Annotated in this window: 45 protein-coding genes and 2 pseudogenes (1 of these 47 cut by a window edge); 25 read left to right on the top strand and 22 right to left on the bottom strand. The window is 72.1% G+C overall.

Annotation, left to right across the window (positions count from 1 at the left end):
* From ABS735_RS24960 to ABS735_RS24940, 5 genes are all read left to right on the top strand, one after another.
* Positions 1-972, top strand: the 3' portion of a protein-coding gene (locus tag ABS735_RS24960; RefSeq protein WP_373900332.1) for a PucR family transcriptional regulator. The gene continues 639 nt to the left of window position 1, outside the view; only the last 972 of its 1,611 coding nucleotides appear in the window; its start codon lies off the left edge, out of view; it ends in the stop codon at positions 970-972.
* A gap of 114 nt (positions 973-1,086) precedes the next feature.
* On the top strand, positions 1,087-1,929 hold the full coding sequence (locus tag ABS735_RS24955) for a nitrilase-related carbon-nitrogen hydrolase (RefSeq protein WP_219179102.1): 843 nt from the start codon (positions 1,087-1,089) through the stop codon (positions 1,927-1,929).
* A gap of 34 nt (positions 1,930-1,963) precedes the next feature.
* Complete coding sequence (gene hydA / locus ABS735_RS24950) at positions 1,964-3,406, top strand: dihydropyrimidinase (protein WP_373900333.1); 1,443 nt, start codon at positions 1,964-1,966, stop codon at positions 3,404-3,406.
* 11 nt (positions 3,407-3,417) lie between these two features.
* The gene (locus tag ABS735_RS24945; RefSeq protein ID WP_373900335.1) at positions 3,418-4,440 is read left to right on the top strand and encodes a TIGR03842 family LLM class F420-dependent oxidoreductase; all 1,023 of its coding nucleotides are present in this window, start codon (positions 3,418-3,420) and stop codon (positions 4,438-4,440) included.
* A 148-nt stretch (positions 4,441-4,588) separates the two neighbouring features.
* Positions 4,589-6,139, top strand: a complete 1,551-nt coding sequence (locus ABS735_RS24940; RefSeq protein WP_373900336.1) for an NCS1 family nucleobase:cation symporter-1 — start codon at positions 4,589-4,591, stop codon at positions 6,137-6,139.
* Here ABS735_RS24940 and ABS735_RS24935 read toward each other — a convergent pair whose 3' ends face one another.
* The 3 genes from ABS735_RS24935 to ABS735_RS24925 form a co-directional block, all read right to left on the bottom strand.
* A complete protein-coding gene (locus tag ABS735_RS24935; RefSeq protein WP_373900337.1) occupies positions 6,140-6,796 on the bottom strand; it encodes a hypothetical protein in 657 nt (218 codons plus the stop codon).
* 134 nt (positions 6,797-6,930) lie between these two features.
* Positions 6,931-7,275, bottom strand: a complete 345-nt coding sequence (locus tag ABS735_RS24930; protein WP_373900338.1) for a hypothetical protein — start codon at positions 7,273-7,275, stop codon at positions 6,931-6,933.
* The gene (locus ABS735_RS24925; protein WP_373900339.1) at positions 7,272-8,297 is read right to left on the bottom strand and encodes a carboxymuconolactone decarboxylase family protein; all 1,026 of its coding nucleotides are present in this window, start codon (positions 8,295-8,297) and stop codon (positions 7,272-7,274) included. Before ABS735_RS24925 ends, ABS735_RS24930 begins: the two co-directional genes overlap by 4 nt.
* Positions 8,298-8,464: 167 nt before the next feature.
* Here ABS735_RS24925 and ABS735_RS24920 point away from each other — a divergent pair, with 167 nt between their 5' ends.
* Positions 8,465-9,589 carry a sensor histidine kinase gene (locus ABS735_RS24920; RefSeq protein WP_373900340.1) on the top strand — a complete coding sequence of 375 codons (1,125 nt, stop codon included), beginning with the start codon at positions 8,465-8,467 and terminating at the stop codon, positions 9,587-9,589.
* A complete protein-coding gene (locus ABS735_RS24915; RefSeq protein ID WP_373900341.1) occupies positions 9,586-10,260 on the top strand; it encodes a response regulator in 675 nt (224 codons plus the stop codon). The genes ABS735_RS24920 and ABS735_RS24915 overlap by 4 nt, the downstream gene beginning before the upstream one ends.
* Positions 10,261-10,265: 5 nt before the next feature.
* Here ABS735_RS24915 and ABS735_RS24910 read toward each other — a convergent pair whose 3' ends face one another.
* Positions 10,266-11,330, bottom strand: coding sequence for a lipoate--protein ligase family protein (locus ABS735_RS24910; RefSeq protein WP_373900342.1), 1,065 nt, complete (start codon positions 11,328-11,330; stop codon positions 10,266-10,268).
* 97 nt (positions 11,331-11,427) lie between these two features.
* Positions 11,428-12,399 (bottom strand): HAMP domain-containing sensor histidine kinase, encoded by a 972-nt coding sequence (locus ABS735_RS24905; protein WP_373900343.1) that lies wholly within the window; start codon positions 12,397-12,399, stop codon positions 11,428-11,430.
* Between the two features lie 263 nt (positions 12,400-12,662).
* Between ABS735_RS24905 and ABS735_RS24900 the strand changes: the two are divergent.
* A pseudogene (locus tag ABS735_RS24900) lies at positions 12,663-13,435 on the top strand (MFS transporter); the annotation flags it as partial.
* Positions 13,436-13,500: 65 nt separating this feature from the next.
* On the opposite strand, the gene ABS735_RS24895 reads toward ABS735_RS24900, so the two are convergent.
* Positions 13,501-20,427, bottom strand: a complete 6,927-nt coding sequence (locus ABS735_RS24895; RefSeq protein WP_373900344.1) for a glycoside hydrolase domain-containing protein — start codon at positions 20,425-20,427, stop codon at positions 13,501-13,503.
* Between the two features lie 180 nt (positions 20,428-20,607).
* Between ABS735_RS24895 and ABS735_RS24890 the strand changes: the two genes are divergently transcribed.
* The 9 genes from ABS735_RS24890 to ABS735_RS24850 all read left to right on the top strand — a co-directional run bounded on the left by ABS735_RS24890 (position 20,608) and on the right by ABS735_RS24850 (position 29,862).
* Positions 20,608-21,051, top strand: a complete 444-nt coding sequence (locus ABS735_RS24890) for a hypothetical protein (protein ID WP_373900345.1) — start codon at positions 20,608-20,610, stop codon at positions 21,049-21,051.
* Between the two features lie 99 nt (positions 21,052-21,150).
* Positions 21,151-23,013, top strand: a complete 1,863-nt coding sequence (locus tag ABS735_RS24885; protein WP_373900346.1) for a gamma-glutamyltransferase family protein — start codon at positions 21,151-21,153, stop codon at positions 23,011-23,013.
* Positions 23,014-23,219: 206 nt separating this feature from the next.
* Positions 23,220-24,065: an inositol monophosphatase family protein gene (locus ABS735_RS24880; protein WP_373900347.1), complete on the top strand. Its 846-nt coding sequence runs from the start codon at positions 23,220-23,222 to the stop codon at positions 24,063-24,065.
* A 110-nt stretch (positions 24,066-24,175) separates the two neighbouring features.
* Positions 24,176-25,585 carry a phytoene desaturase family protein gene (locus tag ABS735_RS24875; protein WP_373900348.1) on the top strand — a complete coding sequence of 470 codons (1,410 nt, stop codon included), beginning with the start codon at positions 24,176-24,178 and terminating at the stop codon, positions 25,583-25,585.
* A gap of 35 nt (positions 25,586-25,620) precedes the next feature.
* Positions 25,621-26,145 (top strand): O-acetyl-ADP-ribose deacetylase, encoded by a 525-nt coding sequence (locus ABS735_RS24870; RefSeq protein ID WP_373900349.1) that lies wholly within the window; start codon positions 25,621-25,623, stop codon positions 26,143-26,145.
* Positions 26,146-26,297: 152 nt separating this feature from the next.
* Complete coding sequence (locus ABS735_RS24865; RefSeq protein ID WP_373900350.1) at positions 26,298-27,500, top strand: PP2C family protein-serine/threonine phosphatase; 1,203 nt, start codon at positions 26,298-26,300, stop codon at positions 27,498-27,500.
* Positions 27,501-27,560: 60 nt separating this feature from the next.
* Positions 27,561-29,159 carry a sensor histidine kinase gene (locus tag ABS735_RS24860; RefSeq protein ID WP_373901250.1) on the top strand — a complete coding sequence of 533 codons (1,599 nt, stop codon included), beginning with the start codon at positions 27,561-27,563 and terminating at the stop codon, positions 29,157-29,159.
* The gene (locus ABS735_RS24855) at positions 29,156-29,605 is read left to right on the top strand and encodes a response regulator (protein WP_373900351.1); all 450 of its coding nucleotides are present in this window, start codon (positions 29,156-29,158) and stop codon (positions 29,603-29,605) included. The genes ABS735_RS24860 and ABS735_RS24855 overlap by 4 nt, the downstream gene beginning before the upstream one ends.
* Positions 29,606-29,685: 80 nt before the next feature.
* Positions 29,686-29,862, top strand: a complete 177-nt coding sequence (locus tag ABS735_RS24850) for a hypothetical protein (protein WP_373900352.1) — start codon at positions 29,686-29,688, stop codon at positions 29,860-29,862.
* A 92-nt stretch (positions 29,863-29,954) separates the two neighbouring features.
* Here the strand turns inward: ABS735_RS24850 and ABS735_RS24845 are convergent, their stop codons facing one another.
* Both ABS735_RS24845 and ABS735_RS24840 read right to left on the bottom strand, forming a co-directional pair.
* Entirely contained in the window at positions 29,955-30,416 is a 462-nt protein-coding gene (locus ABS735_RS24845) for a DUF2871 domain-containing protein (RefSeq protein ID WP_373900353.1), read from the bottom strand.
* A 166-nt stretch (positions 30,417-30,582) separates the two neighbouring features.
* Complete coding sequence (locus ABS735_RS24840) at positions 30,583-31,968, bottom strand: ricin-type beta-trefoil lectin domain protein (RefSeq protein WP_373900354.1); 1,386 nt, start codon at positions 31,966-31,968, stop codon at positions 30,583-30,585.
* A gap of 283 nt (positions 31,969-32,251) precedes the next feature.
* Here ABS735_RS24840 and ABS735_RS24835 point away from each other — a divergent pair, with 283 nt between their 5' ends.
* Both ABS735_RS24835 and ABS735_RS24830 read left to right on the top strand, forming a co-directional pair.
* Positions 32,252-36,166, top strand: coding sequence for a glycoside hydrolase family 2 TIM barrel-domain containing protein (locus ABS735_RS24835; protein WP_373900355.1), 3,915 nt, complete (start codon positions 32,252-32,254; stop codon positions 36,164-36,166).
* A gap of 41 nt (positions 36,167-36,207) precedes the next feature.
* Positions 36,208-37,086: a DUF72 domain-containing protein gene (locus ABS735_RS24830; RefSeq protein WP_373900356.1), complete on the top strand. Its 879-nt coding sequence runs from the start codon at positions 36,208-36,210 to the stop codon at positions 37,084-37,086.
* Here ABS735_RS24830 and ABS735_RS24825 read toward each other — a convergent pair.
* On the bottom strand, positions 37,067-37,429 hold the full coding sequence (locus ABS735_RS24825) for an ArsR/SmtB family transcription factor (RefSeq protein WP_373900357.1): 363 nt from the start codon (positions 37,427-37,429) through the stop codon (positions 37,067-37,069). The two genes, ABS735_RS24830 and ABS735_RS24825, sit on opposite strands and share 20 nt — an antisense overlap.
* A 115-nt stretch (positions 37,430-37,544) precedes the next feature.
* Here ABS735_RS24825 and ABS735_RS24820 point away from each other — a divergent pair, with 115 nt between their 5' ends.
* From ABS735_RS24820 to ABS735_RS24805, 4 genes and pseudogenes are all read left to right on the top strand, one after another.
* A complete protein-coding gene (locus ABS735_RS24820) occupies positions 37,545-39,458 on the top strand; it encodes a heavy metal translocating P-type ATPase (RefSeq protein WP_373901251.1) in 1,914 nt (637 codons plus the stop codon).
* Between the two features lie 91 nt (positions 39,459-39,549).
* Positions 39,550-41,025, top strand: a complete 1,476-nt coding sequence (locus ABS735_RS24815; RefSeq protein WP_373901252.1) for an AlkA N-terminal domain-containing protein — start codon at positions 39,550-39,552, stop codon at positions 41,023-41,025.
* 28 nt (positions 41,026-41,053) lie between these two features.
* Positions 41,054-41,548 (top strand): methylated-DNA--[protein]-cysteine S-methyltransferase, encoded by a 495-nt coding sequence (locus ABS735_RS24810; RefSeq protein ID WP_373900358.1) that lies wholly within the window; start codon positions 41,054-41,056, stop codon positions 41,546-41,548.
* 82 nt (positions 41,549-41,630) lie between these two features.
* A pseudogene (locus tag ABS735_RS24805) lies at positions 41,631-41,967 on the top strand (hypothetical protein); the annotation flags it as partial.
* On the opposite strand, the gene ABS735_RS24800 reads toward ABS735_RS24805, so the two are convergent.
* Together ABS735_RS24800 and ABS735_RS24795 are read right to left on the bottom strand one after the other, a co-directional pair.
* Complete coding sequence (locus tag ABS735_RS24800) at positions 41,870-42,595, bottom strand: SIR2 family NAD-dependent protein deacylase (protein ID WP_373900359.1); 726 nt, start codon at positions 42,593-42,595, stop codon at positions 41,870-41,872. The pseudogene ABS735_RS24805 and the gene ABS735_RS24800 sit on opposite strands and share 98 nt — an antisense overlap.
* A 40-nt stretch (positions 42,596-42,635) precedes the next feature.
* Positions 42,636-43,130 carry an NUDIX domain-containing protein gene (locus tag ABS735_RS24795; protein WP_373900360.1) on the bottom strand — a complete coding sequence of 165 codons (495 nt, stop codon included), beginning with the start codon at positions 43,128-43,130 and terminating at the stop codon, positions 42,636-42,638.
* Positions 43,131-43,314: 184 nt separating this feature from the next.
* Between ABS735_RS24795 and ABS735_RS24790 the strand changes: the two genes are divergently transcribed.
* Complete coding sequence (locus tag ABS735_RS24790) at positions 43,315-44,457, top strand: glycerate kinase (RefSeq protein ID WP_373901254.1); 1,143 nt, start codon at positions 43,315-43,317, stop codon at positions 44,455-44,457.
* A 266-nt stretch (positions 44,458-44,723) separates the two neighbouring features.
* Here ABS735_RS24790 and pssA read toward each other — a convergent pair whose 3' ends face one another.
* The 9 genes from pssA to ABS735_RS24745 all read right to left on the bottom strand — a co-directional run bounded on the left by pssA (position 44,724) and on the right by ABS735_RS24745 (position 55,556).
* Positions 44,724-45,542: a CDP-diacylglycerol--serine O-phosphatidyltransferase gene (gene pssA, locus ABS735_RS24785; RefSeq protein ID WP_373901255.1), complete on the bottom strand. Its 819-nt coding sequence runs from the start codon at positions 45,540-45,542 to the stop codon at positions 44,724-44,726.
* Between the two features lie 22 nt (positions 45,543-45,564).
* Positions 45,565-46,221, bottom strand: coding sequence for a phosphatidylserine decarboxylase (locus ABS735_RS24780; RefSeq protein WP_007387958.1), 657 nt, complete (start codon positions 46,219-46,221; stop codon positions 45,565-45,567).
* A gap of 170 nt (positions 46,222-46,391) precedes the next feature.
* Complete coding sequence (locus ABS735_RS24775; protein ID WP_373900361.1) at positions 46,392-47,597, bottom strand: acyl-CoA dehydrogenase family protein; 1,206 nt, start codon at positions 47,595-47,597, stop codon at positions 46,392-46,394.
* On the bottom strand, positions 47,598-48,110 hold the full coding sequence (locus tag ABS735_RS24770; protein WP_373900362.1) for a MaoC family dehydratase: 513 nt from the start codon (positions 48,108-48,110) through the stop codon (positions 47,598-47,600).
* Positions 48,111-48,115: 5 nt separating this feature from the next.
* Entirely contained in the window at positions 48,116-49,075 is a 960-nt protein-coding gene (locus ABS735_RS24765) for an HpcH/HpaI aldolase/citrate lyase family protein (RefSeq protein WP_373900363.1), read from the bottom strand.
* Complete coding sequence (locus ABS735_RS24760) at positions 49,072-51,120, bottom strand: protein meaA (protein WP_373900364.1); 2,049 nt, start codon at positions 51,118-51,120, stop codon at positions 49,072-49,074. Before ABS735_RS24760 ends, ABS735_RS24765 begins: the two co-directional genes overlap by 4 nt.
* Positions 51,121-51,130: 10 nt before the next feature.
* Positions 51,131-52,474 (bottom strand): crotonyl-CoA carboxylase/reductase, encoded by a 1,344-nt coding sequence (ccrA, locus tag ABS735_RS24755; protein WP_373900365.1) that lies wholly within the window; start codon positions 52,472-52,474, stop codon positions 51,131-51,133.
* A 324-nt stretch (positions 52,475-52,798) separates the two neighbouring features.
* Positions 52,799-53,614 (bottom strand): TetR family transcriptional regulator, encoded by an 816-nt coding sequence (locus ABS735_RS24750; RefSeq protein WP_373900366.1) that lies wholly within the window; start codon positions 53,612-53,614, stop codon positions 52,799-52,801.
* A 136-nt stretch (positions 53,615-53,750) separates the two neighbouring features.
* The gene (locus ABS735_RS24745; protein ID WP_373900367.1) at positions 53,751-55,556 is read right to left on the bottom strand and encodes a 3-hydroxyacyl-CoA dehydrogenase family protein; all 1,806 of its coding nucleotides are present in this window, start codon (positions 55,554-55,556) and stop codon (positions 53,751-53,753) included.
* A 380-nt stretch (positions 55,557-55,936) separates the two neighbouring features.
* Here ABS735_RS24745 and ABS735_RS24740 point away from each other — a divergent pair, with 380 nt between their 5' ends.
* Positions 55,937-56,521 carry an adenylosuccinate lyase gene (locus ABS735_RS24740; protein WP_373900368.1) on the top strand — a complete coding sequence of 195 codons (585 nt, stop codon included), beginning with the start codon at positions 55,937-55,939 and terminating at the stop codon, positions 56,519-56,521.
* A gap of 184 nt (positions 56,522-56,705) precedes the next feature.
* On the opposite strand, the gene ABS735_RS24735 is transcribed toward ABS735_RS24740, so the two are convergent.
* Complete coding sequence (locus tag ABS735_RS24735; RefSeq protein WP_373900369.1) at positions 56,706-57,245, bottom strand: GNAT family N-acetyltransferase; 540 nt, start codon at positions 57,243-57,245, stop codon at positions 56,706-56,708.
* Entirely contained in the window at positions 57,242-57,640 is a 399-nt protein-coding gene (locus tag ABS735_RS24730) for a RidA family protein (RefSeq protein ID WP_373900370.1), read from the bottom strand. Before ABS735_RS24730 ends, ABS735_RS24735 begins: the two co-directional genes overlap by 4 nt.
* Positions 57,641-57,671: the final 31 nt, after the last annotated feature.

Raw genomic sequence — 57,671 nt, 5'->3', positions numbered from 1 at the left:
ATCGCCCGCCAGGCCGGTGCCGCGTCGGCCGACGGCTGGATCCGCGCCGACCTGAGCTGCCGAGGGGAGCGCTGGGGGCGCCTGGTGCTGTGCGGCTACCGGGGCGAGCGGGCCGCCGGACGGCTGCTCGCCGACCGCGCGGCCGAGGCCCTCGTCCTGCACCGCATGCTCGCCGGTGACGGCACCCACGCCCAGGGCGCCGGCGGCTCCTGGGACTCGTGGGAGGAGCAGTCCGCACGGAGCCTGCTCACCGACCTGGTCACCGGGGCCGTACCGGCACGGCAGCTGCTGCCCCGGGCGCGCGCCGCGGGGCTGCCCGTCAACCGGCGCGTCTTCGTCCCCCTCGTCGTCCGCGAGCGGGAGCCGGCCCGACCGGCCCGGGTGCTGCGGCGGCTGGGACTGCCCGGCATCGCCGCCCAGCTCGCCGACGACCACGTCGCCGTCCTGCTCAGCCTCGCCCCCGACCAGGACGCCAGGGCGCTCACGGCCCACTTCGCGACCCGGCTCCGTTCGGAACCGGACTCCTCCCGCACCGTGGTCGCGGCGGCCGACGCCCGCGCCGACTGGGCCGACGTCCCCGCAGGGCTGCGCGAGGCCCAGCACGTCGCCGACGCCGTCGCCGACTCCGCGGCCGCCGCCCTGGACCTGCCGCCCGTCGTGCGGCTGCGCGACATCCACCTGCGCGGCCTGGTACGGCTGCTGCGCGACGACCCGCACGTGCAGTCCTTCGCCGAACGCGAGCTGGACGGACTGCTGCGCGGCCCCGACCAGGACCTGCTGCCCGTACTGCGCACCTACCTCGCCACCGGCCGCAACAAGTCCCGCACCGCCCAGCTCCACCACGTCTCCCGGCCCGCCCTCTACCGCCGCCTGGAGGCCATACAGGGCCGCCTCGGCGTCGACCTCGACGACTTCGAACAGGCCGCCTCCGTCCACATCGCGCTCCTCGCGCACGACGCACAGCAGGGGTGACACCGTGCAATGCCCGACCCCCGCAGACGTGACACCGTGCCACTCATTTCGGCCACCCGCCGTCCCTAGTCTCGCCGTACACCGAGCGCCACACCGAGCGAGTGGAGGCCGAAGATGAGCCGAGTGATCCGTGCCGCGCTCTTCCAGACCGCCTGGACGGGCGACAAGGAATCGATGATCCAGGTCCACGAGCAGGCGGTGCGCGACGCCGCCGCCCAGGGCGCACAGGTCATGTGCTTCCAGGAGCTGTTCTACGGACCGTACTTCTGCCAGGTCCAGGACCCCGAGTTCTACGCCTACGCCGAGCGCGTCCCGGACGGCCCGATCGTGGAGCGCTTCCAGCGGCTCGCCCGCGAGCACGGCATCGTCCTGGTGCTCCCGATGTACGAGGAGGAGCAGCCCGGCGTCCTCTACAACACCGCCGCCGTCATCGACGCCGACGGCTCCTACCTCGGCAAGTACCGCAAGACGCACATCCCCCAGGTGCGGGGCTTCTGGGAGAAGTTCTACTTCCGTCCCGGCAACTCCGGCTGGCCGGTCTTCGACACCGCCGTCGGCAAGGTCGGCGTCTACATCTGCTACGACCGGCACTTCCCCGAGGGCTGGCGGGCGCTGGGCCTCGAAGGCGCCGAGATCGTCTTCAACCCGTCGGCCACCTCGCGCGGCCTGTCCGGCTACCTGTGGCAGCTGGAGCAGCCCGCCGCCGCGGTCGCCAACGAGTACTTCGTCGGCGCCATCAACCGCGTCGGCGTCGAAGAGTACGGCGACAACGACTTCTACGGCACCTCGTACTTCGTCGACCCCGAGGCGCAGTTCGTCGGCGAGGTCGCGAGCGACAAGGAGACCGAACTCGTCGTCCGCGACCTCGACATGGGCAAGCTGCGAGAGGTCCGCGACCGCTGGCAGTTCTACCGCGACCGCGCGCCGGGCGCCTACTCCCCGCTGACCGCGCCCTGACCCGCCGGGGCCCCTGACAGGAGGGAACAGCAGAATGAGCAGCCGTACCGTCATCCGCGGTGGCCTCGTCATCACCGCGTCCGACGAGATCCACGCCGACGTCCTGGTCGAGGACGGCCGCGTCGCCGCCCTCGCCGCCACCGGCACCCCGGCCGCCGAGGCGTTCACCGCCGAGCGAAGCGAGATGGGGGCACCCCCGCCCGAAGGGTGGGGGAGGGTGATAGACGCGAGCGGCAAGTACGTCATCCCGGGCGGCGTCGACGGGCACACCCACATGGAGATGCCCTTCGGCGGCACCTACGCCGCCGACACCTTCGAGACCGGCACCCGCGCCGCCGCCTGGGGCGGCACGACCACCATCGTCGACTTCGCCATCCAGGGCGTCGGACAGTCCCTGCGCGCGGGCCTGGACGCCTGGCACGCCAAGGCCGAGGGCAACTGCGCCATCGACTACGGCTTCCACATGATCGTCTCCGACGTGAACGAGAAGACGCTCAAGGAGATGGACCTGCTGGTGGAGGAGGGGGTGACCTCCTTCAAGCAGTTCATGGCGTACCCCGGCGTCTTCTACTCCGACGACGGCCAGATCCTGCGCGCCATGCAGCGCGCCGCCGAGAACGGCGGCCTGATCATGATGCACGCCGAGAACGGCATCGCCATCGACGTCCTCGTGGAGCAGGCGCTCGCCCGCGGCGAGACCGACCCCCGCTACCACGGCGAGGTCCGCAAGGCCCTCCTGGAGGCCGAGGCCACCCACCGCGCCATCAGGCTCGCCCAGGTCGCAGGGGCACCGCTGTACGTCGTGCACGTCTCGGCGACGGAGGCGGTCGCCGAGCTGACCCGCGCCCGCGACGAGGGTCTCCCCGTCTTCGGCGAGACCTGCCCCCAGTACCTGTTCCTGTCCACCGACAACCTCGCCGAGCCCGGCTTCGAGGGCGCCAAGTACGTGTGCAGCACGCCGCTGCGGCCGAAGGAGCACCAGGCGGCCCTGTGGCGGGGCCTGCGCACCAACGACCTCCAGGTGGTCTCCACCGACCACTGCCCCTTCTGCTTCACGGGCCAGAAGGAGCTGGGCCGCGGCGACTTCTCCAAGATCCCCAACGGGATGCCGGGCGTCGAGAACCGCATGGACCTGCTTCACCAGGCCGTCGTCGACGGCCACATCAGCCGCCGCCGCTGGATCGAGATCGCCTGCGCCACACCGGCCCGCATGTTCGGCCTCTACCCGAAGAAGGGCACCATCGCGCCCGGCGCCGACGCCGACATCGTCGTCTACGACCCGCACACCGAGCAGGTCGTCTCCGCCGAGACCCACCACATGAACGTCGACTACTCGGCGTACGAGGGCAAGCGGATCACCGGCCGCGTGGAGACCGTGCTCTCGCGCGGCGAACCGGTCGTCACCGAGCGGGAGTACACCGGACGCAAGGGCCACGGCGTCTACACCCCGCGCGCCACCTGTCAGTACCTGAACTAGGAGTGGTGCCCATGGACTTCGGACTCGTCCTGCAGACCGACCCGCCGGCCTCCCGCGTCGTGGAGCTGATGCGACGGGCCGAGCACAACGGCTTCAGCCACGGCTGGACCTTCGACTCCGCCGTGCTGTGGCAGGAACCGTTCGTGATCTACAGCCAGGTCCTGGCCAACACCAGCACACTGAAGATCGGCCCGATGGTCACCAACCCGGGCACCCGCACCTGGGAGGTGACCGCCTCCACCTTCGCCACCCTCAACGACATGTTCGGCAACCGCACCGTCTGTGGCATCGGCCGCGGCGACTCCGCGATGCGGGTGGCCGGCCGCAAGCCCAACACCCTCGCCCGCATGAGCGAAGCCATCAAGGTCATCCGTGCGCTGGGCAAGGGAGAGGAAGCCGATCTCGGCGGCGGCACCGTCGTGCGGTTCCCGTGGGTCAAGCCCGGCGCCGAGGTCCCCGTGTGGATGGCCGCGTACGGCCCCAAAGCCCTGAAGATGACCGGGGAGGAGGCCGACGGCTTCATCCTCCAGCTCGCCGACCTCTACCTGACCGAGTACATGGTCAAGGCCGTCCGGGGCGCCGCCGAGGCCGCCGGACGCGACCCGTCCGAGGTGACGATCTGCGTCGCCGCCCCCGCGTACGTCACGGCCGACGACTCGCCCGAGGCGCTCGCCCACGCGCGCGAGCAGTGCCGTTGGTTCGGCGGCATGGTCGGCAACCACGTCGCCGACCTGGTCGCCAAGTACGGCGCCCACACCGGCGCCGTACCCGACGAACTCACCGACTACATCAAGGCCCGCGAGGGCTACGACTACGCCCACCACGGGCGCAGCGGCAACCCCGACACCCAGTTCGTGCCGGACGAGATCGTCGACCGGTTCTGCCTGATCGGACCGGTCGAGAAGCACATCGAGAAGCTGACCGCCCTGCGTGCCCTCGGCGTCGACCAGTTCGCGCTCTACGACATGCACGACGCGCAGGAGGCCGTGATCGACACCTACGGCACCAAGGTCATCCCGGCCGTCAACGCCTGACCGCCTGACCGCCCGGCCGACTCACCGACTCACCGACTCACCGACTCCCCCTCCCGCTTCCCCGGGAGGGGGCCCAGGGCGCACCCGCGCACCCCCCTCGGCACCGCCCGCACGGCCTCTCCCGTCCCACCGCATGATTGGCCTGCCCATGACCGACACCGCGCCCACGGCCATACCGCCGTCCGCCCAGATCACCCTCCCCGACGGGCGCGTGGAGCTCGCCCCGGGCTCCCCGCCGCCGAGCGGCCCCTACGCCAACGAGGACCTGCTGCCGGTCCCCGTCGAGGGGCGTACCTGGACCACGTACAACTTCTCCGCCCTGTGGGTCGGCATGGCCCACAACACGGCCTCCTGGACCCTCGCCTCCGGTCTCATCGCGGTCGGCATGGACTGGAAGCAGGCGGTCTTCACCATCGCCCTGGCCAACCTGATCGTCCTCGCCCCGATGCTGCTCACCGGGCACGCGGGACCCAAGTACGGCATCCCCTTCCCGGTGTTCGCCCGCGCCTCCTTCGGCATCCGGGGCGCCAACCTGCCCGCCGTCGTACGGGCGTTGGTGGCGTGCGGCTGGTTCGGCATCCAGACCTGGATCGGCGGCGAGGCGATCTACTTCCTGGCCGGCAAGCTGATCGGCGACGGCTGGACCGGCGCCGCGACGGTCGGCGGCCACGCCTGGACCATGTGGCTGTCGTTCGCGATCTTCTGGGCGATCCAGGTCGCCATCATCTACCGCGGCATGGAGACCATCCGCCGCTTCGAGAACTGGGCCGCGCCCTTCGTCCTCGTCGGCGCCTTCGTGATGCTGTGGTGGATGAGCGACAAGGCCGGCGGCTTCGGCCCGCTCTTCGACCAGCCGTCGAAGCTCGGCTGGGGCGGCGACTTCTGGAAGCTGTTCTGGCCCTCCCTGATGGGCATGATCGGCTTCTGGTCCACGCTGTCCCTCAACATCCCGGACTTCACCCGCTACGGGAAGAGCCAGAAGGCCCAGACCCGCGGCCAGGCCCTCGGCCTGCCGACGACGATGACCCTGTTCGCGTTCCTCTCCGTAATGGTCACCTCCGGCTCGCAGGCGGTGTACGGCGAGCCGATCTGGGACCCGGTACAGCTCGCCGCGAAGACGGACAACGTGGTCGGCCTGCTCTTCGCCCTGGTCACCGTCCTGGTGGCGACCCTGTCCGTGAACATCGCCGCCAACCTGGTCTCACCGGCCTTCGACTTCTCCAACGTCGCACCGCGCAAGGTGAGTTTCCGAGCGGGTGCGCTCATCACGTCCGTCCTCGCGGTACTGATCTTCCCCTGGAAGCTGTACTCCGACCCGCAGGGGTACATCTTCACCTGGCTCGGCCTGGTCGGCGGGCTGCTCGGCACGGTGGCCGGCATCCTCATCGCCGACTACTGGATCCTGCGCCGCGCCCGCCTGCACCTCGCCGACCTGTACCGCAGGGGCGGCCGCTACTGGTACGGCGGAGGCTGGAACTGGCGTGCCGTGCTCGCCTTCGCCGTCGGCGGTGTCCTGGCCATCGGCGGCGCCGACTTCCACCCCCTGGTCGACGGCCGCCCCGTGCCCTTCCTCGAACCGCTGGCCGACTACGGCTGGGCGGTGGGCCTGGGCACGTCCCTGGTGCTCTACCTGGCGCTGATGCTGCTGCCCGCGACACGGCCGCGAGCCGGGACCGCCGACCCCGTCGCTCAGCCCTAGCTAGCCGTCCTGCAAGGCGGCCACCGCCTCCTTGGCCGCCTTGATGGCACCCTTGTTGATCTCGGTCGTGCTGGGCGCCTTCTTCGACTCGAAGTCGCTGCCGTTGTACGTGATCATCACCAGGGCGTTGGAGGCGCGGACGAGCACGGTGCCCTCGCGGGTCTGCTGCTTGTCCTCGGTGGTGAGGTTCACGACGGAGTAGGCACTGTCGCCGAGCCCCGGTACGTCACCGCCGCCACTGCGGTCGGCGACCCGCTCCTTGTACGACTTCTGCGCGGCCTCGTCCGTCTCCATCACCTCGAAGGAGACGTCGAGCCAGCGGTAGTCGTAGCCCTTGAGAGCGTTCCAGGAGCAGGTGCGGCGCACCTTGGTGTCCGTGGACGGGATCTCCTTGCCGGCCGCCTTGGCGCCCGGCACCAGCGAGGTGACCGTCTTCCCGGCCAGGGACTCGCACGGCGGCGGTGCGGTGGCGTACGTCTTCGTCACCGCCTGGGTCGCCGGTGCGGAGGCGGATCTGCCGACGGTGTCGGGCGGCGTCTTGTCCTGCGCGGCCGGTGACGTGTCCGGCCCGGACGACAGCGCCCAGCCCGCCGTGGCGAGCACGGCGACCGGCGCCAGACGGGCGGTCAGGGCGAGCGGCAGAGGAAGAGAACGCACGGCGCACTTCTCGTGGGGGACGGTGCGGAGGGTGCCCGCACTGCGGACGGGACGCCAGTGTCACACGAGTCCCCGTGGTGCGGAAGGGCGAACTCGGTGCGTGGCCGCGCGGTGACGCAGACGTACGGCCGCCGTCAGGACCGCACTGCCGTCACCCGCCACACGCCGGCCCGCATCCGTACCCCGGTGCCCGCGTCCTGGGGCAGCAGGGCCGCCTCCGGTCCGGCGAGCCGTCCCGCGGGGAGGGGGCGGCCCGGGTAGCGCGACAGCAGCAGGTCGACGGTGCGCCCGGGGACGGCGAGCCGCGCCGCGGTCCGGGCCGTCGCGCCGGCCCCGCGGCCGACGTCGAGGACACGGTCGCCGGGTGCGACGGCCGCCGCACCGAACAGGGCGTCGTAGCGGACCCGGTGGGTGGTCCGGTGCGTGCCCACGGGGCCGTTCCAGGCCTCGGACCGGCGGGGGACGGCGACGGAGGTCATGAAGTCTCCCGAAGGGTGGGGCGGGTGGCGGGAGGGCTGCCGGGGGCGGTCAGTGCGGTCTCGATGCGGTCCACGGCGGCGAACGCCCCGTACGCGACGAGGTGCACCAGGCAGTGGTCGGTGTGCTCCGGACGGCGCCACGCCGCGACGTCCGCGTCCGCGATCCGGTACGGCGCGAGCGCGGCCAGCAGCGCCAGCCGTGCGCCCGGCCGCTCCCTCCGGTCGGGGAACGGGTCCGGGTCGAGGGGCGGGTGCGAGCCGTCCCAGTCGCGCAGGGTGGCGCGCACGAGGTCCTGGTCATCGGCGTCGAGGAGGCCGGCGCCCATCGGGGCGGTGGCGCTCAGCGCCGCGTACGCCGGGCCGACCGGTGTGCCCGCCGCCCACGCCGGGCCCCGGCCTGGGTCGTCCAGCAGGGGCAGCGAGGCGCCGGGCACGGCCGCTCGGCGCACGGTGCGGGACAGCGACCGGCCCGCCAGGCTCCGCACCGGACGCAGCCGTTGCGCGTCGGCCGGGAGCAGCCTCTCACTCACCAGCGACGACACGACGCGGTTGATGAAGTGGAAGGCCAACACGGTGCCGAGGTATCCGGGAACCTCCTCGGGCGGGAACGGGTACGGCTCCCGCGCGGCGCCCGGGACCCGGGTGCGCCGCGCCCAGTCGAGCACGCGCACGTGCCGCTCCTCGGCCGGCTCCTGCCCCCGGGCCAGCCGCTCGGCCAGGGCGTGGTCGCCGGTGGCGTGCAGCAGCATGGTGTGCGCGTCCACGCAGAACCGGCACTTGTTGGCCTGCGACACCCCGAAGGCGGCGACCTCCTTGCCGGTCCGGTCGCCGGGCCCGGCGAGCAGGGACTCGCGCATCAGCGCCCAGGCCGGGGCGACGAGTGCGGGCGCCGAGGAGAGGACCACGAAGGGGGCGGGTTCGGGGATGCCGAAGTCCCGCGCGGCCTGTGCGTAGACCTCGGCGACGCGGCCGGTGGCCGCCTTCGGCGGCAGCGGTTCGGTGTGACGGAAGGGTGTGGGCATGGACAGCAGCCTGCGCCACCGGGGCGCCCGGCGTCGTCGTACGGCCGGATGCGGTTGGCGCTGCGCCGCCGGGGCCGGGGCGGGCGGCCGACTACTTCGCCGGGAGTAGTCCGCAAGCCGTCCACAGGGCCGACGCGGCGGTCCGCGAGGACGCATAGAGTGCGGGCATGAGTGGGCGTCAGATCGATCGCGAACGGCTCGCCGACGTGGTCCTCGCGGCCGTGGTCGGCGCCCTCGGCACGACGGTCGCCGCCTTCGACGACGGCACCACGGCACTCGACCACGCGCTCGTCGTCCTCGCCTCGGCGGCGCTCGCCTTCCACCGTGCCGCCCCGCGTGCGGTGCTGGCCGTCGCCACCGTCCTCGGCACGGCATACGTCGTCCACGCGCACCCCGGGCCGCTGTCCGCGCTGCCCGTCCTGGGCGCCGTGCACACCGCGGCCCGGGTCGGCCACCGGGGCGTCGCGGCGGCCGGCAGCGCCGTGTTCCTCGCGGGGTACGTGGCCACCGGGCCCGGCACGCAGAACGTGGCCGAGCGGGCCGGGCTGCTCGCCGGCTGGTTCCTGTGCGCCGTCGTGACCGGGCTCGCCGACCGCAACTGGCAGGCGTACCTGCGCCAGACCGAACAGCGTGCCCTGGAGGCGGAACGCACCAGGGAGGAGGCGGCCCTGCGCCGCGCCGGGGAGGAACGGCTGCGGATCGCCCGCGAGCTGCACGACTCGCTGACCCACAGCATCTCCATCGTCAAACTCCAGGCGGGCGTCGCCGTCCACCTCGCCCGCAAACGCGGCGACGAGGTGCCGCCCGCGCTGCTCGCCATCCAGGAGGCCAGTGGTGAGGCGATGCGCGAGCTGCGCTCCGCCCTCCAGGTGCTGCGGGCCGACGAACCGACCGGCACCCCCGCGCAGCTCGTCGAGCGGGCCCGCGCGGCGGGACTCGCCGTCGACCTCACGGTCACCGGGGACGAGCGCCCGCTGCCCGAGTCCGTCGGCCGGGCCGCCTACCGCATCGTGCAGGAGGCCCTCACCAACGCGGCGCGACACGCCGGACCCGCGAAGGTGCGGGTCCGCATCGACTACGGCACGGGGAACAAGGGGGAGCACGTGGGGGAGTTGACGATAGAGGTGGACGACGACGGGTCCGCCGATCCGGCCCGTCCGCCGGTGCCGGGCACCGGCCTGACCGGCATGCACGAACGCGTCAGCGCACTCGGCGGCACCCTGCGCGCCGCCCCGCGCGCGGACGGCGGCTTCTCGGTGCACGCGCGGCTCCCACTGGGGGAGACGGTATGAGCGGCGTCGTCCGGGTCGCGCTCGTCGACGACCAGGCGCTGATGCGGGCGGGCTTCCGGGCGCTGCTCGACGCCGAGGACGGTATCGAGGTGGTCGGCGAGGCCGCGGACGGGGAGCAGGGGGTGGCGCTGGTACGGGCCCAGGTGCCCGACGTGGTGCTGGTCGACGTACAGATGCCGGTGATGTCGGGCATCGAGGCGACCCGCCGTATCGCCGCCGACCCCGACCTCGCCGCCGTACGCGTCGTCATCCTCACCAACTACGGCCTCGACGAGTACGTCTTCGAGGCGCTGCGGGCGGGGGCCAGCGGCTTTCTCCTCAAGGACACCGAGCCCGCCGATCTGCTCCAGGCCATCGGCGTCGTCGCGCACGGCGAGGCCCTGCTCTCCCCGTCGGTCACCCGCACCCTGATCGGCGAGTTCGTCGCCCGGCCCCCGGACCGGACCACCGCGCCCGGCCTCGACTCCCTCACCCGCAGGGAGCGCGAGGTCACCGCGCTCGCCGCGCGCGGCCTGAGCAACGAGGAGATCGCCGCCCACATGGTGATCAGCCCGCTGACCGCCAAGACGCACATCAGTCGAGCGATGACCAAGCTGGGCGCCCGCGACCGGGCCCAACTCGTCGTGTTCGCCTACGAGTCGGGCCTCGTCGCGGTGCGGGGGAGGTCCTAGGGGCCTCAGGGAACCCGCGCGGTCCACTCGGCGGAGGAGAACTTCGTGCGCGCCAGCTCCCGGGCCCGGGCCAGCTCCTCGTCCGTCACCTTGCCCCGGCTCAGCCCGTACCGGCCGCCGAAGGAGGAGACCATCCGCTCGATCACCGTCTCGCGCGCCAGGCCGGTCTGCCTGCGCAGCGGGTCCACCCGCTTCTTCGCGGACCTCGTGCCCTTGTCGGACATCTTCTCCCGCCCGATCCGCAGCACCTGAAGCATCTTGTCCGCGTCGATGTCGTACGACATGGTCACGTGGTGCAGTACGGCTCCGGGTCCGCCCCCGGGGCCCACCACGCGCTTCTGGGCGGCGCCCGCGATCTTGCCCTGGTCGGTGGCGATGTCGTTCAGCGGCTGGTACCAGGCGCGGATGCCCATCTCGCCGAGGGCGCCGAGCACCCAGTCGTCGAGGTAGGCGTAGCTGTCCTGGAAGGAGAGGCCCTGCACCAGCGCCTGGGGCACGGACAGGGAGTAGGTGATCGTGTTGCCGGGCTCGACGAACATCGCGCCGCCGCCCGAGATGCGGCGCACCACCTCGATGCCGTGCCGGGCGGCGCCCTCGGGGTCCACCTCGTTGCGCAGCGACTGGAAACTGCCGATGATCACCGCCGGGGCGCCCCACTCCCACACCCTGAGCGTCGGCGGACGCCGGCCCGCGGCGACCTCGGCGGTCAGCACCTCGTCAAGGGCCATGTGCAGGGCGGGGGACTGCGGACCCTCGTGGATCAGCTGCCAGTCGTAGTCCGTCCAGTCCGTGGCGTGCGCCAGGGCACGGCGCACGGCGATGCCTACGCCCTCCGAGGTCAGCCCGTACATGACGGTGCCCTCGGGCACGGCCGCGTCGATCCGCGCGGCGAGTCCCGTCGCGTCGGTGTCCGCCGGGGCACCCTCCAGCGCACGGTTCACGGCGTCCAGCGCCTCGTCCGGTTCCAGGAAGAAGTCGCCCGCCACGCGCACGTGCCGCAGCACACCCTTCTCGGCCTCCACGTCCACGACGACCAGCTTGCCGCCGGGGATCTTGTACTCACCGTGCACCGTTCCGCCTCCGTTTCGCATCCGGAGACAACAGTGCGCCCGGACGGTGTGTTCCCGCCTCTTGCCGCGACGCCGAGCACCGTGGCGGTCCGGGCGGTCACGCGACCGGGTCGGCCACCCGGTCGCCGACGGGCACGGTCAGCCGCACCTCGGTGCCGCCCCCGCGCGCGGGGCCGACGACGAGGTCGGCGCCGATCAGCAGGGCGCGCTCCCGCATGCCGCGGATCCCGGCCCCCTCGGCGTCCTCGTCCGAACCGTCGAAGCCCCGGCCGTCGTCCCGCACCCGAAGCCGGACGGCGGCGTCGCCCGCCCGCTCCAGGGTGAGCACCACCAGGCGGGCCCCCGCGTGCCGGGCCGCGTTGGTGAGGCCCTCCTGGGCGACCCGGTAGAGGACCAGGTCGGCGTTGTCGCCGAGGTCGGGCAGGCCGGTGGCGATGTCGTGACGCACGGTCAGCGAAGGCCCGGTGAACTCGTCCGAGAGCGACCTCAGGGCGCTGCTCAGCCCCAGCTCCTCCAGGACCCCCGGGAGCAGCCGGCGGGCGATGCGGCGGATCTCGTCCAGGCTGGACCGGGTCGTCTCCTGCACCTGCGAGAGCTGCTCACGCACCTCGTCGGGTGCCTGGTCCGCGACGCGTTTGAGGTCCAGCAGCACGGCGGCGAGGGTCTGCCCCACCTCGTCGTACAGCTCCTGGGCGACCCGGTGGCGTTCCGACTCCTGTGCGCTCAGCGTGCGGGCGGCGCTCAGCGCGCGCTCGGCCTCCAGCCGGTCGAGCATCGTGTTGAAGGTGGTGATCAGCTCGGCGATCTCGCCGTCGCCGTCGACCTTCGGACGGACCCGCGGCCGCAGCAGATCGGTCGTGGTCATGGCATGCGCGAGCCGGCGCAGCGGCCCCAGCCCGACCCGCAGCAGCAGGACGTTGGCGATCAGTATCACCACCAGGCCCACCGTGAGGATCGCGGCCTCGGTGAGCAGGACGGGCGTCGACACCGTGACCGGTCCCAGCAGCAGCGCGGTCGCCGCGACCAGCACCACCGCGTTGAACAGCGAGATCCTCCAGAACAAGGGCACCCCGTCACCGCCTCTCCGACGGCGTCCCCGGCCCGGCCGTCGTCTCTTCCGTGTTCGTGCGCGACGGCCCCGGTCGGGCCCACCGGAGGAGGCGGCACCGGGCAGTCGTTCGCAGCAGCGTCGACGACGCACGGCACGGGCGTCCATCGGTTCGCACACCCATTTCCGGGCCGCACCGGCACGTCTACAGGCCCCGCCCGCGTACGCGGCCGCCAGTGTGACGGTGACGACGGGGTGGCCGCAGTCGCCGGACTCCAACGTGCGCGGGCAACGCCCCCGCGTACACCACCACGGTGGCCTGCTTCTGCGCCTCGGTCCTGATGTGCCGCAGGCTCTCGCCGGTGCGGCCCGTCGAGCACGCGGCCAAGCCGTCCCGCGCGGCATCGCCGAGGGCGCCCGGTACGCCTGGTCGGGACCGGTGCTGCTCGGCACCTACGCGATCGACCTGGCGGTGATGCTCTTCGCCTTCCCGAACACCGTCTTCCCCTTCCTCGCCGACGAACCCGACGCCGACTGGGCGCTGGGCCTGATGTACTCGGCGGGTGCCGTCGGTTCGCTGCTGGTCGGCCTGACCAGCGGCTGGGTGTCCCGGTCCCGGCGGCACGGCCTGCTGGTGGTGTTCGGCGCGGCCGGCTGGGGGCCGGCCGTCGCGGCGGCCGGCTGGACCTCGCAGGTCTGGCTGGTGCTGGCCTGCCTCGCGCCGGCGGGCGCCGGGCACATGCTCAGCGGCCTGGGCCGCACCACCATCTGGGGCCGGACCATCCCCGACCGGCTGCGCGGCCGGCTCGCGGGCATCGAGGGCCTCTCCTGCAGCATCGGGCCGCAGCTCGGCCAGGTCCGCGCCGGGGCGATGGCCGGCTGGACCGGCGCCCGCCCGGCGATCTGGACCGGCGGGGTGGCCTGTGTCGCGGCCGTGGGACTGCTCACCGCCGCGCTGCCCAGGCTCGTCAGTGACGACGCCCGCACCGACGAGGACGCCCTGCGCCGCGCCCAGGAGGGCAACGGCCCCCGCGCCGAGGCGCCGGCCCCGACGTGAGAACGACGGACCGCCGCCGTCACGGACGTACCGTGACGGCGGCGGTCAACTCCGGGCAACGCGGCTCACTTCAGGGCGTGTTCCCACTCGCGTGCCGGCGACCAGAGACCGCCACCGCCGGGGGCCGTCCCACCACCGGCGTCCCAGGCCGCGCCCGGCCGGTGCGGATGCCGCTCCGTCGGCCGGAACCCGACCGTGTAGGTGCGGGTGAACGCCCCGTTGGCCGAGGTCACCGTGACGGTGCGGGTGGTGAACCCGCGCTGGGAGGACGAGACCGTGGAGCTGCCGGCCGTCACCTTCACCCGCGCGCCCGAAGCGGCCGTCACGGCACCGACGGCCGGGATCCGCGTGTTCTTCGGCCAGTCCACGACGTACGCGGACACCTCGGGGTCGAACCCGTCGAGCGCGACACCCCCCACGGTGATGGCGGAGGCGTCCGCGACGCTCGCCTTCGTGGCGTCGGGGGAGTCGGTCACCGTGACCGACCCGTCCGCGTTGACCACCACGTCCGCCGCCATCGCCGCCGCCAGGTTGATCCGCTGCCAGCTCGGCGCGTCGGACCCGGTGAGGTCGAGCGGGTACCCGGAGTCCGTCGCGGTCTGCTCCAGGACCTGGGTGCGCTGTTCGGAGGTGAGGTCCGGGAACGCCGTGATGAGCAGCGCCGCCGCGTCGGACGGTGCGTCGAGAGCCTGCCCGGCCTTGCCGGTCCGGGAGAACCCGTAGGTCAGGCGCTGCGTGTACTGGTCGATCTGCTGGGCCGTGCTCAGACCGGCGTAGGGGTCGCCCGCGCAGGCCGTGAGAGTGTCGCCGTAGCCCTCCTTCTCGCACCGGGCCAGCAGCACGTTCCGGATCTCGGTGTGTGCCTGCGTCAGCAGGTTCGCGAAGTCGGGGTCCGCCCAGCGGTGCGCCACCGTGGCCTGGGCCGTGATCCGGCCGCCCATGACGTCCAGCGGGTAGTGGAACCCGAGGACGATGCGGTTGTTCCCGTACTCCGAGGTGCGCGCGAGGATCGACGGCGCCAGCTCGGGCAGCAGTGTGGCGAGGATCGTCCCGGCCTCGTAGCCGCCGTAGGTGTGGCCGCTCGGGTACGAGCCGCTGGTGGCCAGGCCCGCGTACGAGCCGTCCTGGGACTCGTAGACGCTGCCGCCGTCGCCGACGAAACCGAGCCGGACGTACGGGCGCAGGTACTGGTAGTGGTTCTTCGCCGCGTCGTGGGTGTCCAGGCTCTTGGTGACGCGGGAGAACAGCGCGCTGGTCTTGGGCAGTCGCCCTCCCTCGAGGGCCTCGCTGTAGAGCGGCCCGAGCCGGGAGCCGAGGCCGTCGGCCATGGTGACGGTGGCGCTGTTGGACGCGTCCACCACGGCGCGGTCGACCTGCTTCTGCGTGGCCGCGTTGTTGACGCCGAGGGTGATCGTGTCGTTCTCCGCGCTGGGCGAAGTTCCCTCGGACAGCTTCTCGTTGGCGCCGAGGATGCCGGAGCCGAGGTCGTCGAAGCCGCTGAGGAGCCGGTTGAAGTAGTCGCCTCCGTCGTCGCTCGCGGGCCACGAGTCCGAAGGGTAGGCGGCGCCCAGCACATCGTCCGGGAAGGGGGAGGGTTCGTAGTCCGCGGGGTCGGAGGTGGTGGCGGCCTTGGTCGCGGCCGCCGTGCCGGGGTCGTCGGAGCTGCCGGCCGGGGTCACGGCGGTCACGGTGGCGGAGTGGGTCCTCGCCCCGCTCGCGGTCGTGAGCAGCGCGGTGTCCGTGGTGCCGGACACGTGCGCGGTGGTTCCGTCGTCGAGGGCCACGGTGTAGCCGACGACCGGGAAGCCGCCGTCGCCGGCGGACCGCCAGCTCACCCGGACCCGCTTGCCGTCGGTGACGACGCCCGTGACGGTCGGCGCCTGGGGCCTGTTGTCGCCCGTGACGGCGGGTTGCGTCGACGCACTCCAGGGGGAGTCGCCGAGGGCGTTCACCGCGCGGACCCGCGCCGTGTACGACGTGCCGTCCTTCAGCCGGGTGAACACCGTGCTCCGGCTGTCCGGATCGGCGATCTCAAGCTGGTGGCCACCGCTGAGCGTGATCTCGTAACCGGTGACCGGCGCACCGCCGTCGTCCACGGGTGCGGACCAGGTGACCTTCACGCTGGTGCCGGACGAGGTCGCCGACACCGCGTCGGGCGCGGCCGGCACCGTCCGGCGCTTGGTGGTGAGCGCCGACATGGCGTGGTCGAGGGCCGCGTACCGCGCTGTGAGGGTCCGGTCCGCCGCCGTGTCGTCCGCCACGGCCGTCTTCGCCGCGGTGAGCGCGGTGGTGAACGCCTTCCAGGATGCCTCCGTGTAGCGCTCGTCGGCGAGGGCGGACGCGGTGGCGACCAGGTGCTCCAGCTTCAGTCTCGGGAGGGGCACCAGCTGGTTGGCGGCCAGGGTCAGGCTCCGGGTCCGCAGGTCCACCTCGAGCTGCGTCGCGTCCTCGGTGCCGAGGAGGGCGCGGGCGGCGGCGAGTTCGCGGCGGAACACCCCGAAGTCGATCGCGCCGTACCGGTCCGCGTCCTCGGACAGGTCCGCGTACTGGTCGACCGCCTTGCGCAGGGCGGACAGGTCCGTCTCCGCGGGCGCCTCGACGTGACTGAAGGTGAACCGGCCGAGGTTGGCGACGTACGGGTGCGAGGAGTCCGCGTCGGTCGTCAGCCGCAGGTGCACGGTGTGCGTGCCGGTGACCGCCTTCGGCAGGGTCAGGCTGGTCGTCCCTCCCGACGACCACGAGCTGCCGGTCACCGGCAGCGGGACGGTCGCGTACGGCGTGCCGGGGGTGTCCGCGTCGAAGGAGTCCAGGTAGAGCTGGACGGCGGAACCGGTGCCGCAGCGCGCGGAGTTGTTGACGTAGGTGAGCGTGACGGTGTTCTTGGGGGAGTCGCCGAAGTCGATGTCCCCGTAGTCGAGCCAGGCCCCGTCGTAGGTGCCGCCGAGGCTGGTGGCGGAGCCCGCGTCGCTCCAGGTGGCGGGCTCGCTCTTGAGCCCGCCCCCGCTACCGCCCTTGAACGCCGTGGCGTCGAACACCGCCGGGGCGTCCGCCTCCCGCGTCAGGGTGAGCGAGTGGACGTTGGCGACGTAGGGCTGGGCGTCGGTCTGGGTACTGGAGACGAAGACGGCGTACACCTTCCGGGCACCCTTGAAGACGCCCGGGTCGAGCGGCACCGTCGTGTCGGCGACGGTCCCCCAGCCCGAACCGGTGTACTCCAGGGGGACGGTGACGCTCGTCGGACCGTCCTTCGAACCCAGACGCAGTTCGATGTGCGAGTCGGACGCCGCACGCGAGCGGGGCTTGTCGTAGCTGACGGTGACGGCGTCGGCGCCGTCACCGAGGTCGGTGTCCTGCCACTCGGCCCACGCGCCGTTCGTCACGTTCTCGAAGACGCCGCCCGACAGCTTCAGCGGCAGCGAACCGTCGCCGGTGGCCGAGGCGTTGGCCGTGGTGAGCGTGGCCAGCGTCGTCTTCGAGCCGGACGAGGGGACCTCTTCGGGCGAGAACCGGTACCAGTCGAAGTTCGACACCCACTGCCGCCCCGACGGGGCGTGGAACACGAACGTCGCGCTCGACGCGTCCAGCAGCGCGTCCGGGTCGGTGACGGCCGCCCGCACCGTCGTGTAGTACTGCCAGCCGCCGGTCCCGGGCAGGGAGACGGTGGCGACGACGGGGCCGTCGGCGTCCCCGGCGTGGATGTCGACGCTGCTCGGTTCCGCGGTCGTGGCCTGCGAGTTGGCGTAGCGCACGGAGACACTCCGCGGGGCGACCCCGCCGAAGTCGAGGCCGGTGTACTGCTCCCAGGCCCCCTCGGTGACGCCGCCGAGGTCGCCGTCCGAGTAGTACGCCTCCTTCACGAGGCTGGGGCCCTCCATCCGGTCCGGGTCCTCGGCCTGCAGGACGGCGTAACCGCCCTCGTCCAGGGTGAGCGCGTCGATCGCGGACCGCAGGGCGTCGTGCGCGGCCATGAGCGTGCCGGTCGGCGAGGCGGGGTCCGCGAGGACGGTCCGCGCGCGTTCCAGCGCCGTCCGGAAGAGGCCGTAGGAGCCGTCGGAGTAGTTGCCCTCGCGCACGAGGGACGCCTCGTCGACCAGGGCGTCGAGGCTCCCCCGGTGCACCGCCGCGGCCGACACGACCAGCGGGTCGGTCACGGACACGCCGGTGCCGGTCACCGTCGAGGCCGGTATGCCGTGCGGGAAGGCCCGGTCGCCGAAGGTGATGCCGAAGCGTGCGTCGGTCCTGGTGGTGCCGGTGAGCCTCAGCGACGCGGTGCGCCTGCCGGTGACCCGCAGGTCCGCCTTCACACCGTCCGGGAGGCCGGTCACGCTCGCCGCGCCGGTCCGGGTGAGGCTGGTCCCCTTCCGTGCCGCGAACGACGCCCTGCCGGACAGGCGGAGCTCCACGCTCGCGTCGACGGTGCCGTCCGCGGCGGTGTCGACGGTGTCCGGACGGGCGGAGACGACGGTCGTGCCCTTGCCCGGCCCGGTGCCACCGTCGCCCGTGTCGCTGCTGAGCGAGTACGCGGGCTCCGTGCGGGCGCCCCAGGAGGACGGCTTGGAACCCATGTCGAACTCCAGGGTTCCGCCGGCGACGACCTGCGCGTAGTCGAGCCACGTGTTCGAGAACCGCTTGCCGTTGAGCGTCGCGCGCTGCACGTAGTAGTCGCCCGGCGAGACCCCGTCGGCCTTGACGGTGAACTCGGCGCCATTGGCGTAACTGATCGTCGTGGAGTCGAAGAACGGGCTGCCGATCTGGAACTGGCTGGAGCCCGCGGTCACCGGGAACAGCCCGAGGGCGGCGGCGACGAACATCGTCGACATGGTGCCGGCGTCGTTGTCCATGGTCGGCAGGAAGCCGTCCGGGGCGAGTTCGTACGCCCTGGTCTTCACCGGCGGCCTGAACTCGCCACCGGAGCTGGGGGCTTCACCCGTGGAGCCCGTCGCGATGTACCGGTTCCAGGTCTCGTCCGTGTAGATGGCCCGCACCCACTTCTGGGTCAGGCTCGGTTCACCGACGTAGTTGAAGAGGTAGGGGGCCTGGAGGTCGATCTCGTTGGCGTTGGAGTGCAGCATGGTCGAACCGTCGTCGGCGTCGGAGTCCTCGCCGAACATGTGCCGGATCGCCGCCCGGCCTGCCTTCTCGCCGCCCATGGCCTCGATGAGGCCGCCCATGTCGTACGCGTCGTACCAGTGGTACTGCCAGAGCGTCCCCTGATAGAGCTTGGCCTCCTCGAACTTCTCGTAGTCGACGCCCTGCCAGTCGCCCTCGCCGTCGCGCGGGGTGAGCAGACCGACCTCGGTGCCGTCGTCCGCCGTCCAGGCGCCGGGCTTGACCAGGTTGTCGATCGCCATGGTCGCCTGCTCGCGCAGCTTCTCGGCGTCGGCGTCCTCGCCGAGCGCGTCGGCGATGACGGACAGCGCCCACTGGTCGTAGCCGCGCTGGACCGTCGTACCGGGGTCACCGGCGATGTACCCCTGCCGCAGCTGCGTCCCGGTGTAGTACCCGGTGTACGACTTCAGCGCGGGGTACGCCTCGTCGAGCCGGTCGAAGTCCTTGAACCCCTTCGACAGCGCGTCGGCGATCACCACCGCCGAGCGCTCCCAGCGCACCGTCGGCACCGAGTGGGTGAGGCTGCCGAGGCTCTTGCCCGAGGCGTGCGCGTCGGCGAAGAGGATGACGGCGGACTGCACCATGTCCCGGTAGGTCGCCGGGTCGATGTAGGCCTCGACGGAGTACTTGCGGAAGTCGTCCCAGGTGGACCAGCCGTCGTAGTACGTGAAGCCGTTCGCCTTGTGCACGGCCCCGTCGACACCGCGGTACGTCCCGCTGGTGCTGGTGGCGTTCACCGGCAGCGCGTACATGCGGTACAGGTGCGTGTAGAACTGCTTGGTCAGCGTCGAGTCCGGGTCGGCCTTCCTGGAGGCCTTCACCGCGACGGCGCCGAGCGTGCGGTTCCAGTCCGCCTTCGTCTGCGCGCGCACCTCCTCGAAGCCGCGGCCCGCCACCTCGTTGTGCTGGTCGGTCGCGGCCTGCTCGGCGCTGACCGGTGACAGGGTGACGCGCAGTTCGATGTCGTCGCCGTCGGCCTGGTCGAACCCGAGGACGGCGCCGGTGTCGGTGCCGTCCTGCGCGGTCGCGTCGGTCAGCCTGCCGTCGTCGCCCCAACTGCGCAGCGAGGTCACGGGGACGTTCGTGGTGGCGTAGTAGTACAGGCGGTACGAGGCGCCGTTGAACGAACCGGCGACGAGTCCGCTGATCGCGGTGGTCCCGTCCTCGAGCTTCGTCGCGTCCAGGGTCGCGCGGGTACGGCTGGTGAAGTTGTTGGCGAGGTCGAGGACGAGTTGGGGCCGCGAACCGGCCGGGAAGGCGTACCGCTCGAGCGCCGTGCGGGTCGTCGCGGTCATCTCGGCGTCGATGGTCCCTGCGGGGGATCCGAGGCCCACCCGGTAGGAGCCGGGCGACGCGGACTCGTCGTCGTGGCTGTAGGGGTGCGCGTAGGTGCTCGTGGCCGGGCGGCTGTCGTACCGCTGGGAGGTCGGGACGACCAGCAGGTCGCCGCCGCCGCCCGAACCGCCCACGCCGTCCAGGTTCGTGGCGGTGAACCCCGCGATGTGGTCCTCGTCGTAGTCGTACCCGGAGTGGTTGCGGCCGGGCGTGGTCATCGGGTTGACCTTGGCGAGGCTGTGCGGGGCCTGGGCGCCGGGGAGGTCGTTGCCGTCGTCGCCGGCGGTGGACACGAACGGGTCGACGAGCTTCGTGTAGTCGGTCCCGTCGGACCTCCCGTCGGACCTCCCGTCGGACCTCCCGTCGGACCTCCCGCCGGACGCTTCACCGGCCGCGGAGGAGGTCTTCGCGACGGGCACGGCCACGGCGGTGCCACCGCCCGTCAGCGCGGCGAGGCCGAGCGCCCCGGCGAGCACCGCGGCGACCGTGGACCGCAGGGCCCGGGGTCTGGCCGACCGTATCGGCGGTCTCTTGGATCTGTCGGACATGGCGAGCACGGACCCTTCCCAGTCGGACAACGTTGTCAAGCGGCAATCGAAGCAAGCGCTCCGGGGTGAACGCCTCCGCCATCACATAGGGAGAAGTCATACAACGGGGAAACGGAGTTCGTACAGAGGTTCACCCGGTCGCGAGCGGCCGTGGCCGCGCGACCGCGAGAAGGACTGACCGTGGCCTCCCCATCCGCCACTTCCGCCTCGACCTCGTCCCCCGCGGCGGAACCGCCCGGCCCGCCCGGCGCCCTGGACGGCCCCCGGCCGGCGGCCGCGGCCGCGGAACACGGCACCCACCTGTGGGCGTACGACGCCGGGACGATCCGCGCCCAGATCGACCGGCTGAGCCGCTTCGACGTCATCCACTGTGCGCAGAAGGCCTGTTCGAACCTGCACATCCTGCGCCTGATGCGTGAGGAGGGCGTCCACGTCGACGCCGTGTCGGAGGGCGAGAGCGAGCGGGCCCTCGCGGCCGGCTACCGGGTCGACGGCGCCGAGACCCGCCTGATCCGCCGCCGCCAGACGGCCGCGAACTCCTGGCCGCGGAGCTCGGACCCGAGGCCGGGACCGGAACCGGAACCGGAACCGGGACGGGAACCGGGAGCGGGGCAGGTGCCGTAACCGGGACCGGGCCGGGGCCGGCTCGGGCGGCCTTCACTCCGGAGCGGGTCTGTAGTACTGCTGGGGCAGGACTGACCCAGGCGTACAACGAGGTGAGAGATGCAGTTCACCACCCGCCCCACCCTCCAGGGCACCTTCGGCATGGTGTCCTCCACCCACTGGCTGGCCTCGCAGTCGGCCATGGCGGTGCTGGAGGACGGAGGCAACGCCTACGACGCCGCCGTGGCCGGAGCCTTCGTGCTGCACGTCGTCGAGCCGCACCTCAACGGGCCCGCCGGAGAGGCGCCGATCCTGCTCGCGCCGGCGGGCGGCGAGGTGCGGGTGCTGTGCGGGCAGGGCGTGGCGCCGGCCGGGGCGACGGTCGCGCACTACAAGGGGCTCGGACTCGACCTCGTCCCCGGCACCGGGCCGCTCGCCGCCGCCGTGCCCGGTGCCTTCGACGCCTGGCTGCTCCTGCTGCGCGACCACGGCACCAAGTCACTGGCCGACGTGCTGAAGTACGCCATCGGCTACGCCGAGCACGGGCACGCGCCCGTGGAGCGCGTCGCGGAGACCGTCGAGACCGTCCGTGAACTGTTCGAGACCCAATGGACGACGTCCGCCGACGTCTACCTGCCGGACGGCCGCCCGCCCCGCCCCGGCGAGCTGCTGCGCAACCCGGCCCTCGCCGCCACCTGGAAGCGGCTGCTGGCCGAGGCGTCCGGCGCGGCGGGCCGGACAGGGGACGGGACGGGAGGCCGCGAGGCGGAGATCGACGCGGCACGGGAGATCTGGCGCTCCGGATTCATAGCCGAGGCCCTCGTACGGCAGGCCGGGCGGCCCACCCTGGACACCAGCGGTGAACGCCACACCGGCACCCTGACCGCCGCCGACCTCGCCGGCTGGTCGGCCCACTACGAGGCCCCGGCGACGTACGACTGGAACGGCTGGACCCTGTGCAAGGCCGGCCCGTGGAGCCAGGGCCCGGTCCTGCTCCAGCAGTTGGCGCTGCTCCCGCCCGAGCTGCCCGCCCACGGCTCCGCCGAGTACGTCCACCTGCTGGTCGAGGGCTGCAAGCTCGCCATGGCCGACCGGGAGGCCTGGTACGGCGACGCGGACGGCGCGGACCGGGTGCCGCTCGACGAGCTGCTGTCGCCGCGGTACAACGCGGTGCGGCGGCAACTGGTCGGCGACAAGGCGTCCTTCGAACTGCGACCCGGCGCCCCGGGCGGGCGCGCCCCGCGGCTCAGCGCACACGCGCTCGTCGCCGCCGTGGAGGGGGAGGGCCTCGACGCCCTGGGCGTCGGCGAGCCGACGGTCGCCAAGAGCCCGGCGTCCCCGGTGCCGGGCGAACCGGACGTCGCCGCCGACGGGGGCACCCGCGGCGACACCTGCCACCTCGACATCGTGGACCGCTGGGGCAACATGGTCTCGGCCACGCCCAGCGGCGGCTGGCTCCAGTCCAACCCCGTCGTGCCCGAACTGGGCTTCCCGCTCGGCACCCGGCTCCAGATGACCTGGCTGGAGGAGGGCCTGCCCAACTCGCTCACGCCGGGCCGCCGCCCGCGCACCACGCTCACGCCCTCCATCGCCCTGCGCGACGGAGTGCCGGTCATGGCCTTCGGCACCCCCGGCGGCGACCAGCAGGACCAGTGGCAGACGCACTTCTTCCTGGCCGTCGCGCTGCGTGCGCGGGTGCGCGGCGGTCTCGACCTCCAGGGCGCGGTCGATGCCCCGAACTGGCACACCGACAGCTTCCCCGGTTCCTTCTTCCCGCGCGGCATGCGGGCGGGCTCGGTCACCGTGGAGTCCCGCCTGCCGGCGGAGGTCGTCGAGGAGCTGCGGCGCCGCGGGCACGACGTGACGGTGGGGGAGGCGTGGTCGGAGGGCCGGCTGTGCGCCGTCGCGCGCGACCCGGAGACGGGCGTGCTGTCGGCGGCGGCGAACCCGCGCGGCATGCAGGGGTACGCGGTCGGCCGCTGACCGGCGCGGTATCCAGGGCTGAGCGGTCGGCCGCTGACCGGCGCGGCATCCAGGGCTGAGCGGTCGGTCGCCGCCCCGCGCGGCATGCGGGGTCACGGGGTCGGCCGCCGCCCCGCGCACGCCGGCGCACCTGGTGTTCGTGTCGATTCCACCCGGAGTACACCACCCGGGTGGGGATTGTCAGTGGAGCGTGCTCTCATGGAGCCATGATCGAGAACAACGAAACCATCGACGAGTTTCTCGCCCGGCACACCGACGAGGTGGAGGCGGCCGTCCGCAAGGCGGCCGCCCAGGAGATCATGCCGCGCTGGCGCCGGCTCGCGGCACACGAGGTCGACGAGAAGTCGGGCCCGCACGACCTGGTGACGGACGCCGACCGCAAGGCCGAGCTGTGCCTCACGGAGGTCCTGGCCGAGCTGCTGCCGGGTTCGGTGGTGGTCGGCGAGGAGGCGGTGCACGCGAACCCCGCGTCCTACGAGGCGATACGCGGCGAGGCACCGGTGTGGATCATCGACCCGGTCGACGGGACCCGGCAGTTCGTGCGCGGCGAGGAAGGCTTCTGCACGCTCGTGGCCCTCGCCCACCACGGCGTCGTGCACGCCTCCTGGACCTACGCCCCCGCCGCCGACCGGCTCGCGACGGCCGTACGCGGCCGGGGCGCCTTCCTGGACGGTGAGCGGCTGTACGCCGGACCGCCCGAGCCCGGCCGCGAGCTGCGGGTCGCCACCTCCCACCCCGACTACACGACGGACGAGCAGAAGCGCGACCTGCTCGCCCTGCGCACACCGGGCGTGGCCCCCCGCCCCTGCGGTTCGGCCGGCCTGGAGTACCTCGCGGTCGCCAGGGGCGAATCCGACGCCACCGCCTTCTCCTGGGAGGCGGCGTGGGACCACGCGGCCGGTCTCCTCCTGGTCGAGGAGGCGGGCGGCTCCCACCTGACCCGCACGGGCGAGCCCTTCCGCATCACCGGGGGCAACGACCTGCCGTTCACGGCCGCCCGCGACGCGGCCACGGCTCGCCGGGTGGTGGCGCTGCTGTCGGGCGAAGCGTGAGCGGCGCCGGCCGCCGCGGGCGGAGCCCCGCGACCGCGCGCCGTCGGATCCCGGGCATATCCTGATCCCGAGTGGCCATCGGCTGACGAAGGGGTCCGAAGGTGCCGTCGATGCTCGATGCGGTCGTAGTGGGTGCGGGGCCGAACGGTCTGACCGCCGCCGTGGAGCTGGCCCGCCGCGGCTTCTCGGTCGCCGTGTTCGAGGCGCGGGACACCGTGGGCGGCGGAGCGCGCACCGAGGAACTGACCCTGCCCGGCTTCCGGCACGACCCGTGCTCGGCCGCCCACCCGCTCGGCATCAATTCCCCGGCCTTCCGCGGCCTCCCCCTGGAGCGGTACGGCCTCGAGTGGCTGCACCCCGCGCTGCCCATGGCGCACCCCTTCACCGACGGCTCGGCCGCCGTCCTGTCCCGGTCGGTCGGCGAGACGGCCGCCTCCTTCGGAGTGCGCGACGCGGGCGCCTACCGCAGGCTGGTCGAGCGCTTCCTGCCCAGGTGGGACACGCTCGCCCGCGACTTCATGTCCCTGCCGCTGACCGCGCTGCCCCGCGACCCGGTCACCCTCGCCCGGTTCGGACTGGTCGGCCTGCCCCCGTCGACATGGCTGATGCGCCGCTTCCGCGACGACAGGGCCAAGACCCTCTTCGCCGGGCTCGTCGCGCACGTCATGGCCCCGCTCGGCGGCTTCGCCACCGGAGCCATAGGCCTGGTCTTCGCCCTCGCCGCGCACGCCCGGGGCTGGCCCGTGGCCCGCGGCGGCTCCCAGTCGATCTCCGACGCCCTCACGGCCTACCTGAAGGACCTCGGCGGCACCGTCCACACCGACTACGAGGTCAAGCGCCTCGACGACCTGCCGCCGGCGCGGGCGTACGTCTTCGACACCTCGCCCACGGCCCTGGCCCGCATCGCCGGCCTCGGCAACTACTACGAGCACTACCGGTACGGCCCCGGCGTCTTCAAGATCGACTACGCGCTGGACGGCCCCGTCCCGTGGACGGCCGAGGAACCCCGCGGCGCGGGCACCGTGCAGATCGGCGCCTCCAGCGCGGAGATCGGCGCCGCCCTGGACGCGGCCTCCGGCACGGACCGCGCCCCCGAGCGGCCGTTCCTCATCACCGTGCAGCCCAGTGTCGCCGACCCCACCCGCGCCCCGGCCGGCAAGCACGTCTTCTGGGCGTACGGCCACGTCCCCAACGGCTGGACCGGCGACCTCACCGACGCGATCGAACGCCAACTGGAGCGCTTCGCCCCCGGCTTCCGCGACCGCGTCCTCGCCCGCGCCACCGCGGGCCCGCCCGAACTCGCCGTCCGCAACGCCAACTACGTCGGCGGCGACATCGCCTCCGGCGCGGTCAACGGCCTCCAACTCCTCCTCCGTCCCAAGCTCTCCCTCTTCCCCTACTCGACCCCGCACCCGGCCGTCTTCATCTGCTCGTCGGCCACTCCTCCGGGCCCCGGCGTGCACGGCATGTCGGGCCACAACGCGGCGAAGGCCGTCTGGCGCAGACTCCGCCAGACCTGAGCCCGGAACAGAACCCGAGCCGAGCGAGGACCCGCATGCCCACCATCACCCTGGTCCAGGGCGACATCACCCGCGAACACGCCGACGCGATCGTCAACGCCGCCAACTCCTCCCTCCTCGGCGGAGGCGGCGTCGACGGCGCCATCCACCGACGCGGCGGCCCCGCGATCCTCGCGGAGTGCCGGAGGCTACGCGCGGGACACCTCGGCAAGGGCCTCCCCACCGGCCGCGCGGTCGCCACCACCGCGGGCGACCTGGACGCGCGCTGGGTGATCCACACGGTCGGTCCGGTGCACAGCGCCACCGAGGACCGCTCCGACCTCCTCGCCTCCTGCTACCGCGAAGCACTCCGCGCCGCCGACGAGTTGGGCGCCCGCAGCATCGCCTTCCCGGCCATCTCCACCGGCGTCTACCGCTGGCCGCTCGACGACGCGGCCCGCATCGCCGTGGAGACGGTGCGCGGAGCCGACACGGCCGTCGAGGAGGTCAGGTTCGTCCTCTTCGACGACCGGGCCCACCAGGCGTTCGCCGCGTATGCCGACACGACCGGAAACCGCTGACCCGCGGCGACGCAGAGTGACGCCGCGTGCGGGGAACGTACGGACGAACGGGTCCGGGTAAACTCTCGACTGGTGCTCTTCGGCAGCAGGAGCCTGCGTGACGTAAGGGGCGGGAAGACAGGAGCATCGTGTCGGTGGCACAGTCATGGGGCATGCGTGCGCCCTCGACCAGCGAGAGCGACGACCCAGGGACACCTTGGCAATGGTGGGAACCCTCCGTGCTGCTGGTCGAGGACGACCCGGGGGACGCCCTGCTGGTCGAGGAGCTTGTCGCCGACAGCGCGTTGAAGATGGGCCTGCGCTGGGTCCGCTCGATGGCCGAGGCGCGTGAGGCGCTCGCGGCCGAGAAGCCGGACTGCGTCCTGCTGGATCTGAACCTGCCGGACGCGCAGGGCCTGGAGGCCGTGTCCGGGATCCGCGCCCACGCGGACCAGGTCGCTGTCGTCGTGCTCACCGGCCTCGCGGAGGAGGAGACAGGGCTGGCAGCGGTGGCGGCCGGCGCCCAGGACTACCTCGTCAAGGGACGCGTCGAACCGGAGCTGTTCGGGCGGGCGGTACGCTACGCGATCCAGCGCAAGCAGGCCGAGCAGTCGGCCGTGGCCCTGCAGGCGAGCCAGATGCAGGCCCAGGAGAACGCACGGCTGGAGCGCGGCCTGCTGCCCCGCCCCCTGCTGAACGACGCCGCGGTGGACGTCGTGACCCGCTACCGGCCCGGGCGCGCCCACGCACTGCTCGGCGGTGACCTCTACGACATCGTGCAGAGCACCGACGGCGCCGTGCACGCTCTCATCGGTGACGTCTCCGGACACGGGCCCGACGAGGCCGCCCTCGGTGTCGCACTGCGCATCGCCTGGCGCACCCTCGTGCTCAGCGGCGTCACCGGCGCCGAGCAGATAGCCCGGCTGGAGGAGATCCTGCTGGCCGAGCGCGGCGGCCCGCAGGTCTTCGCCACGCTGACGAGCCTCACCAGAGAACCGGGGGAGTCGCATGTGCGGATGATCCGCGCCGGCCACCCCGGACTGCTGCTGCGCACCGGCGACCAAGTGCGGTGGGTGGAGGTCGACGGCGGTCCCGCGCTGGGCGTCGTACCCGACGCCGCGCGCTGGCCGGTGCAGGAACTGGAGGTACCGGCGGGCGCGGCCCTGGTGCTGTTCACCGACGGGCTCTTCGAGGGACACATCGGCCGTGGCAGGGAACGGCTGGGCGAGGAGGGGCTGCTGCGCATGGCGCGGGAGGTGGCGGCGCTGGCCCCGGACGCCTTCGTCGACGGGCTGATCGAGCGGGCCGAGTCGCTCGCGGAGAGCCAGGGCGGTCTGGCCGACGACGTGGCCGTGCTGCACCTGCGCTGGAAATGAGACGGGCGGACGAGAACGGTGTCGGAGAACACGGTGGGTGACAAGACGGGCGGCCGGCGGATTGACCGTCGGCTGACGGTGCAGGGCTGGTTCCAGGTGGTCCTGGCGCTGATGGTGCTCATGGTCGTCGGCGGCAGCGTCGTCGGCGCCCGGCTGCTGGAGGAGACGTCGGACGTCACCGACCGGTTGACCGACCGCCTGCAGCCGGCTGGGACCGAGACGTACAGACTGCAGGCGGCACTGGTCGACCAGGAGACCGGGGCGCGCGGTTACGCCATTGCCGCCGACAGCCAGTTCCTCGCCCCCTACACGCAGGGCAAGGCGGACGAGGCTCGTGCCGCGGCGCGGCTGCGTGAGCTGATAGGCGACCAGCCGCGGCTGCTCGCGGACCTGGAGGCAGTGGAGCACCAAGCGGCCGACTGGCGGCGCACCTACGCCGAACCGCTCGTGGCCGACGTGACCTCCGGCGAGTCGTCCCGGGGAACTGCCCGGAGCACCGCGGAGCGGGGGAAGAAGGCGTTCGACGAGATCCGCAGTGTCTGGGAGACCCAGAACGCGAACCTTGCCGAGGCCGTGGCGGACGGCAAGGAGAACCTGGCCGAGGCCCGTACCGACCGCAACGTGATCCTCGGTGCCATGGTGGGCGTCTTCCTGCTGGCCGGTGTGGTCCTCGCGATCCTCGTCCGGGTGCTGGTGGCCCGCCCGGTCCAGGCCCTCAGCGCTTCCTCCCGCCGGGTGAGCGGCGGTGACTTCGACCACGTGATCGTCGGTGAGGGGCCCGCCGACCTCGCGGCGGTGGCGGGAGCCGTCGAGGGCATGCGGCAGCGGATCGTCGCCGAGCTCGACGCCTCCTACCGCCAGCAGGACATGCTCACCCGGCAGACCGCCGACCTGGACGCCCAGGCGGCGGAGCTGCGCCGTTCCAACGCCGAACTGGAGCAGTTCGCCTACGTCGCCTCGCACGACTTGCAGGAGCCGCTGCGCAAGGTGGCCTCCTTCTGCCAGCTGCTGGAGAAGCGGTACAGCGACAAGCTCGACGACCGCGGCCGGCAGTACATCGACTTCGCTGTCGACGGGGCCAAGCGCATGCAGGTACTCATCAACGACCTGCTCACCTTCTCGCGCGTCGGGCGCCTCAACGACGCCCGTGTGGAGGTCGACCTCGACCAGATCCTCACCAAGGCCCTGGCCAACCTGGACACGGCCATCACGGAGTCCGGCGCACACGTCGAACGTCCGGAGCGGCTTCCCAAGGTGGTCGGCGACCCGGTGCTGTTGGGCATGGTCTGGCAGAACCTGGTCGGCAACGCCGTCAAGTTCCGTCACCCGGACCGCACCCCGGATGTCCGGATCACCTGTGAAGAGGAAGCGGACAGCCCTGGTACCTGGCGGCTGTGCGTCACCGACAACGGCATCGGCATTCCCGAGGAGTTCGCGGAGAAGGTCTTCGTCATCTTCCAGCGGCTGCACGGCCGGGACGCCTACGGGGGCACCGGCATCGGGCTGGCCCTGTGCAAGAAGATCGTCGAACACCACGGCGGCCACATCCGGATCGACAGCGGCCACACCGGTGGAACGCGCATCTGCTTCACCCTGCCCTCCGGTGGCGACACCGTCGACGGCACCGACTCCCACACCGAGGAAAAGACCCTGTCATGACAACCTATGACGCCACCCCCATCGACGTACTCCTCGTCGAGGACGACCCGGGCGACGAGCTGATGACGCGCGAGGCGTTCGAGGACAACAAGATCGGCAACACCCTGCACGTCGTGCGGGACGGCGAGGAGGCCCTCGACTTCCTCTACCGACGCGGCCGGCACGCCCAGGCCCCGCGCCCCGACCTCATCCTGCTCGACCTCAACCTGCCCAAGTACGACGGGCGCCAGGTGCTGGAGAAGATCAAGTCCGACCAGGACCTGAGCGACATCCCCGTGGTCGTGCTCACCACCTCGTCCGCCGAAGAGGACATCCTCCGCAGCTACAAGCTGCACGCGAACGCCTACGTCACCAAGCCCGTCGACCTGGACCAGTTCATCGCCGCGGTCCGCCAGATCGACGACTTCTTCGTGCAGGTGGTCCGACTGCCCCGGCGCCCGGCCTGACGCGCCCCCCCCCAGCGCGGCAGCCGAGCTGCCGGAGTATTCGTTCGCCCTGGCCGGGATCACTGGCCAACGTCTCGAAGGTGGACATCACAGATCCGAAGGACCTGGTCCGACGTCGTTACGACGCCAACTCCCTGCGTTACGACGAGGCGTACGGCGCCGAGAGGAAGTACCAGTCGGTTGAGCGGCCGCCCCTGCTGCTGAAGATCGCCGGGTGGCTCCGCCCGGGCGGCTGTTTCTGGGCACGTCGTTCTTGAAGCTCAACGTTCCTGAAGCACAACGTTCTTGAAGCGCGACCGCCAGGACGGGCAGGGCCGGTCGTCCAGCGGAGCCGCCCGCCTGGGGCCCCTCACACGGCTGCGGTCTCCTCCTGCTCGCTCTTGGCCGCGGGACGCTGTACATGCTCGTTGACGCGCTGGCCGAGCAGGATGAAGAGCAGGACCAGGCCGACGGTCAGCACGATGTGACCGAAGCCGGCCGTCAGCGGCACCGCTTCGGAGATGTGGTCCTCGTCGCGGCCGAGCACGGTCAGGATCCCGTGGACACCCATCATCACGGTCGAGATCGCCAGGCCGGCGTTGTAGAACCAGAAGAACGCGGTGAACAGCTTCGTCCCGGAGAGCTGGAAGACCTTGTCCAGGACGAGAACGATCAGGAAGACGAGCATGCCCAGAGCCAGCAAATGGGTGTGCATGAGTGCCAGTTGGGTGTCGCCCTGGAAGTCCTCGATCTTCGTGAACTCTCGGTAGAACAGTCCCGAAAGGACTCCCACGATCATGTAGACGTGTGCCGCGTAGTACGACTTGCGCACGGTGTATCCCCCTGAGCCGAACCTTGTGTGATCGCGCCCATTCAAGCGCTGTTCGTCGCACTGCGGTGCAGTTTTACCTGAGCCGACGTCCGAAGTCCGCGGCGGAGGCGAACTGACGCCGCCCGACCGGGGCTCGCCGCGCGTGCGCCCCGATCCGGCGGGTACGTCAGCGGGTGCTCCACTTCTGGTTGTCGTGGCCGTTGCACTCCCGGAGCTGGAGCCTGGCACCGTTGCCGGTCTTCTCGTCGACGACGTCCACGCACTTGTTGGCCTGCACGTTGACCAGGTCCCGGGGCTCGGCCAGGATGAACTGCTGTGCCGGGTTGCCGCTGCACACGGCCACCTGGACCACCGTTCCGTCGGCCGTGCCGCCCCAGGCCGCGTCCATGCACAGGCCCAGCGACCGGATCGTGCCGTCGGGACGGAAGTCCCACTTCTGCCAGTTCTTGCCGTTGCAGTCCGCGATCTGCAGCGGCGCACCGTCCCTCCACTTGTGGCCCGCCACCTCGATGCAGCGGTCCGAGGCGTGGCCGTAGATGGTCGTGCCGGGGGCGACGGTCTCCGAGGCCTCGACGTCCGGCTTCTCCTTGTCGCCCCCGCCCGACGTCTCCTTCTCGGACTTCCTGGGCGCCGGCGCCTCCTCGCCGCCGCCGTCACCCCCGTCGTCCTGCGACTCCCGCGTGGCCGGCTCCTGCACCTGCGGCTCCGCCGCGGGAGCGGACTCGGCGGTGCTGGGCAGGGCCTCTGGGGTGACACTGGGGCTGGGGGCCAGTGCGGCGCCCGCCTGCTGGGTCTGCTCGGTGGCGCTGGTGCGGACCTGCGGCTTGTACGCGATCCAGATCATCACGAACGCGACGGTCAACGCCACCGCGATGCCCAGGAACGTCGCCAGCCAGCGGGGCAGGAAGCCGCGCTGCACGTAGGTGCCCTCGACCTCGGTCGGATCGACCCCGGAGCGCCGTACCGCCAGCTTGTACGGCCGCTCCTCCTTCGAACCGAACCAGATGACCTGCTTCGGCTTCAGCGTGGTCTCCACGAACGCCGCACGGCCCGGCTCGATCTGTACGTTCGACGGCCGGACCTCGTACGACAGATGGTCGCCGGTGTCGCTGCCCGCGACCGACGCCGTCACCTTCGTGTTGCCGAGGTTGTCCACCGCCAGCCGGGGCCGGCCCCGGAACCGCCCCTTCACCGTCGGGGGCACCAGCTCGGCGCGTACTTCGGTGAACGCCGTGATCGTGAGGTTGCCCTCCGGGACGGTCACCGCGTCAGGATGCTCCGTCGGCGTGATCCGCACGGCGTACGGGTTCGGACCCGCCACCGCGTCCGGCGTGCGCGGCGGGGCGAACGTCAGCTCCACGGTGCCGGTCGTGCCCGGGTACAGGCGCAGCGTCTGCGGCTCGACCGTCGTCCAGGGGGCTGTGTCCCCGACGGGTTCGAACCGGTACTCGTCCACCACGTCACCGGTATTACGTACCCGCAGGCGCACACGCGTACTGCTGCCGGGGTCCACAGTCGCGGACGCGGGCTCCAGGGAAGTCCACAGGCTCACGCGGAGACGTTACGTGGTGACCGAGTCCCCGTCAGGGGCCCTGGGGGCAGTTCTGGGTGCCCCCAGGGCCCAGGTCCCGTGACCGGCCGCCCCTGGAGACGCGGCCTGCCCACCAGGAACAAACAAACTCCGACGGGATAATTGATTCGGTTCTGTTCGAGTCCTAGGGTGACCCTGATCCAGTAGTCACCGCGTCACCGGCAGTTGATATCCGCCCCACCGTCAACTGTTGTCGAAGCACCGTGCGTTGAGCCGCCCCCGAACCCCACGGAAGGCCACGGTCATGCCGCACTCGCCCGTGTCACCCGCCCAGTCCCCGGCCAGTCCGCCCCGCCGGATCGTCAGCCGCCGCCGCCTCCTCGAGGGCGGGGCCGCCGTCCTCGGTGCGCTCGCCCTCTCCGCGTCGCCCGTCGCCGCGCACGCGGCCGGACGGAGAGCGGCGGCCGACGAGCCCCCGGAGTGGAACGACTTCGGTGTCTTCCGGCTCGGCACCGAACCACCGCACGCCACGCTCACGCCCTACGCGGACGTCGAGCAGGCGCTCGCCGGCGACCGCACCCGCTCGCCCTACCGGCTGAGCCTGGACGGCACCTGGAAGTTCGCCTACGCCGACCGCCCCGAGGACCGGGACGCGGACTTCCACCGCACCGACGTGGACGACGGGGACTGGGAGACCATCCCGGTCCCGTCCGTGTGGCAGCTGCACGGCCACGACTTCCCCATCTACCTGAACATCACCTACCCGTACTGGGGCCCCAACGGCCTCGGCGAGGACCCGCAGCCGCCCGCCGCGCCGACCCGCTACAACCCGGTCGGCCAGTACCGGCGGACCTTCACCGTCCCCCGCGACTGGAAGGGCCGCCGCACCTTCCTCCACTTCGAGGGCGTCAAGTCCGCGCACTACGTGTGGATCAACGGCGAACTGGTGGGCTACGACGAGGACTCCTGCACCCCGTCCGAGTACGACGTCACCGACCACCTCAAGCCCGGCACCAACCAGATCGCCGTCGAGGTCTACCGGTACTCCGACGGCGACTGGATGGAGGACCAGGACATGATCCGGCTGAGCGGCATCTTCCGCTCGGTCCACCTCTACTCCACCCCGGCCGTGCACCTGCGCGACTTCAAGCTGGACACCCCGCTCGACGACACCTACACCGGTGCCGAACTCGCCGTCACCGCGAGCGTGCGGGCGTACGGCGAGGGCGGCACCGGGCGCTACACCGTCGAGACCCAGCTGTACGACGCGCGCGGCCACGCGGTCTGGTCCCGGCCGCTCCAGCAGCCCGTCGACGTCGGCGAGGCCCGCGCCGGCGAGGACGTCACCGTACGGGCCGCCAAGGCCGTACCGAAGCCCAGGCTCTGGTCGGCCGAGCACCCGAACCTCTACACGGCCGTACTGCGCCTGCGGGACCCGGCGGGCAAGGTGACCGAGACCGTGTCCCACCGGGTGGGCTTCCGCGAGTTCGCGCTCAAGGACGGGCTGATGCGGATCAACGGCCAGCCGGTGTCCTTCCGCGGCACCAACCGCCACGAGATGCACCCGTCCCGCGGCACCGCGCTCACCCGCGAGGACATGGTCGAGGACATCAAGATCATCAAGCGGATGAACATGAACAGCGTCCGCACCTCGCACTACCCCAACAACCCGTACTGGCTGGAGCTGGCCGACGAGTACGGCCTCTACCTCGTCGACGAGACCAACCTGGAGACCCACGGCATCCGCGACGAGTACCCCGGCGACCACCCCGACTGGACCGCCGCCTGCGTGGCCCGCGCCCAGAACATGGTGCACCGGGACAAGAACCACGCCTCGGTCGTCATCTGGTCGCTGGGCAACGAGGCGGGCGGCGGCTCCACCTTCACCGCCATGCACGACTGGATCCGCTCCTACGACGACACCCGCGTCATCCAGTACGAGGGCGACGACCGCCCCGGCATCAGCGACATCCGCTCGGAGATGTACGACAGCCCGCAGCGCGTCGAGCAGCGCGCGAAGGACACCTCCGACACCCGGCCGTACGTCATGATCGAGTACGCCCACTCGATGGGGAACTCGACGGGCAACTTCAAGAAGTACTGGGACGTCGTGCGCGCCCACGACGTGCTCCAGGGCGGCTGGATCTGGGACTTCGTGGACCAGTCCCTCTACACGCCCGTCCCCGCCCGCACCGTGCTCACCGAGGCCGGACCGGCCGGGCTGCGCGGCGAGATCCTCGCCACCCGCGGCACCCTCGACCGGGACAAGGGCCTGTCCGGCATCACCGTCTTCGAACGCGACGACAGCCTCGACCTCACCGGCTCACTGACCCTGGAGGCCTGGGTCACCCCGCACGTGACGGGCTACCACCAGCCGATCCTCGCCAAGGGCGACACCCAGTACGCGCTGAAGCAGAACGGCCGGACACTGGAGTTCTTCATCCACTCCGAAGGCCAGTGGATCACCGCGAACTGGAACGTGCCCGACGACTGGACCGGCCGCGAGCACCACCTCGCGGGCGTCTTCGACGCGGACGCCGGGACCCTGACCCTGTACGTCGACGGTGTCGAGCGGGCCACCCGCACCACCGACCGGCGCCCCAGCAGCAACACCGCACCCCTCGCGCTCGCCACCGACGCCGACAACCAGGTACGGGAGTTCAGCGGCACAGTCCGCCGCGCCCGTGTCTACGCCCGCGCTCTCGGCGCCGCCGAACTGGCCTCCGACGGCCGCGGTCCCGGTGACGACGGCGTGCGGTTCTGGTTCGACGCGGCCACGGTGAAGACCTCGACGAGGCGGCCCCGGGACAAGACGTTCCTCGCCTACGGCGGCGACTGGGGCGACAACCCCAACGACGGCGCCTTCGCCGCGGACGGCATCGTCACCGCCGACCGCGGCCACACCGGCAAGGCCGCCGAGGTCAAGCGCGTCTACCAGGCGGTCAACGCCGCCCGCACTCCCGGTGGCGGACCCGGCGCGGTCACCCTCACCAACGAGTACCTGTTCACCCACCTCCGCGAGTTCGACGGCCGCTGGGAACTCGTCGCCGACGGCGAGGTCGTACAGCGCGGGAAGCTGAACCGGGACCAGCTGGACGTGGCACCGCGGTCGGAGAAGGACATCACCGTCCCCGTACGCCTGCCGCACGACCCGGACCCGGGCGCCGAGTACTTCCTCGAACTCTCCTTCACCACCAAGGAGTCCACCCCCTGGGCGAAGGCGGGCTTCGAGGTGGCCCGGCAGCAGCTCCCCGTCGAGACCGGCGCCCCCGCCCCCGTCCCGGCACGCCTGGAGAGCGTCCCGGCCCTGCGCCACGAGGACCGCGACAAGGAGGTCGGGGTCACCGGCAAGGGCTTCTCGGTCACCGTCGACAAGCGCACCGGCACCATCACCTCCTACGAGGCGAAAGGCACCCGCCTGATCACCTCCGGGCCCGTGCCCAACTTCTGGCGCGCGCCCACCGACAACGACAAGGGCAACGGCCAGCACACCCGCAACCAGACCTGGCGCGACGCCGGCGCCCGCCGGAAGGTGACCGACGTCGCCGTGCGCGCGCTCGGCGACCGGGCCGTCGAGATCAAGGTCACCGGCACGCTGCCCACCTCGGTGGAGTCCACGTACAGCACCACCTACACGGTGTTCGGCAACGGTGAGATCAAGGTCGACAACACCCTGCACCCGGGCGCCGCGAACCTGCCGTACATTCCCGAGGTCGGCACGATGCTCTTCCTGCCGCGCCGCCTGGACCGCGTGCACTGGTACGGCCGCGGTCCCGAGGAGAACCACTGGGACCGCAACGACGGCACGGACGTCGGCCGGTACTCCGGGACCGTCGCCGAGCAGTGGACCCCGTACATCCGCCCGCAGGAGAACGGCAACAAGACCGACGTCCGCTGGATCGCCCTCACCGACCGCCACGGAGCCGGTCTGCTCGTGTCCGGCGAACCCCTCCTGGAGGCCAACGCCTCGTACTTCACGCCGGAGGATCTGTCGGCCGGCGTGCGGCACGACTACCAGCTCACCCCGAGGGACGAGGTCGTCCTGCGCCTGAACCACCGTCAGATGGGCGTGGGCGGCGACAACAGCTGGGGCGCGCACACCCACGACGAGTTCAAGCTCTTCGCCGACCGGGACTACGCGTACACCTATCGGCTGCGCCCGCTCACCGACGTCCGTGACGCCACGCGGGCCTCGCGGCGGCCGACGGCGACGGAGTGACCCGGGGATGAACAGGGGAGCCCGGGGTACTCCGGGCTCCCATGGGTGGGATTCTGGTGGGCGCCTGTTCGTGGACGGACCGGCAACTCGTTGCCAGCGGCTGGTATCCACGAGGACAGCGGGACGCCGAGGGGCGGCTGCGGCACTACGCGTCGCGGCTGCCCGTCGTCGAAGTGGACGCCGGGTACTACGCGTTGCCCAGCCGCCGCAACAGCGAGCTGTGGGTGGAGCGCACGCCGGAGGGCTTCCGCTTCGACGTCAAGGCCTTCTCCCTGCTGACCGGCCACCCCACCCGCGCGGAGGCTCTGCCGGCCGACCTGCGCGGCACCGCACAGGGGCGGCTCGGACGAGGCCAGGCGGACGACGGGCTGCTGGACGAGGTGTGGGGGAGGTTCGCCGAGGCGGTCGATCCGCTGCGCGGGGCCGGGCGGCTGGGCGCCGTGCTGTTCCAGTTCCCGCCGTGGTTCGCACCCGGCTCCTGGGCGGAGGCGGCCCTCGACGCGTGCGCCCGGCGAGCGGAGGGCTGGCCGCTCGCGGTGGAGTTCCGGCACCCGGGCTGGTGGGCGCCCGAGCAGGCGGACACCACCCACGCCCTGCTCTCCACCCTGCAGGCTTCGGCCGTCGGCACCGACATGGCGCAGGGCCTGCCCGGTTCCCTGCCGCCCGTCGCGCCGGTCACCCGGCCCGCCCTCGCCGTCGTGCGGTTCCACGGACGCAGCCAGGCGTGGGGGAGGGGCGGCAAGGAGGAACGCTTCCGGTACGACTACGACGTGAGCGAACTCGCCGCCCGGGTGCCCGGCCTGCGGCGCGCGGCCCGGCTGTCGGACGAGCTGCACGTCCTGTTCAACAACTGCTGCGCGGATGCCGCCGTGCGCGCGGCCGAGACCATGCGGGGGTTGCTCACCGCGCCGCGTCGCTGATCCCCAGCCGCAGGTGCTCCACGTGGAACACGGCCTGGTCGAGCAGCTCGGCGACATGGTCGTCGTGCAGGGCGTACACCACCGAACGGCCCTTGCGCTCGCCGACCACCAGGCCCAGGTTGCGCAGCAGCCGCAGCTGGTGCGAGCAGGCCGACTGCTCCATGCCGACCTCCGCCGCCAACTCGGTGGCGGGCAGCGGGCCTTCGCGCAGCCTGGCCAGGATCAGCAACCGGGACGGGGTGGACAGGGCCTGGAGAGTCGTGGCGACCTTCGCGACGTTGTCCGCGTCCAGGCGCACCCGCTCGGCGGCGTTCTGCGCGGTGGTGGCGGCTCCGTGACCCATGCGGTCATCTTACGCATCGCCCGGAGGGCCATCGGAGGACCACCGGAGGGCCACCGGGGGACTCCCGAGACACATGAACAGATGAACGAATGAATTAGTCTTCATGTGTTCCTGTATGGTGTGCCCCGTGTCCACCACCCTCGCCCCCGCTCCGGCGGACGCCCCCTCCGCCCCGGCGCCACGCCGCCGCCGCACCCGTGTCCTCGCCCTGCCCGAGGCCCGCTGGGCGCTCGTGTCCCTCGTCGCCTTCCTCCTGGCCCTGCCTCTCGACCTCGGCGGCGCGCCCGCCTGGACGTACGGTCCGCTGTACGTGGTCGCCTACGCCGCCGGCGGCTGGGAGCCGGCGCTGGAAGGCCTGCGGGCGCTGCGCGAGAAGACCCTCGACGTCGACCTGCTGATGATCGTCGCAGCGCTCGGCGCGGCCGCCATCGGGCAGATCCTCGACGGCGCCCTGCTCATCGTCATCTTCGCCACCTCCGGCGCCCTGGAGGCCCTGGCCACCGCCCGCACCGCCGACTCCGTGCGCGGCCTGCTCGACCTCGCGCCCACCACCGCGACCCGCGTGCGGGACGGCGGCGAGGAGACCGTCCCGACCGCCGAACTCGCCGTCGGCGATCTGGTCCTGGTCCGGCCCGGGGAGCGGATCGGCGCCGACGGCACGGTCGCCGAGGGCACCGGCGAGGTCGACCAGGCCACCATCACCGGCGAGTCCCTGCCCGCCCTCAAGCGCCCCGGCGACGACGTCTTCGCCGGCACCCTCAACGGCACCGGCGCCCTGCGCGTCCGCGTCGGACGGGACCCGGCCGACTCCGTCATCGCCCGCATCGTCACCCTGGTCGAGGAGGCGTCCCGCACCAAGGCGCCGACCCAGCTGTTCATCGAGAAGATCGAGCAGCGCTACTCGGTCGGCGTGGTCGCCGCCACCCTCGCGGTCTTCGGCGTCCCCCTCGCCTTCGGCGCCGATCTCACCCACGCCCTGCTGCGCGCCATGACCTTCATGATCGTCGCCTCGCCGTGCGCGGTCGTCCTCGCCACGATGCCGCCCCTGCTCTCGGCCATCGCCAACGCCGGCCGGCACGGCGTCCTGGTCAAGTCGGCGGTCGCCATGGAACGCCTCGGCGAGATCGACACCGCCGCCCTCGACAAGACCGGCACCCTCACCGAGGGCGCCCCCGAGGTGACGGCCGTACGCCCGCTGCCCGGAACCGGCCTCGACGAAGACGGGCTCCTCGCCGTGGCCGCCGCGGCCGAGCACCCCAGCGAACACCCGCTGGCCCGCGCGATCGTGGCCGCCGCCCGCGCCCGGGGACTGCGCATCGCGCCCGCGGACGACTTCACGGCGGCTCCCGGCCGCGGGGTGACGGCCGTGATCGACGGCCGCACGGTGCACGTCGGCCGCGCGGAGATCCCCGAGGGCGCCGAGACCACCGTCCGCGTCACCCGCGACGGCACCCTCCTGGGCACCCTCGCCCTCACCGACCGCCTCCGCACCGACGCAGCCCAGGCCACCGCCGCCCTCACCGGCCTCACCGGCACCGCCCCCACCCTGCTGACCGGCGACCACGCGGATGCCGCCGCCCGCGTGGCCGACGCGACCGGCCTCACCGACGTCCGCGCCGCCCTGCTGCCCGAGGACAAGGTCGAGGCCGTACGGGAGCGGGAGCGGGCCGGGCGCAAGGTGCTCTTCGTCGGCGACGGCGTCAACGACGCCCCCGCGCTGGCCGCCGCGCACGCCGGCGTCGCCATGGGCCAGGCCGGCTCCGACCTCGCCCTGGAGACCGCCGACGCGGTCGTCGTGCGCGACGAACTGACGGCCGTACCCGCCGTCGTACGGCTCTCCCGGCGCGCACGCCGGCTGGTCGTCCAGAACCTGGCCGTCGCCGGTGTCTTCATCACCGTCCTCGTCCTGTGGGACCTGATCGGCCACCTCCCGCTGCCGCTCGGTGTCGCGGGCCACGAGGGCTCGACCGTGCTGGTCGGCCTGAACGGCCTGCGGCTGCTGCGCGAGTCGGCATGGCGCCCGGAGTGATCCGCGAGGCCCCAGCACCGGGCACGTCCATGTCGGATTCCCGCCAGCCCGCACCCGCCCCGGGGGCCATCCTGGACGCATGCAGACGGGAATGCACACCGACACCGAGCGCTGCGTGCGCGCCGTCCGGTCGAAGGACGCGCGCTTCGACGGCTGGTTCTTCACCGCCGTCCTGACGACCCGCATCTACTGCCGGCCCAGCTGCCCGGTGGTGTCCCCCAAGCCCGCGAACATGACCTTCTACCCGAGCGCGGCGGCCTGCCAGCAGGCCGGTTTCCGGGCGTGCAAACGCTGCCGCCCGGACACCAGCCCCGGCTCACCCGAGTGGAACCTGCGCGCCGACCTCACCGCCCGCGCCGTGCGGCTGATCGCCGACGGCGTCGTGGACCGCGAGGGAGTTCCCGGCCTGGCCGCCCGCCTCGGCTACAGCACCCGGCAGATCGAACGCCAGCTCCTCGCCGAACTGGGCGCGGGCCCCCTCGCCCTCGCCCGCGCGCAGCGCGCGCAGACGGCCCGGCTGCTGATCGAGACCACCCCGCTGCCCATGGCGGACATCGCCTTCGCGGCCGGCTTCTCCTCCGTCCGCACCTTCAACGACACGGTCCGCGCGGTCTACGCGCTCTCCCCGAGCGAACTGCGCACCCGGGCCCCCAGGAACCGCCCGGCCCGCACCACCCCCGGCGGCGCCCTGTCCCTGCGCCTCCCGTTCCGCACCCCGCTCAACCCCGACAACCTCTTCGGCCACCTCGCCGCCACCGCCGTACCCGGCGTGGAGGAGTGGCGGGACGGCGCGTACCGGCGCACGCTGCGCCTCCCGCACGGTCACGGCATCGTGGCCCTCACCCCCAACCCCGACCACATCGCCTGCCGCCTCACCCTCAGCGACCCGCGCGACCTGACCGTCGCCATCAGCCGCTGCCGACGCCTGCTCGACCTGGACGCCGACCCGACGGCGATCGACGACCAACTGCGCGCCGACCCGCTGCTCGCGCCGCTCGTCGACAAGGCCCCCGGCCGGCGGGTGCCCCGCACGGTGGACGAGGCGGAGTTCGCCGTACGGGCCGTGCTCGGCCAGCAGGTCTCCACCGCCGCCGCCCGCACCCACGCCGCCCGCCTGGTCACCGCGCACGGCGAACCGGTGGACGACCCCGAGGGCGGCCTGACCCACCTCTTCCCGTCCACCGAGGCGCTGGCGGCGGTGGACCCGGAGACCCTGGCGATGCCCAGGACCCGCCGCGCCACCTTCACCACCCTGGTCGCCCACCTGGCCGACGGCTCGGTCAACCTGGGCGTCGAGAGCGACTGGGCCGAGACCCGCGCCCGGCTCCTCGACCTGCCGGGCTTCGGCCCCTGGACCGCCGACGTCATCGCCATGCGCGCCCTCGGCGACCCCGACGCCTTCCTCCCCACCGACCTCGGCATCCGCCGCGCCGCCGGAGAACTGGGCCTGCCCTCCACCCCGGCCGCGCTCACCGCCCGCGCGGCGGCCTGGCGGCCCTGGCGGGCGTACGCCGTCCAGTACCTGTGGGCGACCGACGACCACCCGATCAACTTCCTGCCCGTATGAGCCCGTTCGAGGAGCCGGAGCGAAGCCCGTGAAACAGCACACCGTGATCGACAGCCCCTACGGCGCGCTCACCCTCGTCGCCGAGGACGGCGCCCTGTGCGGCCTCTACATGACCGACCAGCGCCACCGCCCGCCGGAGGAGACCTTCGGCGCCCGCGACGAACGCCCCTTCGCCGAGACCGAGGAGCAACTGGAGGCCTACTTCACCGGCGAACTCAAGGACTTCACCCTCGGCCTGCGCCTGAACGGCACCCCCTTCCAGCGCACGGTCTGGGACCAGCTCCGGAAGATCCCGTACGGCGAGACCCGCACCTACGGCGAACTCGCGGCGGCCCTCGGCAACCCGGCCGCCTCCCGTGCCGTGGGCCTCGCCAACGGCCGCAACCCGATCGGCATCATCGTCCCCTGCCACCGCGTCGTCGGCGCGAGCGGCGACCTCACCGGCTACGGCGGCGGCCTGGAACGCAAGCAGCGGCTGCTGGACTTCGAACGGGGAGCGGCGGGACCGGAGCCGTTGTTCTAGGCACGTGTCCCGGCGGAAACGCGTCGCCCGCGCGCCGCGGGGCCCGTTACGCTCACCGGACTTCGAAGACCACGCTCTCTCGAACGGTGAGCCCCACGGCCGGGACATCGGCCCCGTCGGGCCCAGTCCCTTGACGCCGGGCGGACCGCGGGTGCTGTTCGGCGGCTCCGCCCCGGCCGCCCTGGAACGGCCGGCCGGCCGTCGACGCCTTCCGGGGCATCGGCGCCGACGAGATCGTGCTGTACTGCTGGGCCTCGGACGTCGACCAGGTCGACCGCCTCGCCGACACCCTGTTCCGACCGTCCTTGCGGCCCCTGCGGCTCAGCCCAGCCCGCGCAGCAGCTCGGGCAGGGCGGTGCCGATCGGCTCCCGGACGACCTCGTCGGCCAGCTCGTCGTACGGGGTCGGCTCGGCGTTGACGACGACCAGCCGGGCCCCGTGGTCCACGGCCACGCCGGCCAGTCCGGCGGCGGGCTGCACCTGGAGGCTGGTGCCGACGGCGACGAACACCTGGCACGCCTTGCTGATGGCGACCGCCTCGCCCAGCACCTCAGGGTCGAGGGGCTCGCCGAACATCACGGTCGCCGACTTCAGGACGCCGCCGCACTCCAGACACGGCGGGTCGTCCTCACCGGCGTCGATCCGGGCGAGGGCGTCCGCCATCGGTCCCCGGGCCCGGCAGCCGGTGCACACGTAGGCGCGCGCGGTGCCGTGCAGCTCGAGGACCTTGCGGGCGGAGACCCCGGCGAGCTGGTGCAGGCCGTCCACGTTCTGCGTGATCACGCGGACCGGCACCCCGCGCCGCTCCAGCTCGGCCACCGCACGGTGCGCCGCGTTCGGCTCGGCGTGCAGCGCCGCGCTGTCGCGCCGCATCCGCCAGGAGCGCCGCCTGATCTCCGGATCGCCCATGTAGTACTCGTACGTGACGAGCTTCTCGGCCTCCGGGTCGCGCCGCCACAGCCCGTTCGGACCGCGGTAGTCGGGAATGCCGGAGTCGGTGGAGACGCCGGCACCGCTGAGGATGGCGACGAGGGGCTTGCCGGTCATGCGGTCGAGGGTAGGGCGCCGGTGCGCGGTCGGCGAACGGTTATCGGTCGACCCGGACGCCGTTGACCAGCTCGGCCGTGCCGGAGCCGTCCGCCAGCACGTCCAGGGCGGCCAGCACCCGGCCGTGCAGTTCGGCGAGCAGGTGGCCGCCCAGGTCCTCGCGCGGCACCAGCCGCCAGGACAGCAGCTCCTCCTCCTGCAGACGGATCGCCTTGAGGTCGTCCTCGGACAGGACCCCGCCGTCGTACAGGTACGCCACGATCGGCGGCCTGCCCACACCGCGCACCCAGTCCACCGCGAGCAGCCGGCCGATCCGCACGTCGAGGCCGATCTCCTCGAGGGTCTCCCGCCACGCGCCCTGCCGCGGGGTCTCCCCGTCGTCGGACTCGATCGTCCCGCCGGGCAACGCCCACCCCTCGCGGTAGTTGGGCTCGACGAGCAGCACCCGCCCCCCGGCGTCCCTGAAGACCGCGGCGGCGCCGGCGAGGACGCGGGGCAGACCGGCGATGTAGGTGGCGTAGTCAGGAGTGGTCATCCCGAAAGCCTAACGAGCCCGCCCCCGGGCCCGGGGCACCCCCGGGGCGGGCGCACGGCCGGTTCCACGGTGTGGGCAGGGCATGACGGCGCGGGTGTCCTCCGGTTAGGGTCGCAGCGGCGCGACTGCCTTGACGTGCGCAAGGCTCGGAGAGCAAGGGGAGATCAAGGTGGCTGACGCTGCTGTGGACGGGGCCCGCCGGGTGCTCGTCGCCGCGGACAAGTTCAAGGGGTCGCTGACGGCCGTGGAGGTCGCCGAGCGCGTCACGGCCGGACTGCGCCGCGTCGTGCCGGACGTCCTGGTCGAGGCGCTGCCCGTCGCCGACGGCGGCGACGGCACGGTGGCCGCCGCGGTCGCGGCCGGATTCGAGCGCCGGGAGGCGCGGGTCGCCGGGCCCCTCGGCGACGAGGTGACGGCGGCGTACGCGCTGCGCGACGGCACCGCGGTGGTGGAGATGGCCGAGGCCAGTGGCCTCCAGCGGCTCCCGGAAGGCGTCCTCGCGCCGCTGACGTCGTCCACGTACGGCTCGGGTGAGCTGCTGCGGGCCGCGCTGGACGCGGGGGCGCGGACGATCGTGTTCGGGGTCGGCGGCAGCGCCACCACGGACGGCGGTGCCGGGATGCTGGCCGCGCTGGGCGCGCGGTTCCTGGACGAGGACGGGGCGCCCGTCGCACCGGGCGGTGGCGGCCTCGCCGGCCTGGCCTCGGCCGACCTGTCCGGTCTCGACCCGCGGCTGTCCGGCGTGGAGCTGGTACTCGCGAGCGACGTCGACAATCCGCTGACGGGGCCGAAGGGCGCCCCGGCGGTCTACGGCCCGCAGAAGGGTGCCTCGCCGGACGACGTGACGGCCCTGGACGCCGCCCTCGCGCACTTCGCGAAGGTGCTGGAGGGGACGGAGGGCGTGGGCGCGCGGGCCGCCGAGTACGCCGCGTCCCCGGGGGCGGGCGCGGCGGGCGGCATCGGCTTCGGCGCGATGCTGCTGGGCGCCCGGTTCCGCCCCGGCATCGAGGTGATGCTGGACGTGCTGGGCTTCGCGCCGGCGCTGGAGCGGGCGGACCTGGTCATCACCGGGGAGGGCTCGCTGGACGAGCAGACCCTGCACGGGAAGGCCCCGGCGGGTGTCGCGGCGGCGGCACGGGCCGCGGGCAAGGAGGTCGTCGCGGTGTGCGGGCGGCTGGCGCTGCCGGCGGAGGTGCTGGGGCGCGCGGGGATCCGGCGGGCGTATCCGCTGACGGATGTCGAGCCGGACGTGGCGAAGTGCATCGCGGATGCGGGGCCGATCCTGGAGCGGGTGGCGGAGTCCATCGCGCGGGACTTCGTCGCATAGGGGAGTTTCGCCCCCGCCGCCCCTTCCCGTTCCCGACCCCGGGGGCTCCGCCCCCGGACCCCCGTTTCGGCTCTGAACGGGCCTCGTCCTCAAGCGCCGGACGGGCTGGAGACCTCACCCCTGTCCCAACCGAGTCCGGTGGTGGGTGGGCACAGGCCGGGGGTCTGGGGGGCGGAGCCCCCAGGGACGCCGACACCGACGCCGGGCAGGCACAACCGAAAGGGCCCCGAACCCAACCCGGGTCCGGGGCCCCACCCAGCGGAGCGCTACGGCAATTGCGCCGCCCGCGCCTCCCGCCGATTGTCACGGAAGTTGTTCACCCTGCGAGCGGTGGCGAACAGGGGGATCACCGCCCCCATCACCAGCTGCAGCGCACACCCCGTCTGCAGCAGCAGCTGTCCGCTCGGCGCGTCGAAGGCCCAGCCGGCCAGCAGGCCCATCGACAGGACGATCCACGACAGCATCGCCACCGCGAGGCGCCCCCGGGGCTTCGGGTACTCGACCCGGCTCACCATCAGCCAGGCCGTGCCGAGGATGGCCAGGAGCGTCGCCACGAAGGGCAGCTCGAGCAGGACGATCGACACCACCGTCAGCGCCCCGAACGGCGACGGCATGCCCTGGAACGTGCCGTCCTTGACCGTGACGCAGGAGAACCGCGCAAGCCGCAGCACCACCGCCAGCAGCACCACGATCGCCCCCACCGCCGCCACGCGCTGGTAGGCGTCGTCCGCGACCATGCCGTAGACGAGGACGAAGTACGCCGGTGCCAGGCCGAAGCTGATGAGGTCGGAGAGGTTGTCCAGCTCCGCGCCCATGGGCGAGGACCGCAGCTTGCGGGCGACCAGACCGTCGAACAGGTCGAAGATCGCCGCGCACAGCATCAGGATGACCGCGGTGGCCGCGCTGTGCCGGGCCATGCCCGACTCGTCGCTGCCCATGAGGTGCGGGATCAGGATGCCGGTGGTGGTGAAGTACACCGCCATGAAGCCGCACGTCGCGTTGCCGAGCGTGAGCGTGTCCGCTATCGACAGGCGGAGCGAGAGCGGCATCTCCTCTTGGTCGTCCACCTCGTCGGCCTCCGGCACCCACCCGGCCTGGGTCTGTGGATCAATCACGGTCAATTCGAGTCACCCCAGCCACCGTCTTCTGGCCCACCTCGACATCCACCTCTACGCCCTCCGGCAGGTACAGGTCGACGCGGGAGCCGAAGCGGATCAGACCGACCCTCTCGCCCTGCTCGACCTTCGTGCCCTGCGGCACGTACGGGACGATGCGGCGGGCCACCGCGCCGGCGATCTGGATCATCTCGATGTCGCCGAGCTCGGTGTCGAAGTGCCACACGACGCGCTCGTTGTTCTCGCTCTCCTTGTTGAAAGCGGGAACGAAGCCGCCCGGCACGTGCTCGACCGACGTCACGGTGCCCGACAGCGGGGCCCGGTTGACGTGGACGTTGAGCGGGCTCATGAAGATCGCGACGCGGGTGCGTCCGTCCTTCCACGGCATGATGCTCTGCACCACACCGTCGGCGGGCGAGATGACCCGGCCCCGGGTGATCTCGCGCTCGGGGTCGCGGAAGAACCACAGCATCCCCGCCGCGAGCGCGGTGGCGGGGACGGCGACGGCCTTGGCGGCGCCGGACCGGCGGGCACGCAGGAGACTGACGGCTGCGGTGGCGACGGTCGGCAGAAGCCACGGCGATGCTCCGCGCGCGAGGCGTACGCCGGCGAGGCTGTCGCGAGGTGCAGAGGTTTGGCTGTGGGGCATGGATGACCTTCGTAGCGGATGATGCCGCGCTCTGACGGGGGACGGCGGCTTTCCGGCGATCGTAGCGGCTTCCTGCCGCAACTGGGTAAGCCAGGAAGCCGAGTCGACGGCCGAACAGTGCCTACGGGGTGTGACCTTCTTCTCCAAGAAAACACCCCGTATCCGGACATCTAACCCTGGAATCGATACTCTTCGAGCAGTCGGCGGCCGATGATCATTTTCTGGATCTCGGCGGTGCCTTCGCCGATGAGCAGCATCGGCGCCTCGCGGTAGAGGCGCTCGATCTCGTACTCCTTGGAGAAGCCGTACCCGCCGTGGATCCGGAAGGCGTCCTCCACGACCTCCTTGCAGTACTCGGAGGCGAGGTACTTGGCCATCCCCGCTTCCAGGTCGTTTCGTTCGCCCGAGTCCTTTTTGCGTGCAGCGTTCACCATCATCGCATGCGCCGCCTCGACCTTGGTGGCCATCTCCGCGAGCTTGAACTGGATGGCCTGGTGCCGGGCGATCTGCTTGCCGAAAGTGTGACGCTGCTGGGCGTACCGGACACCGAGTTCGAAGGCACGCTGAGCGACGCCGCAGCCACGGGCCGCCACGTTGACGCGGCCCACCTCCACGCCGTCCATCATTTGGTAAAAACCTCGGCCGGTGACGCCGCCGAGGACCCGATTGGCCGGAATGCGCAGGCCGTCCATGATGAGCTCGGTGGTGTCGACGCCCTTGTAGCCCATCTTGTCGATCTTGCCGGGGATGGTCAGGCCCGGGCGGACCTCTCCGAAACCGGGCTCCTTCTCCACCAGGAAGGTCGTCATCGACTTGTGGGGAGCGGTCCCCTCGGGGTGACCCTCGTCACTCTTCACCAGGACGGCCACGAGCGACGACGTACCGCCGTTCGTCAGCCACATCTTCTGGCCGTTCAGCACGTACTCCTCACCGTCCTTCACCGCCTTCGAGGAGATCGCCGAGACGTCGGAGCCCAGCGCCGGCTCGGACATCGAGAAGGCGCCCCGGATGTCGCCCGCGGCCATGCGGGGCAGGAAGTGGTCCTTCTGCTCCTGCGTGCCGTGCTGCTTGAGCATGTACGCCACGATGAAGTGCGTGTTGATGATGCCGGACACCGACATCCAGCCGCGGGCGATCTCCTCCACGCACAGGGCGTAGGTCAGGAGCGACTCGCCCAGGCCCCCGTACTCCTCCGGGATCATCAGGCCGAACAGGCCCAGTTCCTTGAGCCCGTCCACGATGTCCTGCGGGTACTCGTCCCGGTGTTCCAGCTCGGTGGCGACCGGGATGATCTCCTTGTCCACGAAGTCCCGGACGGTGGAGAGGATCTCCCGCTGGATGTCCGTGAGGCCGTGGGTCTGGGCGAGGCGGCTCATCTACTTCCCCTGTTCCTTCAGCTCGGGCCGGCCGGGCTGCTCGCCGCCGCGCTCCTTGATGTACGTCTCGGTCGGCACCATCACCTTGCGGCGGAAGACGCACACGAGGGTGCCGTCCTGCTTGTAGCCCTTGGTCTCGACGTGGACGATGCCGCGGTCGTTCTTCGACTTGGAGGGCCACTTGTCGAGCACGGTCGTCTGGCCGTAGATCGTGTCTCCGTGGAAGGTCGGCGCCACGTGCCTGAGCGACTCGATCTCCAGGTTGGCGATCGCCTTGCCGGAGACGTCCGGGACCGACATGCCGAGCAGGAGCGAGTAGATGTAGTTGCCCACCACCACGTTCTTGCCGAAGTCCGTCGTCTTCTCGGCGTAGTTCGTGTCCATGTGGAGCGGGTGGTGGTTCATGGTGAGGAGACAGAACAGGTGGTCGTCGTACTCCGTGACCGTCTTCCCCGGCCAGTGCTTGTAGGTCGCCCCGACCTCGAACTCCTCGTAGGTGCGTCCGAACTGCATCGCGCTCAGCCCTCCGGGATCTCGAACTTGCTGGTGCGCTGCATACCGGCCGCGCGGCCCTTGCCCGAGACGACCAGCGCCATCTTGCGGCTGGCCTCGTCGATCATCTCGTCGCCGAGCATCGCCGAGCCCTTCTTGCCGCCCGCCTCGGACGTGTAGTAGTCGTACGCGTCCAGGATCAGCTCGGCGTGGTCGTAGTCCTCCTGGGAGGGCGAGAAGATCTCGTTGGACGCCTCGACCTGGCCCGGGTGCAGCACCCACTTGCCGTCGAAGCCGAGGGCGGCGGCGCGCTGCGCGACCTCGCGGTAGCCGTCCACGTTGCGGATCTGCAGGTAGGGGCCGTCGATCGCCTGGAGGTTGTTGGCGCGGGCGGCCATCAGGATCTTCATCAGGATGTAGTGGTAGGCGTCCGCCGGGTAGCCGGGCGGCTGCTCGCCCACGACCAGCGACTTCATGTTGATGGACGCCATGAAGTCGGCCGGGCCGAAGATGATGGTCTCCACGCGCGGGCTGGCCTGCGCGATCTCGTTCACGTTGTTCAGGCCCTGCGCGTTCTCGATCTGCGCCTCGATGCCGATGCGGCCGACCTCGAAGCCCATGGTCTTCTCGATCTGGGTGAGCAGGAGGTCCAGCGCGACGACCTGCTGGGCGTCCTGGACCTTCGGGAGCATGATGCAGTCCAGGTTCGGGCCCGCGCCCTCCACCACCGTCACGACGTCCCGGTACGTCCACTCGGTCGTCCAGTCGTTGACGCGCACGACGCGGGTCTTGCCGGTCCAGTCGCCCTCGTTGAGGAACTTGACGATGGTGTGCCGCGCCTCGGGCTTGGCGAGCGGCGCGCAGGCGTCCTCCAGGTCGAGGAAGACCTGGTCGGCGGGGAGGCCCTGGGCCTTCTCCAGGAAGCGGGGGTTGCTTCCCGGGACCGCCAGGCAGGAGCGGCGCGGACGCAGGCGGTTGACGGTCATGCGGGGACCTCCAGGGGGTCGAGCTTGTTCGCGTTCCGGATCTCGTCGACGATCCGGCCGATGATGCCGGTGATGTCGAAGTCCTTCGGGGTGAAGACCGCGGCCACTCCCGCGGCCCGCAGTTCCTCGGCGTCACCGTTCGGGATGATGCCACCGGCGATCACCGGGATGTCTGTGGCACCGGCCACACGGAGCCGTTCGAGTACGTCCGGCACCAGTTGCGCGTGCGAGCCGGACAGGATGGACAGGCCCACCGCGTGCACGTCCTCCGCCAGAGCGGCGTCCACGATCTGCTCCGGGGTGAGCCTGATGCCCTGGTAGACCACCTCGAACCCGGCGTCGCGGGCGCGCACGGCGATCTGCTCGGCGCCGTTGGAGTGGCCGTCCAGGCCGGGCTTGCCGACCAGGAAGCGGAGCTTGCCGACGCCCATCTCCTTGGCCGTCAGCTCCACCTTGCGGCGCACCTCCGACAGGGCCGAACCCTCCTCGGCGGTGACCGCGACGGGCGCCGAGGACACCCCGGTCGGTGCGCGGAACTCGCCGAACACCTCGCGCAGCGCCCCCGCCCACTCGCCGGTCGTGGCGCCGGCGCGGGCGCACTCCAGGGTGGCCTCCATGAGGTTGCCGGTGCCGCGCGCGGCCTCCTTCAGCTTCTCCAGCGCCTTGCAGGGGCGCGGGTGGTTGAAGGGCGGCTGGTAGCGGGTGTCGCGCCAGTTCTCCAGCGAGGCGATGACGCGGGCCTCCACCGCCGGGTCGACCGTCTGGATCGCGGTGTCCAGGTCGGCGGTCAGCGGGTTGGGCTCGGTGCCCTCGAAGGCGTTGACACCGATGATCTTCTCCTCGCCGGACTCGATCCGGGCCCGGCGCTCGGCGTGGGAGGCGACCAGCTGGGACTTGAGGTAGCCGGACTCGACGGCGGCCATCGCGCCGCCCATCTCCTGGATGCGCTCGATCTCCGCGAAGGCCGCCTCGACCAGCTCGTCGACCTTCGCCTCGATCACCTTCGAGCCCTCGAAGATGTCCTCGTACTCCAGCAGGTCGCTCTCGTGCGCCAGCACCTGCTGGATGCGCAGCGACCACTGCTGGTCCCACGGGCGGGGCAGGCCCAGCGCCTCGTTCCAGGCCGGCAGCTGCACGGCACGCGCGCGTGCGTCCTTGGAGAGGGTGACGGCCAGCATCTCCAGCACGATCCGCTGGACGTTGTTCTCCGGCTGCGCCTCGGTCAGGCCCAGGGAGTTGACCTGGACGCCGTAGCGGAAGCGGCGGTGCTTGGGGTCCTCGATGCCGTAGCGCTCGCGGGTGACGCGGTCCCAGATGCGGCCGAAGGCGCGCATCTTGCACATCTCCTCGACGAAGCGGACGCCCGCGTTGACGAAGAAGGAGATGCGGCCGACCACGTCGCCCATGCGCTCCTGCGGCACCTGACCGCTGTCGCGCACGGCGTCCAGGACGGCGATCGCGGTGGACATCGCGTACGCGATCTCCTGCACCGGTGTGGCGCCCGCCTCCTGCAGGTGGTAGCTGCAGATGTTGATCGGGTTCCACTTCGGCAGGTGGGAGACCGTGTACGCGATCATGTCGGTCGTCAGCCGGAGCGAGGGCCCCGGCGGGAAGACGTGCGTCCCCCGGGACAGGTACTCCTTGACGATGTCGTTCTGGGTCGTGCCCTGGAGCTTGGTGATGTCCGCGCCCTGCTCCTCCGCGACGACCTGGTAGAGCGCCAGCAGCCACATGGCCGTGGCGTTGATGGTCATCGAGGTGTTCATCTGCTCCAGGGGGATGTCCTGGAAAAGCCGGCGCATGTCACCGAGGTGCGCGACCGGCACGCCGACCCGGCCGACCTCGCCGCGGGCGAGGACGTGGTCGGAGTCGTACCCGGTCTGGGTCGGCAGGTCGAAGGCGACCGACAGACCCGTCTGGCCCTTGGCGAGGTTGCGCCGGTACAGCTCGTTGGACGCCTCGGCCGTGGAGTGACCGGCGTAGGTGCGCATGAGCCACGGCCGGTCCTTCTCCCGCCTTCCGTCGGCGGGCTGACGCTCAGTCATGCGGCGCTCCTCAGATGTTCCGGAAGCGGTTGATGGCGTCGAGGTGCTCGGCGCGCTTCTCCTGGTCGCGCACGCCCAGTCCCTCCTCGGGGGCCAGGCACAGCACGCCGACCTTGCCCTGGTGGAGGTTGCGGTGGACGTCGTACGCCGCCTGGCCGGTGTCCTGGAGGGAGTACACCTTGGAGAGCGTGGGGTGGATCTTGCCCTTGGCGATGAGGCGGTTGGCCTCCCAGGCCTCGCGGTAGTTGGCGAAGTGGGAGCCGATGATGCGCTTCAGGGACATCCACAGGTAGCGGTTGTCGTACTCGTGCATGTAGCCCGAGGTCGAGGCGCAGGTGGTGATGGTGCCGCCCTTGCGGGTGACGAAGACGGAGGCGCCGAAGGTCTCGCGGCCGGGGTGCTCGAAGACGATGTCGATGTCCTCGCCGCCGGTGAGTTCGCGGATGCGCTTGCCGAAGCGCTTCCACTCCTTGGGGTCCTGGGTGGTCTCGTCCTTCCAGAACTTGTAGCCCTCGGCGTTGCGGTCGATGATCGCGTCGGCGCCCATCGACCGGCAGATGTCCGCCTTCTGCTCGCTGGAGACGACGCAGATCGGGTTGGCGCCGCCGGCGAGGGCGAACTGGGTGGCGTACGAGCCGAGTCCGCCGCTGGCGCCCCAGATGAGCACGTTGTCGCCCTGCTTCATGCCGGCGCCGTTGCGGGAGACCAGCTGGCGGTACGCGGTGGAGTTGACCAGGCCGGGAGCGGCTGCCTCCTCCCAGCTGAGGTGGTCCGGCTTCGGCATCAGCTGGTTGGACTTGACCAGCGCGATCTCCGCCAGGCCGCCGAAGTTGGTCTCGAAGCCCCAGATCCGCTGCTCGGGGTCGAGCATCGTGTCGTTGTGGCCGTCGGACGACTCCAGCTCGACGGAGAGGCAGTGCGCGACGACCTCGTCGCCCGGCTGCCAGGCGTTGACGCCCGGGCCGGTGCGCAGGACGACGCCGGCGAGGTCGGAGCCGATGATGTGGTACGGCAGGTCGTGCCGCTTGGCCAGCTCGTTGGTGCGGCCGTAGCGCTCCAGGAACCCGAAGGTGGACAGCGGCTCGAAGATCGAGGTCCACACCGAGTTGTAGTTGACCGAGGAGGCCATGACGGCCACCAGGGCCTCGCCCGGGCCCAGCTCGGGCAGCGGCACCTCGTCCAGGTGGATCGACTTGCGGGGGTCCTTGTCGCGGGTCTCCAGGCCCGCGAACATCTCCGTCTCGTCCTTGTGCACGGTGATCGCGCGGTACGACTCGGGCAGCGGCAGAGCGGCGATGTCGGCCTTCGTGGAGTCGGGCGACTGGATCGCGTCCAGGATGTCCTTCACGGTCACGGTGTTGCCTCCGGCGGTGAGCGCCCTGAGGGAGGGGCGCTGGGGATTACGTCGGTGCTGCTGAGGTGAGGGTGTGTGCCTGTGACGCAGGCGTTCGGACGCGCAGGGGATGAGGTGCGGGGACAGCCCGAACACCTTCAACGTATGACACCGCGTGTCACCTCGCAAGGCACTGAGTGCCAGAAACTGTTCTCAGATGAATTCTTTACGCGACAGATGAGCGATGATCGATCGAATCATCTCCCGGCGACGGTGAAAAAGGGGCACCGACATGCAAAAACGGCCACCCGGTGGGTGGCCGTCGTCACAGTGCGGAAGGAGCCCTCAGCGCTCCTTGAGCGCCTGCTCGATGGTGCGCATGACCTCGTGCAGCGGCGCGTCGGTGCGCGCCACCGTCACGAGCACCTCGCCCTGCACGGAGGCCGAGGAGGCGGCGGGACGGGCAGTGGAGGCCGTGCTGCGGCCCGCCCCGATGCCCGTGCCGAAGGTCTTCCGCACGATCGCGAAGGCGTGGTCGAGCTCGGCCTCCACGTCGCCCTGTCCGTCGGCCCGCAGCCAGCGCCGCAGCACGTGGTTGTGCGCGGTGACCACGGCGGACGCGGCGACCTCCGCGAGCAGCGGGTCGTCGTTGGCGTCGTCGTCGTGCGCGTGCTCGTCGAAGTGGCCGAGCAGATAGCGGGTGAACAGGCGCTCGTAACGGGCCACCGACGCGATCTCGGCCTCGCGCAGCGTGGGCACCTCGCGCGTCAGCTTGTAGCGGGCGACCGAGATCTCCGGCCGGGCCGCGTACATCTTCATGACTTCCTTGATGCCGCGGCACACCGTGTCGAGCGGATGCTCGTGCGCGGGCGCCGCGTTGAGGACCGCCTCGGCGCGCACCAGGGTGTCGTCGTGGTCCGGGAAGATCGCCTCTTCCTTGGAGCGGAAGTGGCGGAAGAAGGTGCGGCGGGCGACTCCGGCCTGTGCCGCGATCTCGTCGACGGTCGTCGCCTCGTACCCCTTGGTCGCGAACAGCTCCATCGCCGCCGCCGCCAGTTCCCTGCGCATTTTGAGCCGCTGGGCGGCGGCCCGGCTGCCGGCCGTGCTCTCCGGAGCGTCGGACGTGGCTGAGGTACGTGAGGACTTGGCGGGCTGGGACATGACCCGAACGTACTGCATGCGGGCGCAATCATGCGCGTGACCGGGGATTCCCCCGCCCGCGCTGGGCGGGGGAGACCCGGCCGGATCGAGCAGCCCGCCCCAGTCCTCCCCGGGCCTGAACCAGTCGCCCGGCCGTTCAGCGGCGGGCATGCTCGCGGAAGCCGCGGCCCGTCTTGCGGCCGAGGCAGCCCGCGGCCACCAGGTGCTCGAGCAGCGGCGCCGGCGCCAGCCCCGGGTCGCGGAACTCCCGGTGCAGGACCTTCTCGATGGCCAGCGACACGTCCAGTCCGACCACGTCGAGCAGCTCGAAGGGGCCCATCGGGTAGCCGCCGCCCAGCTTCATCGCCGCGTCGATGTCGTCGAGGGTCGCGTAGTGCTCCTGCACCATCTTGACCGCGTTGTTGAGGTACGGGAACAGCAGCGCGTTCACGATGAACCCGGCCCGGTCGCCGCAGTCCACGGCGTGCTTGCGCACCTTGGCGCAGACCTCGTGGACGGTGGCGTGCACGTCGTCGGCGGTCAGCACCGTGCGGACCACCTCGACCAGCTTCATCGCGGGGGCCGGGTTGAAGAAGTGCATGCCGATCACGTCCTGCGGGCGCGAGGTGGCGCGGGCGCAGGCGACGACCGGCAGGGAGGACGTCGTGGTGGCCAGGACCGCGCCGGGCTTGCAGACCTTGTCCAGCGTGCCGAACAGCTGCCGCTTGACCTCCAGGTCCTCGGCGACGGCCTCCACGGCCAGGTCGACGTCGGCGAAGTCGTCGTACGTGCCCGTCGGCGTGATCAGCTCCAGGGTCCGCGCTGCCGCCTCGGCGGTCATCCGCCCCTTGTCGACCGACCGGGCCAGGGACTTGCCGATCCGGGCCTTGGCCGACTGCGCCTTCTCCGCGCTGCGGGCGGCCAGCACCACCTCGTACCCGGCCTTGGCGAACACCTCCGCGATGCCGGACGCCATGGTGCCCGAACCGGCCACCCCCACCGCGCGGACCGGCCGCCCGGCGACCGCGGTGCCGCCCTCGCGCGGCGTCTGCGCGTCCGGCACGACGACCGCGCTGCCGGGCGCCTCGTAGGTGTAGAAGCCCCGGCCCGCCTTGCGCCCCGTCAGGCCCGCCTCGCTGAGCTGCCTGAGGATCGGCGCGGGGGCGTGCAGACGGTCCCGGGAGGCGGCGTACATGGCCTCCAGGACCGTGCGCGCGGTGTCCACTCCCACCAGGTCGAGGAGAGCGAGCGGCCCCATCGGCAGACCGCAGCCGAGCCGCATCGCGGCGTCGATGTCCTCGCGGGAGGCGTAGTTCGCCTCGTACATCGCGGCGGCTTGGTTGAGGTAGCCGAACAGCAGCCCGTCCGCGACGAACCCGGGCCGGTCGCCGACCGCGACGGGCTCCTTGCCGAGGTCGAGCGCGAGGTCGGTGACGGCCGTGACGGCGGCGGGCGCGGTCAGCACCGAGGAGACGACCTCGACCAGCTTCATCGCCGGCGCCGGGTTGAAGAAGTGCAGGCCGAGCACCCGCTCCGGGCGGGCCGAGTCCGCGGCCAGCCGCGTGACGGACAGCGCGTTGGTGCCGGTCGCCAGGATCGTCTCCGGACGCACGATCCCGTCCAGCTCCTGGAAGACACGCTGCTTGATCTCGTACGACTCCGGAACCACCTCGATCACCAGGTCGGCGTCGGCGGCCGCCCGCAGGTCGGTGGAGGTGCGGACGCGGCCCAGGGCTGCGGCGCGCTCCTGCTCGGTCAGCCGCCCGCGCTCGACGGCACGGGCGGTGGAGGACTCGAGCGCGGCGACGGCCTTGACGGCCTGCGCCTCGCTGACGTCGATGCCGATGACGTCGCGGCCGGCCCCGGCCAGGACCTCGGCGATGCCGGTGCCCATGGTGCCGAGGCCGACCACGGCGACGGTCCGGAGCGGGGACAGAGAGGGGTCGGACAGGGGAGTGGCCATCGCGGGACTCCAGGAATGAGGGTGACGACGGGAACACGCCCGGGTGCGCCGTGGCGCACCGGCTGCGTGCGGAAGGAAGGAAAGGAGTGCGGGTGTTGCCGGGCTCGAACGGCGCACACGCCCGGTGCCGTCGCGGAGGGCGCGCACACGCCCGCCCGGCGGCCTGTGACCGGCCCTGTCCCGAGGCCGAGTCCTGATGCGGTACCCGAGGTACCGGACCGACTGCTCTCCCGGTGGTTGCGTCACCAGACCACCGTGAGGAGTTGCTGCGAGTGGATGACCCGCTCGTCTGAGGTTAACCCGCGGGTAACGAGCGCGCCAGCCCTCGGTGTTCGTGATGTACGTCCCACGGGTGGGGTGACGCGCTTAACCTCGGTGTCATGGACGAAGAGTTGCGAGTGCTCACGGAGCGCTTACGGGCCGAGTCGGCGGCGTCGGGCGCTCCGGCACAGTACGACCGTCTCCTGGCGACCGTGGACCACGACGAGCTGGCCGCGGTGCTCACCGAGCCGGGACACCCGCTGTGGGCCCGTGAACTGGCCGCCTTCCGGCTGGGGGTCGCGGGGGACCGGCGGGCCTTCGAGTCGCTCGTACTGCTGCTGAACCACCGCGACCCGCCGCGCTGCGCCTCGGCCGCCCATGCCCTGGCCCGCCTCGGCGACCCGCGCACCGCACGCGCGGCCGCGGCGCTCGCCACCAACGAGCTGCGGGTCGCCTACGCCCTGCACCCGGTGCGGCTGCTGGTCGAGCTGCGAGCCCCCGAGGCGGTGCCCGCGCTGATCACCACGCTGGAACGGCGGCTGCGCCCGCACGACCCGTACCGGCGCGTCGCGCTCGCCTGCGTCGAGGGCCTCGGCACCCTCGGCGACGACCGCGCCCGCCCCGTCCTGAACGACGCCCTCGCCCACCCGGCGCTGGCCGAGGCGGCGGTGCGGGCGCTGGCGCGCATCCCGGGGCAGCGGTGAGAAGCGCCCGGCCGGAGCCGAGCAGGCAGCCGTGAGGAACGCCCGGCCGGTGTCCGGGCACGCAGCGGTGGGAGGTCGCCGCCCGGCGCCGACGGCGGAGCCCAGCAACGACCGCTCGGCGCCGAAGCGTCGGGGCAGGCAGCGGTGAGAGGCCGCCGGCCGGTGCCGGGGCGGTGACGGGCCGTCAGCCGCTCAACGGCCGCGCGTACCGCACCTCCGGCACCGCGACCCCCTCCACCACGAAGGGCTCCTCGGCGCCGTCGGGGCGGAAACCCGCCCGCTCGTAGAAGCGCCGGGCGCGGGCGTTGCCCTTGAGCACCCACAGGAGCATGCGCGCGTGCCCGGCGGCCGCGCACCGGCGTACCGACTCCCCGAGCAGGGCCTGCCCGACGCCCGCGCCGAACCGTCCGGCGTCGACGTAGATCGCGTACAACTCGGCGTCCGCGGTGCGCACCTCGCCGTCCCGGTAGGGGCCGTGGCAGGCCCAGCCGACGACCTCGCCGCCGTCGTCCTCGGCGACCAGGTTCACCACGTTCTCCGGGGCCCCTGCGAGCAGGGCGCGGCGCCGCTCGGTGTCGGCGGCGGCGTCCATCGCGTCGAGGTACGGCTGCGGCATCAGTCCCCGGTAGGCGGTCTGCCAGCCCCGGACGCGGATCCGGGACACGCGGTCGCAGTCGCCGAGGGTCATCTCCCGCACCCGCACCCGCACCGGCGGCAGGCTCACGGCGCCACGACCGCGAACGCCTCGATCTCCATGAGGAACTCCGGCCGCACCAGCGCGCCCACCTGTACCGCCGAAGCGGCCGGCAGCCGGTCGTCCGGTATGTGCTCGGCGCGCGCCGCGCGGATCGCGCCCATGTGCGCCATGTCCGTGACGAAGAAGGTCAGCTTCACCACGTCGTCGAAGGTCGCTCCGGCCGAGGCCAGACACCGGCGCAGGTTCTCGAACACCTGGCGGGCCTGGGCCGCGGGGTCGCCCTCGCCGACCACCTTGCCGTCCTCGTCCAGGGCGAGCTGCCCCGAGACGGCCACGAACCGTCCGGTGCCGAGGACGACATGGGTGCACTGCGCGGCGGGCGCGACGCCCTCGGGGGCGGGGATCCTGGTCAGCTCACTCATGCGTCCATCGTGGACCACGGCACTGACAACG

The organism is Streptomyces sp. MMCC 100, assembly GCF_041538145.2.
Taxonomy (GTDB): Bacteria; Actinomycetota; Actinomycetes; order Streptomycetales; family Streptomycetaceae; genus Streptomyces.
The sequence above is the reverse complement of the archived record's forward strand: the minus strand, read 5'-3'. Positions and strand labels throughout refer to the sequence as shown.

Excerpts from the sequence above, each read along its gene's own strand:
- ABS735_RS24930 (WP_373900338.1), bottom strand. The coding sequence starts at position 7,275 with ATGACCTCCGTCGCCGTCCCCCGCCGGTCCGAGGCCTGGAACGGCCCC.
- ABS735_RS24885 (WP_373900346.1), top strand. The coding sequence starts at position 21,151 with ATGCAGTTCACCACCCGCCCCACCCTCCAGGGCACCTTCGGCATGGTG.
- ABS735_RS24880 (WP_373900347.1), top strand. The coding sequence starts at position 23,220 with ATGATCGAGAACAACGAAACCATCGACGAGTTTCTCGCCCGGCACACC.
- ABS735_RS24855 (WP_373900351.1), top strand. The coding sequence starts at position 29,156 with ATGACAACCTATGACGCCACCCCCATCGACGTACTCCTCGTCGAGGAC.
- ABS735_RS24915 (WP_373900341.1), top strand. The coding sequence starts at position 9,586 with ATGAGCGGCGTCGTCCGGGTCGCGCTCGTCGACGACCAGGCGCTGATG.
- ABS735_RS24865 (WP_373900350.1), top strand. The coding sequence starts at position 26,298 with ATGCGTGCGCCCTCGACCAGCGAGAGCGACGACCCAGGGACACCTTGG.
- ABS735_RS24925 (WP_373900339.1), bottom strand. The coding sequence starts at position 8,297 with ATGCCCACACCCTTCCGTCACACCGAACCGCTGCCGCCGAAGGCGGCC.
- ABS735_RS24920 (WP_373900340.1), top strand. The coding sequence starts at position 8,465 with ATGAGTGGGCGTCAGATCGATCGCGAACGGCTCGCCGACGTGGTCCTC.
- hydA (WP_373900333.1), top strand. The coding sequence starts at position 1,964 with ATGAGCAGCCGTACCGTCATCCGCGGTGGCCTCGTCATCACCGCGTCC.
- ABS735_RS24745 (WP_373900367.1), bottom strand. The coding sequence starts at position 55,556 with ATGGCCACTCCCCTGTCCGACCCCTCTCTGTCCCCGCTCCGGACCGTC.
- ABS735_RS24765 (WP_373900363.1), bottom strand. The coding sequence starts at position 49,075 with ATGACCGTCAACCGCCTGCGTCCGCGCCGCTCCTGCCTGGCGGTCCCG.
- ABS735_RS24730 (WP_373900370.1), bottom strand. The coding sequence starts at position 57,640 with ATGAGTGAGCTGACCAGGATCCCCGCCCCCGAGGGCGTCGCGCCCGCC.
- ABS735_RS24945 (WP_373900335.1), top strand. The coding sequence starts at position 3,418 with ATGGACTTCGGACTCGTCCTGCAGACCGACCCGCCGGCCTCCCGCGTC.
- ABS735_RS24770 (WP_373900362.1), bottom strand. The coding sequence starts at position 48,110 with ATGCAGTTCGGACGCACCTACGAGGAGTTCGAGGTCGGGGCGACCTAC.
- ABS735_RS24870 (WP_373900349.1), top strand. The coding sequence starts at position 25,621 with ATGCCCACCATCACCCTGGTCCAGGGCGACATCACCCGCGAACACGCC.
- ABS735_RS24835 (WP_373900355.1), top strand. The coding sequence starts at position 32,252 with ATGCCGCACTCGCCCGTGTCACCCGCCCAGTCCCCGGCCAGTCCGCCC.
- ABS735_RS24800 (WP_373900359.1), bottom strand. The coding sequence starts at position 42,595 with ATGACCGGCAAGCCCCTCGTCGCCATCCTCAGCGGTGCCGGCGTCTCC.
- ABS735_RS24815 (WP_373901252.1), top strand. The coding sequence starts at position 39,550 with ATGCACACCGACACCGAGCGCTGCGTGCGCGCCGTCCGGTCGAAGGAC.
- ABS735_RS24795 (WP_373900360.1), bottom strand. The coding sequence starts at position 43,130 with ATGACCACTCCTGACTACGCCACCTACATCGCCGGTCTGCCCCGCGTC.
- ABS735_RS24760 (WP_373900364.1), bottom strand. The coding sequence starts at position 51,120 with ATGACTGAGCGTCAGCCCGCCGACGGAAGGCGGGAGAAGGACCGGCCG.
- ABS735_RS24940 (WP_373900336.1), top strand. The coding sequence starts at position 4,589 with ATGACCGACACCGCGCCCACGGCCATACCGCCGTCCGCCCAGATCACC.
- ABS735_RS24825 (WP_373900357.1), bottom strand. The coding sequence starts at position 37,429 with ATGGGTCACGGAGCCGCCACCACCGCGCAGAACGCCGCCGAGCGGGTG.
- ABS735_RS24740 (WP_373900368.1), top strand. The coding sequence starts at position 55,937 with ATGGACGAAGAGTTGCGAGTGCTCACGGAGCGCTTACGGGCCGAGTCG.
- ABS735_RS24780 (WP_007387958.1), bottom strand. The coding sequence starts at position 46,221 with ATGCCCCACAGCCAAACCTCTGCACCTCGCGACAGCCTCGCCGGCGTA.
- ABS735_RS24820 (WP_373901251.1), top strand. The coding sequence starts at position 37,545 with ATGGTGTGCCCCGTGTCCACCACCCTCGCCCCCGCTCCGGCGGACGCC.
- ABS735_RS24750 (WP_373900366.1), bottom strand. The coding sequence starts at position 53,614 with ATGTCCCAGCCCGCCAAGTCCTCACGTACCTCAGCCACGTCCGACGCT.
- ABS735_RS24895 (WP_373900344.1), bottom strand. The coding sequence starts at position 20,427 with ATGTCCGACAGATCCAAGAGACCGCCGATACGGTCGGCCAGACCCCGG.
- ABS735_RS24830 (WP_373900356.1), top strand. The coding sequence starts at position 36,208 with ATGGGTGGGATTCTGGTGGGCGCCTGTTCGTGGACGGACCGGCAACTC.
- ABS735_RS24775 (WP_373900361.1), bottom strand. The coding sequence starts at position 47,597 with ATGAGCCGCCTCGCCCAGACCCACGGCCTCACGGACATCCAGCGGGAG.
- ABS735_RS24875 (WP_373900348.1), top strand. The coding sequence starts at position 24,176 with ATGCTCGATGCGGTCGTAGTGGGTGCGGGGCCGAACGGTCTGACCGCC.
- ABS735_RS24955 (WP_219179102.1), top strand. The coding sequence starts at position 1,087 with ATGAGCCGAGTGATCCGTGCCGCGCTCTTCCAGACCGCCTGGACGGGC.